The organism is Parasutterella sp. (assembly GCF_057870745.1).
On sequence record NZ_DBMALT010000022.1, the window covers coordinates 1 to 45,518 of the forward strand.

Sequence of the window (45,518 nt, forward strand, 5' to 3'; positions counted from 1 at the left end):
AGAAACCGCCGTAAAATCAAGGTGACTTGGCCTACCAGATCGGTACGGGCGGTGGTGTGAGAGGGTGTTCGCTGGAACTCAGCGAAACCCTACTCGATTAGAAATGAGAAACGTTACTTCAAGTCTTCGGGAACTTTGCCGCCGTTTTCGGCAAGCTTCTGCATAACGGCCTTAATCAGCCAAACGTTCATCTGAGAATAGTCACCGCCGATAAGGTTTTCAGGGCAGCCGAGTTCTTTTGCCAGCTCTTTACGATTAGCTAAAGATGGGTCCATTCCAAGAAGCTTCATAAGGTCAACAATAGAAGTTTTCCAGTTGAGTTTCTGTGGGTTCTTGGCTGCCAAAGCTTCGCAGACAGCAGCGACGTCTACGATTTCGGGCGATCCTGCAGGAGTTTCGGCTGCAGCTGGGGCAGCAGCTACAGTTTCAACGGCAGCGGCTTCTACGGGAGAGACCGGTGCTTCCGCTGCAGCAGCGTTTTCCCCTGCAACAGCTTCAACGGCCTTGTCTTTCACAAAACCAAGTTTCTGAAGAATTGTATTGAAAAGTCCCATAATTCACTCCTTTATCAATGGTGTTGGCAAATCTTTTCGCGCCGATTTCTCCGCAGGATGAATGACGCCGGTAAGACTTTTATCATCAAACTGTAATTCAATTGCGAAAGGATGGGTTTGGAAAGCCACCATCATGAGCGCACCTGAAAAACTCGTTACATCTGCGCTGAGTCGGTCGTTCTAAAATTTCGACAGCATAAAGAAAAAGTATTGAAAGATGAAAAAATTATTAGTACTCTCCTGCTTGGCGGGCACCGTCTTGTTCTCCTCGGTCCCGAAGGCCGCAGACTTTGATCGCGTTTACGAAACAGGAACACCTCTGAAGGCGCCGCGCACGATGCCGAATTTCCGAGAGCTCAAGTACGCTCTAAAGATGCCGCAGTTTGATCTCAAAACTATTTACGGAACAGACGTAAATTTGTCGGATTACAAAGGAAAGGTGATCGTTTTAAACGTTTGGGCTACCTGGTGCCGCCCCTGCGTCGCGGAGATACCGGAACTGATTACAGCACAGAAGGCCTTTAAGAACTCTGATGTCCGTGTTATTGGAGTTGCTGTTGACGGAGGGAATGTGGATCTTAAAAAATTCCTCGACAAGATCCGTGCTTCGGGTTTTGAAACCTTCATTGACAGCAACCAGGCGATTCCCGGGAAGATGGGAGTTTCTGTGGTCCCCACCAATTTCATAATTGACGGCAACGGAAATTTAGTGGCTTACGCTGAAGGTTATCTGCCATGGGAAAATCCTCAGATTATTTCTTTCCTGAAAGAAATCGGCAAGAAATACGCGTCCGGTCCTTCTGCGGCTAAAAAGCCGGCCCAAGCCCCTGTCGGTTCCGTTTGATCTGTTTTCAAAATTAGTCAGTTTTAGGTTAGCAAACTTAAAGCTTACTTTAACTTTTTGAACCGAAAAGAGGCGTTTTGAAGCCCTAAAATGACAAGACTTCACTAACTTCCTTGTGCTTGTCATGAAAACTGCCCAGTCGTCCCGAATTCTTCAGCTCACTAAAGAACTTTGTGCCATTCCTTCCGTTAGCGGTAGCGTCGCAGAAGAAAACCGCTGTGCGGACTTCATTACGTATTGTATGTTTTGCCTTGCACAAAAACATCCCGGACGCGTGCGAGTCTTTGAACCGGTCTGTGAGCGGGACCCCCTCGAGCGTAAGGCGGTTTTCGGACTGCTCCGAGCCGCCGTTCCTACCGATAAAACTGTTGTACTGACAGGTCACTTCGATGTCGTCGATACGCAGAACTGCGGTGATAAAGTACAGACGGCTTTCGATTTAGAACGTTACACGGAAGCACTTCGTGAACAGCCTCTGGATGAAACTGCTCGGAAGGATCTTGAGAGCGGCAACTGGCTGTTCGGGCGCGGCAGTATGGATATGAAGGCGGGCCTTGCGCTGTTTTTGGCTTCCATGGAGGAGTGGGCAGATGACCCGACTCTTGCCGTCAATATTCTTTTTTGGGCGGTTCCGGATGAAGAAGCCAACAGTGCCGGCATGATCGGTTCGTTAAGAGCATTCCTGCATATATGTGAAGAAGAACATTTGAAAGTCGTCGCTGCTCTTACCGGTGAGCCTTGTTTTTGGACGGCGGAAACCAAGACGGTACCGGCCGTGCGACCTTATTACACAGGAACCACCGGCAAACTTATGCCGTTCTTCTACGCCTTCGGCAAATCCGCACATATCGGCAATTATCTTCACGGCTTCAGCGCAGCGCTCTTAATTAGTGAAATCGTTTGTCTGGCAGAAGCCGACACCGCTTTATACGAGGGTTCCGGATTGGATCTTTTAGCACCTCCCGCCTGCTTAAGTATGGAGGTGCACCGCAACGGTTATTCGGTCACTGTGCCTGAAGAGGCTTCCGCTTACTTTAATGTTCTGACCGCCGCAAAGAAACCGGCGGATGTCCTTCGTTGGGCTCAAATGACAGCGGCGCGGGCTGCCGCGCAGGCCAGAAGCAAACTGATGCGTGCACTGCTGTTTGCCCAAGATAAAGGTGCAGACTTTCCTGACATTGATGAGGTCAATGTTGTTACCTTCGGGATGCTTCAGCGGATGGCTCGCCAGAAGACGGGGGAATCCTTCGAAGAAAAAAGAGATCATTTTTATCGCTCGCTCCCTAAAGATCTGGACATTCGGGAGGCGGCCCTGAAAGAATGCTCCTGGCTGTTTTTACAGGCTCAGATGCCACGGCCGACAATTGTAGTCGGGTTCCTGCCGCCGTACTACCCGGCTCGGCTGAATCGTCGACAGTCGCCTGATGAGCAAAAACTTAGAAAAGTGATGGAAGAGATGACGGAGCAGGCAAAAGTCTTGAGCAAAGACGAAGCAGTCCGTCTGCACGAGGTTTTCGGGGGCATTACGGATTTGTCCTTCCTAGGCTTTGAAGAAATGAGAGAAGGGGCCAAACAAGTCGGCGAGAACATGGCCAGCTGGAAGAAACTCTTTTATTTGCCGACCGATCTCCCGGGCGCCTTGGATATTCCGATTGCCAACATGGGGCCGGCAGGCCGAGATGCGCACCGAAGCACCGAACGTTTAGAGCTTGATTACTCTTTGAACATTGCGCCGAAGCTTTTGGCCGAAACGATTCAAAAGCTTTCCTAAAAAAGAAGGGACGGCTTCCCGAGTTTGATAGTTATTTTTGGGCCAAAGCCAGACCAGATCTGAGTTTGAGCCAAAAAATTTTTACCGTTAATGTAGTCTAAATGTAGCACTATATGATATAATTAAGAGTATCTCAGTCTTGGAGGGTGACAATGCCTCTGCACGTTTCAATCGTTTCGGTTAAGAATTACAAGTACATCCGTGTTTATTCAAGCTATCGAAATGAAAAAGGACAGCCTCGCTCCAGACTTATTGAAAATCACGGGCGGCTTGATGCTGCACTGCTCAAGGATCCTCAATACGTTGAGAAATTAAAGGAGCGTATTGCCAAGGAAAATCAGCTTGAAGCGAGCACCAAAGCTCAAGAAGTAGAAAAACAAGCCAAAGAGAGAATGGATAAACTCTCCCAGGCAGCCAAGGGACTCAACGACAAGCCCGGATGTTTTAAGACTTACAACGTCGGTGCCGCACTTATCAGAAAGGTCTGGTCCGACTTGAAGCTGCCGGAGATGTTTAGGCACCTACAGCGAAGCAGAAAGATTGAGTATTCTTATGATCAGACGGCTTATCTGCTGACAGAGCAAAGACTGCTGCAGCCGACGAACAAATTGAGAAGCTTTGCCAATCGCTCCGGAAGCATTATTGATCACGCAAAAGTCGATCACCTGGAAGATTTATATAAAGTTCTGGATCTCCTCCAGGAAGATAAGGCCACCATCGTGAGGCATCTGAACAAAGAAATCCAGAAGAAAACCAAGAGAAAGGTAACGGCAGCTTTTTACGATGTGACCACCTATTCCTTTGAGAGCCGCTGCGTATCTGACTACAAAGACTTTGGAATCAGCAAAGATCATAAAGTCAATGAAGTTCAGGTTGTTCTCGGGTTAGTCATGGACGAAAACGGCATACCCATCGACTACGAACTCTTTAACGGCAATACCAACGAGTTCGGGACAATGGTTCCGTTAATAGAAAAAATAAAGAAAACTTATCACCTCAAGCAGCTCATTGTCGTAGCAGACCGCGGTCTTAACAGCTGTCAGAATCTGTTTGATCTTAAAGATATCGGCTGCGATTTTGTTATTGCTCAGAAATTCAAAACTACTTCCGAACACTTGAAAGAGCAGATCCTGGACCAAGAAAACTGGCAGCAGTTCGTTTACAACGATGATGGAGTAGAGACTTGCCGATATAAGACGTTAGACGTAACGCAAGAGCTGCACGAGATGAGAGAAAGTCCGACGACGCATCGCAATTACAAGACGTCTAATGTCCTTGGCACTATGAATCTCAAATGGGTTGTCTCTCATAGTCCCTCGAGAGCCGCAAAGGATAAAGCAGATCGGGACAGAGCCATAGAAAAAGCCAAGAAGGCCGTCGCGGATCCTAGCCGACTTAAAAACAGCGGTTACAAGTCTCTCGTCAAAGTGCCGAAAGGCAAAGGCTCTCCCACAATTAACTGGGAGAAGATCAACGAACAAGCGAAGTGGGACGGTTATTACGTAATCTGTACCAATTTAAACATATCTCCGCATGATGCTACTGCCATCTATCGAAAGCTCTGGCAAATAGAAGACTGCTTCAGAGTCAGTAAGACATACCTCGAGGCTCGTCCCTGCTTTGTCTGGACCGATCCTCACATCTACGGTCACTTCCTGAGCTGCTTTATCAGCCTAGTCATTGAAAAGTACATGCTTTATACCTTTAAGAACGAACTGGGCAAAGAAGAGATAACTCACGAGAAGATGCTGGAAGCCTTGAGGACTGCTGAGGTCGTCTATGACGATATCAACCCTCAGGTACCCTTCTATATGAGGCTTTATGAGGTCGGTTTATTTGATCGGATGTCGGCACTGTTTAATTTGGAAATCCTTAACCGAGTTGAGAATCCGTCAGCCTTAAGGAGGAAACTGCATTTGCCGCTAACAAAGGTTGTAGCTACTCCGACGTAAATTTTAAAATTCTGAGAAGCCTGATGGATTCTAGCTTCTCAATGGATAAAGCTAGAGTCCACTGTCAAACTCGGGAAACGATTCAAAAGCTTTCCTAAAAAAGAAGGGACGGCTTCAGCCGTCCCTCTGGCGATTCAGTGCTTAATTATTTTCCGAAGGTGTCCTTCAGAGCAACTGCAAGGTTGAATACCAGGTTGTCCGAAGTGAAGTCCTTCTGATCAGCCACGTAATAACCGTTTCTTTCGAACTGGAAGCGGTCTTCGGGTTTGGCGTCTTTCAGAGAAGGCTCAACGTAGGACTGCATCACAGTCTTACTGTTCTTATTAATGAGCTCACGGAAGTCCACTTCACCGGCATCGGGTTTCGGAACAGTGAACAGACGGTCATAAAGTCTGATCGTTGCGGGAAGAGCATCTTTAACACTCAGCCAGTGAATGGCAGCCTTGGTCTTAATAGAGTTGGCGCCATCGGTACCGCTCTTGGTTTCCGGGAAGTATTCAGCGTGGACGGCTGTGATCTTGCCGTCCGAATCTTTTTCTACAGAGGTGGCCTGAACGACGTAGGCGTGACGCAGACGAACGGGCATTGCCGGTTTGTCAGCAGTTGCCAGTGTCAGGCGGCGATAGCCTTTGGGCGGTTCTTCCGCGAAGTCGCTTCTTTCAATCCAAAGTTCTTTTCCGAAGGAAAGCTTGCGAGAGCCGCGTTCCAGACGCTGAGGGTGATTGGGAGACTCGAATTCTTCGACCTGATCTTCCGGATAGTTATCAATGATGAGTTTGATCGGATCCTGAACGGCGATACGACGATCGGCTTCAGCATCAAGCACATCTCTCAGAGAACCTTCGAGAACAGAGTAGTCGATCCAGCTGCCGGTCTGTTTAGAAACCCCGACGCGATCGCAGAACAAACGCATGGCTTCGGGAGAATAGCCGCGGCGGCGCAGACCGACGAGAGTCGGCATGCGGGGGTCGTCCCAACCATCGACGAGGCCTTCTTTGACCAAGGCGATCAGTTTGCGTTTGCTCATGACCACGTAAGTCAGATTCAGACGATTGAACTCGTACTGATGCGGAAGCAGGAAGAAGTTCGGTTTAACGGTTGCGCTTAAAACGTCCTGCAGCAGCGGAGTGAAAACTTCCGGTTTGGCAGCAACGGCGTTCACGATGGCGTGCGCAGAAGCATCGTTCAAATTTTCGGGATTGGCCTTGATATCAGCTAAGAGAGAAGCGAGTTCTCTTTCTGTTTCGGTCTGGCCGAGTTTCCATTTGAATTTGACAGCAGCTTCGGCAAAAGGCTTGATTTCTTCGAAGCTCTTTTTCTGGAGGTCTGCCAGGACGGCTTTTGCTTTTTCAAAGAGCGGAGCGCGGGTAATGGGCACGGATCTTTCGGTTGCCCAGTTATAGAAAGCGCGCTGATCTTCAAATTCCAACGTGCAGATTGAATGAGTAATGTTTTCCAGAACGTCTTCGAGCGGGTGAGCGAACGTGTACATCGGGTAAATACACCATTTGTCGCCTGTACGATGATGTTCGGCAAAACGAATACGGTAAATAGCCGGATCACGAAGATTGATGTTGCGGGAGCTCATGTCAACTTTAGAGCGGAGAACCATGCTTCCTTCCGGATGCTTGCCTTCCCGCATTTCACGGAAGAGGCGCAGACTTTCTTCCGCCGGACGATCCCGAAACGGAGAGTCGACGCCGGGTGTGTGAAGTGTGCCCCGGTTTTCTTTAATCTGTTCAGCCGTTTGTTCATCGACGTATGCCAAGCCGTTTTTAATCATATGCTCGGCAATCTCGTACATATAGTCGAAGTAGTCGCTGGCGAAGTAGAAATTGGTTTCTTTGGCATCCTTCCAGTCGAAGCCGAGCCAGTTAACAGAGCCAAGAATGGAGTCTACGTATTCCTGGTCCTCTTTAACCGGGTTAGTATCGTCGAAACGCATGTGGCACCGTCCGGCATAGTCTTTGGCTAGACCGAAATTCAGGCAGATACTTTTAGCGTGACCGATGTGGAGGTAACCGTTAGGCTCAGGAGGAAAACGAAGCCGAACTTTTGCCTCATCGATCGGTCCTTCCATCTGCTCCGTGTAAGTGCCGGGATGTCCACACCAATGCCTGGGATCGTTTACCCCTTGTTTCAAGTCTTCGTTAATAATGTTGCGAAGAAAATTAGTGATGTGGCTGCTCTGAGCCTTTTCTTTGTTTTCGGTCATCGCTGTAGTAAAAAAGAGAACTAATTTTTCTATTCTACCTTTCTGTGTTTATTTGCGCCGAAAATACGAGGTTCTCAGCATGCGTTAGATCAAGAAGAAGAGAAGAAACATCGAAGGAAGAAAAGTTCAGGACGTGAAAAAATACAAATTCGCGAAGTATTAGGGATAACGAGCATTAGTCAATAAAGAAGTTTCAAGTATGGAAAAATCAAAATCGAGAGAAAATTACCCTCAGTTAACTTTCCATATAAAAAGACTTGGTTCTTCATTTTTAATTCTCATAACTTAGTTTACATTTTTATATATTTTCTTAATTTAATAAAAGAATTAGGCAAAAATATGTTTTTAACTAACTAAAAACCGAACTATTAATCGCATTTGGGTTATTTATAAAAAGATGAAAATTTGTACGTAAATAATTTCGGAAATTCAAGAAGATAGAGTCTACAGAGGAGGTTCGAGAATCTAAGACATTTGTCTTATAGGATTAATCTTTCTTAGGGATTACGATCGAGGGCAGTTAAAGAGATTACAACTCTTAACAATCCCCAATAACCTAAGGACAAGAAATTAAGATGTCTGACAAAATCGTAAATCTGTCCGTCTCTCGACGGGCACTTATGAAAGGAGGAGCTTTGGCTGCAGCCGCTGCCGCTTCTCCATGTCTTCCGAACTTGGCGTTTGCCGAACAAATTAAAAAACTCGAACAGGAAGGTTGGACAAAACGTCCCGTTGCCTGCACGATGTGCGGTGCGTTCTGCGGTCTGATTGAGATGCGTAAAGAAGGTGAGCCCGTTTCCGAAAAAACTGTTCGTATTTTCCCTAATCCGGGACACCCTCAACAGGGCTACTGCGGCCGATCCGCTGCAACTATGTGGGTTTGGAATCACCCGCTTCGTTTGAAAAAACCTCTGAAACGTGTCGGGGAAAAGGGCGAAGGAAAATTCAAGGAAATTACATGGGATGAAGCGTTGGACGGCATCGCCGGTCAGCTTAAAACGATCGTTGAAAAATATGGAGAAAGCAGCATTGCTTCAACTTCCCATACTTTCTCGGGCTTCAGCAAGTGGATTACGCTACCGCTGGGCTCTCCGAATAGTATTGGCCATGCTTCTTCCTGCAATGCGGGTGGTATCAGCGGTCGCCAGTGGGTCTTCGGAAAAGGCTTTGACGGTGCCGGCAAAATGGAGCCCGATTACGCCAACTTGCGTTATTTGCTTCTTATCGGCCGTTCTATGGGAGCCGCTATGGGAGCGCTCCATACTTTGAATGTTGCTCGTGCAAACGGGGCCCGTGTGGTTTCCATCGACCCGAGGATGCCGGACATCTCTTACGGTGATGTGGACTGGGTTGGTATTCGTCCCTCGACGGACGCTGCTTTCGTGATGGGTCTGATTAACCGCATGATTCAGGACGGTACAGCCGATTTTGATTTCATTCAGAAGCATACCAACGGCGCTTATCTTGTCAGAGAAAACGGTCATCCCTTGACTCAAGCTGATTTCGTCGCAGGCGGGGATAAAACAAAATACGCCGTTGCCAATGCTGCCGGAGAAATTTCCTTCCGAGGACTGAAGAAAAATGAAACCGGAGAGATGGTTTTTGACGAAGATCCTTCTTTCAAGGCTGTCCTTGAAGACGTCGCTCCGGTCAAACTTGTTGACGGGATCACGATTCCCGTTAAAACCGCTTTTGAAGTCGTCAAAGAGACAGCGGCTCCTTACACACCGGAGAAAGTATTTGAAATCACCGGCGTTGAGCCTGGCATCCTGCTCCGTATCGCTAAGGACTTCACGAACCTAAAAGGCGTGATCGATGACGGCTGGTACACCTCTAAGAACGGAACCGACGTTCAGCTGTATCAATTGATCTGCATTGCCAACGCGATGAACGGCAATATAGATATTCCTGGAGGTTTGGTTGTAACAGTCGGGGCCGGCCTCAAGATCCCCAGTGTTTCTGCAGGCAAAGGTCCCAACGGCGAAACTTGGCAGATGGCTAAAGAAAAGCGCATCGACAAGATCGTTTATCCGGAAGCATCCGCAACTTTTAAGGTTGCGCTCCAGGCTGCTGTTACCGGCAAACCTTATCCGATCAAAGGTGTTTTCTTCGTGGGAACTACGATGTTCCATCGTGAGGCCAATTCTCAAGAACTTGCAGAACAGCTTAAGAAGCTTGAGCTTTGTGTCGTTCAGGATGTTCTTCCGCAGGAACTGGTTGACTATGCCGACTACGTGCTCCCTGCCACATATTTCATGGAAAGAAAAGAGATGGCTGGTGTTAAGTGGGCGCTTGACGGCTCCATTTATCTTTCCGACCCAGACCTTACGCCGCCGAAAGGTTGTGAAGCTCGTCACGACGTGTGGATCCTTTTGGAAATTCTGAGAAGAGCTTTCCCGGAAAAAGCAGCGCGCGTCGGATACAAGGAATGCAAGACGGCCGAGGAGTTCAATAAATACTTTGATGCCTTTACGAACAAAGGTTTTAATAAGTTCCTGGCACAGTGCGAAAGCCAGAAACCGGGCTGGGCCGCCAAGATCAAGAAGGATATCGAAACACAGGGCTGGTCAACGATCAAGACAAAGAAATACAACCAGTACCCGTATCACAAATCTTTTGGAACACCGAGCGGCAAGGTTGAAATCTATGCCTTCCAGAGCTTCAAGAACGAAGCCTACGAAAAGGCCATTGCTCCGATTTCCGGTTACATTCCTTCGCCAGCGTTCACCGCACCGAAGCAGAACAGCAATGAGTTCATCCTGGCTTCCGGAAAGAACTGCGTCACCTGTTCCGGCCTGAATATGTTTACGCAGCCCACTCGCTATTTGGGCGACAGAACCGTTTGGATGAATCCGGTTGATGCACAGAGACTGGGTATTAAAAACGGGGATATGGCCGAAATTGAAGGTATCGATACTAACTATGTCGGCCAAGCAAGAATTACCGTCACCAATAAGGTTGTACCGGGTGCAGTTTTTGCCTTCGGTTTCTCCGGAGGCAACAGAACTAAGCACCTTGTAAACGACCCCGAATACCAATTTGTGAAAGAAGGTATTAACTCTCATTGGTATGCGACAGGTTATGCGCAGCCGGTCTTCGGCAATGTTGCGAATAACAGTTCCGTGCGCATTAAGAAGGTAAGAGACTAAATCATGGTTCAAAAGAAAAAACAATTAGCGCATCTTTTTGATGCCACACAATGCATCAGCTGCGGTGCCTGCATTTTGGCCTGTTCTCAGACCAATTTCCCTGAAATGCACAACCAGAGCATTCCGGGGAGAAACTGGCCCGCATCCAATATTCGTATTTTCCGTTCTGAAGAACGTCGTCCGGTCAATCTGCTGGTTCAGTGCCAGCAGTGCGAAAACGCACCTTGCGTTAAGACTTGTCCCTTTGGCGCGAACTATTACGATGAAAACGGTCTTGTCAGAAATGATCCGGATAAGTGCGTCGGCTGCAACTACTGTATTGCCAGCTGCCCGTACGACGCTCGCTGGAGTCATCCGATCACGGGTCTGCCGATGAAATGTATCAGCCCGGGGTGCATGGAGATGATTAACGAAGGCAAGCAGCCGGCTTGTGTTCAGGCGTGCCCCGCGGAAGCCCGTCTCTTCGGAGATATTTTGGATCCACAGTCTGAAATCTCTAAAAAGATTGCTTCCAGCAGAACCGAGCTTCTCATGCCGAACAAAGGCACGAAACCTAACTTCTTTGTGGTGGTGTCCAAATGATCGAATTAACTTCTTTTACTCCTCAGCTCCAAGCCGCTCATTGGGGGTGGACGATTGCCATTTTCCTTTGGCTCGTCGGTCTCGCCGGTATGGGATTTTTTCTGAACTACTGGATCAGACAGAAGAACTTTGTTTATCTTCTGACGGTTTCAGGCATTCTCGGAACGCTCTTAGTGGTCAGCCACTTGGCTAGGATGCTTAATCTTCCGTTTGCCGTTTTCAGCGCTTTAGCGGACTTTTCCTTTAATTTCCAGTCTTGGATGTTCATCGGCATTTGTCTGCTTTCGCTGCTGTGCATCGGTTCCGTGTTCTATTCCATGATCTGCGCCAAGATTATTTTCAAGAGTGAATACTGGCAGAACATGACTAAGTCCAATTGGTTCAACGGAATTTTTGCTGCGCTGGGCGTTTGCAGCACGATTTATTCCGGCTTCCTCTTGACTCAGGCCGTCGGCATCTCTCTGTGGAATACCGCTTTGATTCCGCTGCTTTGGATCATGTCCGGCATGGCCAGTTCCATCGGCTGTATTGAACTTTTCATGATCATGAAATGGATCGATCCGGATACCGTTCGCTGGAGCAGAAGAACTTCCTTCTGGGTTGAAGTTGCAGAACTGTTCACCATTTTTGCCTTTGTCCACGTTGCTTTGGGTTCCGCGCTTGCCGGTGCCAGAGCCGGTGCAGAAGCTCTGATCAGCGGTCCTCATGCCGTGATGTTCTGGGTCGGCGTGATTATTCTCGGTTCTGTCGTGCCTCTGCTCCTGAATCTGCTGACACGCAGCCATAAGATTTTGGCCTGCAGTGCGATCCTCGGCATCATCGGTGCGCTCCTGCTGAGAGCTTCCATCCTCTTCTCCGGATACTACGATCCGATCATGTTCTAAGACTTGGCGCCGCCTCTCAGGTCTGGAGGCGGTAATTACTTAGTTGCTCCTTGATGCCAAGCGGCATCTTCGAAGGGCTGTCTTCGGGCAGCCCTTCGCCTTACTGGCTTGGCTGTTCTCTTCGCAAATGAGTTCTAGAAGAATTAGAGAGCCCGAATACATGCCCGAAGAAACGGCCTGAAATCGTTCTCCTTCCAAAATCGATTAGATGTCCCTGTGTCGGTTGTTTGGAGAAGATCTGTGAGAGAAAGAGGCTTTCTGAAAAGGTATCCAAAACATTGGATTTTAACCATCACAAGCTTCCCGAGCCGGAACAGAAGACATGTTTGAGTCTTATGATTCTGAGAGAAATGTGATTGCTATTGGAACTACAGAAAATAAAATTCTCGCCCCGATTTTCAATCGAGAAGCGGGAACTCCTTGTCCGTGGACACCCTCTCCGAAAAATCGAAGAACCCTCACGATGCTGTCGTATCCAATCATGGACACTCGGCGACAGGCGACAAATTTTCCGCTCTAGACTAGAGTTTCAGATTAACAAAATCCTAGTCAGAGCGCAATGTTTAGTCTTCCTTGAACGCTACCTCGCGGCCTTTCTTAATACTCGGTAAGAGGATGAGCAGCAGCAGGAAGATGGCCATCATCAATAGGACGAGAGAGATGGGACGCGTAAAGAAGGTCGATGGGTCACCGCGAGAAAGAAGCATTGCTCTTCTGAGGTTTTCTTCCATCATTGGTCCGAGAATGAAGCCCAGGATCAATGGCGCTGGTTCACATTTCAGTTTTGCAAATAGGTAGCCAAGTGCACCGCAGATTATCGTGATGTAGACATCAAACGGATTGTTATTAATGGAATACACGCCGATACAGCAGAAAGTCAGAATCATCGGATAGAGCAAGCCGTAAGGAACGCGCAGCAACTGAACCCAAACGCCGATTAAAGGCAGATTCAAAATCACAAGCATCAGGTTGCCGATCCACATTGAGACAACTAAGCCCCAGAAAAGTGTCGGATTAGAGCTCATGACCTGAGGTCCCGGCGTGATGTTGTGAATCATCAGCGCGCCGATCATCAAAGCCATCGTAGCGTTGCAGGGAATGCCGAGCGTGAGCATCGGAATGAAGCTCGTCTGGGCGCCTGCGTTGTTGGCAGATTCCGGACCGGCAACACCGGCAATGTTGCCTTTACCAAACGGAGGATTGGCGTTTTTGCCGCCGACTTTCTTCTCAAGCGTATAAGAAGCAAAGGAAGCGAGCAGAGCTCCGCCGCCGGGAAGAATGCCGAGGAAGGAACCCAGCAAAGTGCCGCGCGTGATGGCAGGCGCGGCTTTGCATAATTCTTTTCGGCTCGGCCAAATGGAGCCGACCTTTTCTGTAATGGAATCGCGCGTTTCGCCTTTGGACAAATTCACGATAATTTCAGTGAATCCGAACAGGCCCATAGAAATGGCGACGAAATCGATGCCGTCCTGAAGTTCGGCAATGCCGAAATCAAAACGGAAAGTTCCGGAATTGACGTCTGCTCCGATGATGCCGAGAAGCAGGCCTAAGATGATCATGGCAAAGGCCTTCAGTACAGAACCGTTGGCAAGCACAACGGCGCCGACAAGACCCAGAACCATCAGGCTGAAATATTCGGCCGGACCGAATTTAAAGGCAAGTTCAATCAGAGGAGGTGCGAAAGCAGCGACCAAGATCGTTGCAAAGCAGCCTGCAATAAAAGAGCCGATAGCCGCAATGCCGAGCGCGGTGCCGGCTTTGCCGTGACGCGCCATCTGGTATCCGTCTAAGCATGTGACCACCGAAGCCGACTCGCCCGGAAGGTTAACCAAAATCGCGGTTGTGGATCCGCCGTACTGAGAGCCGTAATAAATACCGGCAAGCATAATCAATGCTGAAGTCGGATCGAGCGTGTAAGTGATCGGCAGGAGCATGGCGAGCGTTGCCACCGGCCCGAGTCCCGGAAGAACGCCGATCAAGGTGCCGAGCGTGACACCTAAGAAACAGTAGAGCAGGTTCTGCAGTGATAAAGCAGTGGCAAAACCGACGGCTAAATTATTTAGTAAATCCATAATTCAGCCCCTTAATTCGTGAGAAAAGCCGGCCAGATGGGCACGGTTAAATCCAGGCCGAGGACAAAGATCAGCCAAACGGCAACGCTTAAAAAGACGCAGAGCAAAAGGGTCCGAATCCAGAGGAAAGGACGGTTGCCGAAAGAAGATAAGAAAACCATCACGGCAGTCGCAGGGATGAGACCTGCAGGTCTGAGCAGTACGGCAAAAATCGTAACGGATCCTAGAATCACAAAAAAGTTGTACCAGTCAAACTTTCCGAACTTGCCGCCGTCTTCCTCAGAGCTTTTAAAAAGAACGGATTTCGCAGTGATCAAAAAACCAAGGAAAAAGAGAAAACCGCCGAGCAGCATCGGGAAATAGCCTGGACCCATGCGGAAGGCCGTCCCGATGTTGTAGTTGTAAACAGAGTAGAGGCAGAAAAAACTTCCGAAGGCCATGAACATCAAACCGGCCCAAAAATCTCTTTGATCCTTGATCATAGGTAAAACGAAATTAAGGAAGGCCGGAGGCCGGCCTTCTAGGTTGTACAAATTGAGCAAAGTATTAGTCTACTTTCGCTCCGCTGGTCTTCACAATTTCTTTGTATTTGACGAGCTCGGCTTTTACAAAGTCGTTCAGCTGAGCAGGTGTACCGGCTTTTTCAACGGCGCCCATCTTGTCGAAGCGTTCAGCCATGGGTTTGGACTTAATGGCTTTGACAAAAGCCTGGTTGAGTTTTTCAACAACTTTCGGATCCATCTTGGCCGGTCCGAAGAAGGCGTACCAAGTGGAAATATCGAATCCGGGGACACCGGCTTCGGCCATCGTCGGAACGTTCGGCAGAGAAGGTGCACGGAACGTTGTCGTCACGGCAAGAGGAATCAATTTGCCGGCTTTGATGTTGGCGCTGGCAGAAGCCAGGTTGTCAAAGATCATCTGAGTGTCGCCGCTCAAGACGCTCATCTGAGCAGCTGCGGCGCCCTTAAACGGAATGTGAACGATCTTGATGCCGGTTGCGTTCTTTAAGAGTTCGCCGGACATATGGCCAGCAGAACCGTTGCCGCCGGAAGCATAATTAATAGCGTCCGGGTTCTTCTTGGCATACTCGATTAAATCTTTAACGCTCTTGATGCCTGTCTTTTGAGAGAATTCCGGTGTAATGACCAGAACGTTCGGTGTCTGAGCAATCAGCGTAATCGGAGTGAAGTCCTTGATGGGGTCATACGGCAGTTTGCTGAAAAGGTTGGGGTTTACGGCATGTGTTGCCAGAGCGCCCATGACGATGGTCTTGCCGTCCGGAGCTTGTTTTGCAACGTAGTCCACGCCGATGTTGCCGCCGGCGCCGGGTTTGTTTTCAACAATGATGTTGCCCAGGTCATGACGAGCTTCTTCAGCGACGGCACGGGCTGTGACGTCCAAAGGGCCTCCGGGAGGATAAGGAACAATAATACGAATAGGATCTTCAGCAGCGAAAGGAGGGAATGCTACGCAGCCTAATGCTGCAGCTCCAAGGGCACAGACGGAACGTCTAGTAAATTTGATTGTCATTTTTTACCTTTCTCATTTGTGGTTATCGGGTAGAGTTAACTACCTTTCTAGCATTCTATGAAAAAATCGGAGCAAAAACAGAAAGTTGACCACGAATTCTCATTTTCATCAGGGTAAGGGAGCATAATTTCTCGATTATTTCTAAATAAACGAGAAAATTAAGTCATGCTTGGACGGCATTGTGCAAAATAAATCCAAAGAGGAGCGATGAAAGCAGCTTACTCGTTTTTCCTGATCTTCAAGATTCAAGTTTCATGAAGCGTTAAGCACGGAGTCTTAGCATCATTCCTGAGATGTTTTTCTCTTGGCGCGCCCCGATTCCTTCGCGACGGCTTTCAGTCCTTCCAAGTTGATGATGCGAACGTGTCTTTGATTGATTTCAATCAGGTTCAGTTCATCGAAATGGGTGAGCGTTCTGCTGACGGTTTCGAGTTTGAGACCTAAGAAACTGCCGAGTTCTCCTCGAGTCATTCTCAGGACGAATTCGCTTTTTGAGAATCCTCGGGCTTCAAACTTTCTCGCAAGATTCAGCAGGAAGGAAGCAAGCAGCTGGGTTGAGTTGGTGCAGCCGAGAATGAGCAGGTTTTGATGCGCAGCGACGATTTTTCTTCCGAGCAGAAGACGAAATTGGCGCGCGATTTTTAGATCTCGGTCGCAAAAAGCTTCGAGTTCACGATAGCGCAAAGAACAGATTTCACTGTCCTCAAGGGCCGTGACGGTGCAGATATGGTATCCGGTGGGGATCGCTTCTGCGCCGAGCACTTCTCCGGTCATGTGGAAGTCGGTGACTTGTTCGCTGCCGTTCTCGTTTAGAACGGAGCTTTTAAATGAACCGAGCCTGGTGATGAAAAGCGTATCAAGGGGGTCGCCGGCTCTGAACAGTATTTCGCCTTTAGGAACTCTTCTTTGGGAGACGATATGAGAGGAAAAAATTTCTGTTTCTGCGTCATTTAGATCGGCAGACAGGCAGAAGTGCCTGAGATAGCAGCCGGCACAGCCGGCGCGATTTGCCGATAAAGATTGCGTGAAATTAGAAGCCATTTTCTCTAAATACTGTTATAAGAGGCAAAAAAGCTTTGCGGCCTTTGATGATTTGAGATAATTTCGCCTGTTGCAAAAATAATAACAGAACCTAGAAAAATCAAAAATTTTTTAAAAGGAACCCTGATGGAAACACAAGGAAAACTGAACGTTGAGTTCCCGGATCTTGAACTGCTCCAGAGATTCGATGTTCCGGGCCCAAGATATACCTCTTATCCCACCGCGGATAGATTTACCAAAGAATTCGGCGCCGAGGACTATAAAAAAGTGCTTAATGCCCGCGGTACCGGCGACAATACGGCTGATTTATCTTTGTACGTCCATATTCCTTTCTGCGCGAATGTCTGTTTCTTCTGCGGCTGCAATAAGGAAGTGACCAAAGACCATTGCCGCTCCAAAGAATATCTGGAAGTTTTGAGCAAGGAGTGCGAACTGGTTTCGGCTCAGATCGGCGGCAACAAAGAAGTCGTTCAGCTTCATTTCGGCGGCGGCTCTCCGACTTTCCTGAACAATGAAGAAATTTTCCAGGTGATGGACATTATTCGTTCTCACTTCACGCTGGCGCCGGATGCAGAAATTTCCATTGAAGTCGATCCTCGTTCGACCCCTGTCGACAAGGTTGAAGTTTTGGCCAAAGCCGGTTTCAACCGTATGAGTATCGGCGTTCAGGACTTCGATAACCGAGTTCAGATTGCAGTCAACCGTGTTCAGCCTTTCGAAATGACCAAAGCCGTCCTTGACGCCGCTCGTGCCAACGGCTTTAAGTCCATCAACATGGACTTGATCTACGGTCTTCCGTTCCAGTCCCGCAAGACCTTTGAAATGACTCTGGACAAAGTGATCGAACTTTCTCCGGATCGTATCGCGCTCTATCACTTTGCTCATCTGCCCGAGCACTTCAAACCGCAGAGGCGTATCAATGCCGAAGACCTTCCGAGCACACCGGAAAAAGTCGGCATCATGATGGACGCTATCAAACGTTTGAGCGCCAACGGCTATCACTTCATCGGTATGGATCACTTCGCCAAGGTTACCGACGAACTCGCCAAGGCTCAGGAAAACGGTACCCTGCAGAGAAACTTCCAGGGCTATTCCACTAAGCCGGAATGCGACATGGTTGCGCTCGGCGTTTCTTCCATCAGTAAGGTCAACGGCTGTTATGCCGCCAACCCGCGTGATCTGGAAAGCTACTATGCAGCGATCCGCAGCGGCAACTTGGCCACCAACCGCGGTTATCTCTTAAATGACGACGACCGCCTGCGTGCCAAAGTCATCATGGAACTGATGTGCCAGTTCAAAGTCGTTAAGGCCGACATCGAGAAGAAATTCGGCATTAACTTCAATGAATACTTTGACTTTGAACTGAACAATCTCAAGCACTTTGAGGCCGAAGGTCTGGTTCGTCTGGAGCCTGACTTTATCGAAGTCACTCCGAAGGGCAAACTGCTGGTGAGAGCCGTAGCGATGAACTTCGATCGTTATCTGCGTGAGGACGAAAGAGTTCGCCGTTACTCCCGTATCGTTTAATGTCGAATTACGACACAGTTTCTTTTAGAAATTGAAGACAAAAAGCGAGCCTGGACACTGATAAAAAGGTGCTCAGGCTTTCTTGTTTTACCGTGGAAATCCGCGGTCTAAAAAGGCGGATGCAGAGAGCCTTCTGCTAAAATACCGCGGTTACACATTGCTGTTTCGACAGCTTACTTTGAGAAAATATAAATGTTCACTGCATCAGAAATACGATCTACGTTTCTGAAGTTCATGGAGTCTAAAGGACACACTATCGTCGCTTCCAGCCCGGTAGTCCCCGGTGACGACCCCACATTGCTGTTTACCAACGCAGGTATGAACCAGTTCAAGGATGTTTACCTTGGCTTTGACAAGCGTCCCTACACACGTGCGACGACCAGTCAGAAATGTGTTCGTGCCGGCGGCAAGCACAATGACTTGGAAAACGTAGGCTATACCGCTCGCCATCACACATTCTTTGAAATGCTTGGCAACTTCAGCTTCGGAGATTACTTCAAGCGTGACGCCATCAAGAATGCCTGGGAGCTTCTTACCGAACACTTCAAACTCCCTCCTGAAAAACTCTGGGTGACCGTGTACGCCGAGGACGACGAGGCTTACAACATCTGGAATAAGGAAGTCGGTATCCCTGCCGATAGAATCGTTCGTATCGGCGACAACAAGGGCGCTCGTTTCGCTTCCGACAACTTCTGGATGATGGGCGACACTGGCCCCTGCGGTCCTTGCTCTGAAATTTTCTATGACCATGGTCCCTCCGTTGCCGGAGGCCCTCCCGGAAGCCCTGACGAAGACGGCGACCGCTACATGGAAATTTGGAACCTCGTGTTCATGCAGTTCAACCGTGATGAAAAAGGCGTGATGCACAAGCTGCCCCGTCCCAGCGTGGATACCGGCATGGGCTTGGAACGTATTTCCGCCGTTCTTCAGGGTGTTCATTCGAACTACGAAATCGACCTGTTCCAGAACCTCATGAAGGCCGTCATTGATGAAGTTAAGGCTGCCGGCGCAGAGGACGTTGATCCGAACAGTCCTTCCGTTAAGGTCATTGCCGACCACATTCGTGCCTGCACGTTCATCATTGCCGACGGTGTTGTTCCGGGCAATGAAGGCCGCAGCTACGTTCTGCGTCGTATTGCTCGCCGCGGTATGCGTCACGGCTTTAAGCTCGGCGCCCGCAAGCTTTTCTTCAGCAACTTGGTTAAAGCCGTTGCCAAAGAAATGGGCGACCAGTACCCTGAAATTCGTAATCCGCATATTCAGGAAGTTTTGCGTCAGGAAGAAGTTCGCTTTTCTCAGACCCTGTCCAAAGGCTTGGATATCCTTAATGAAGCTCTGGCTTCCGGAACCAAGATCCTGGGCGGTGACGTTGCATTCAAACTGCATGACACCTACGGCTTCCCTGTTGACCTGACTGCCGACGTCTGCCGCGAAAAGAATGTTTCCGTTGACTTTGAAGGCTTTGATGCCTTGATGGAAAAGCAGCGTGAACAGGCTCGCGCCAAGGGCAAATTCAAGATGGCTCAGGGCCTCGAATACGAAGGCAAACCGACTGAATTCTTAGGTTACGACACGCTGACGGTTCAGGCCTGCCGCGTCGAAGCCATCTATAAAGACGGCGCCCCCGTGAAAGACGCCGAAGCCGGCGACGAAGTCGTTGTCGTTTTTGACCGCACTCCGTTCTATGCAGAAAGCGGCGGTCAGATGGGCGACAAAGGTACGTTCAAGAACAAGACAACGATCCTTAAGGTTGACGATACATTCAAGATCAAGGCGAATGTCTTCGGTCATATGTGCTATGTCGCCGAAGGCGAAGTCAAGGTGGGCGACCTCTTCAGCGCTCAGGTCGACGAAGAAAACCGCGAAGCAACTGCCCGCAACCACTCCGTGACGCACTTGATGCACAAAGCACTGAGAGAAGTGCTCGGTGCTCATGTTCAGCAGCGCGGCTCCATGGTTAACGGCGACAGAACCCGCTTCGACTTTGTCCACACCTCTCCGATGACTCGTGAACAGATCAACGAAGTCGAAGACATCGTGAACAAAGAAATTCTCCGTAATGCACCGACTCAGACCAGAGTTATGCCGATCGACGAAGCTAAGAAGACCAACGCGGTCATGCTCTTCGGAGAAAAATACGGTGAAAACGTTCGCGTTCTGAACATTGGCTCCAGCTGCGAACTCTGCGGCGGTACACACGTCCAGAGAACCGGTGACATCGGTATGTTCAAAATCATTTCCGAATCCGGTATTTCCGCCGGCGTGCGTCGTGTTGAGGCCGTGACGGGTATGGCCGCTCTTCACTACGCTCAGAACCAGGAAGAGATCATCCGAGAAGTGGCTGAAGAACTCAAAGCTCCGGCTCTCGAAGTTGTCTCCAAGGTTGTGGACACCGTCGAACATCTGAAACGCACGGAAAAAGACTTGAACGCTTTGAAGGTCAAGTTTGCCCAGGCCGGCGCCGCTCACGTGGCTTCTCAGGCTCAGGATGTCAATGGCGTCGCGGTTCTTGTAACCGAGATGAAAGGCATCGAAACCAAGGAACTTCGCAATTCCGTTGACGGTCTTAAAGATCAGCTCAAGAGCGGCGTGATCGTTCTGATCAAGTCTGAAGACGGTAAAGCCAGTGCTGCGGTCGGTGTGACGAAAGATCTCGTCGGCAAGATCAAAGCCGGCGATGTGATGAAGTTTGTTGCTGAGCAGCTCGGCGGTAAAGGCGGCGGACGTCCTGACTTTGCTCAGGGCGGCGGCGCAGCGCCTGCCGACATGAACGCTCTGCTCGGTAAGACCAGAACGTTCATCACAGAAAAGCTTGCCTAATCAGCTTTTCTGAACGGAACTAAACCGTTGCGAAACCTCCGGATGAAAGTCCGGAGGTTTCTTTTTAGGAGTGAAAAGAAAAGGCCCGCAAATGCGAGCCTCATCAAGTCTTAACCGGATTAGTCCGGATACCCTTCCGGATTCATCTGCTGCCAGCGCCAGGTATCTTCACACATCTTCTCGATGCCGCGCTTAGCCGTCCAGCCGAGAAGCTTCTTGGCAAGCTCGGGGTTGGTCCAATAGGCAGCCTTGTCGCCGGCACGACGAGGGCAGATCTCGTAAGGAATATGTTTTCCGCTGGCTTTCTCAAACGCCTTAACGAGCTCGAGCACAGTTGTGTTGCCGCCGGTACCGAGGTTAACAGTCAGCAGCTGCGGTTTGCCGTCTAAAACTCTCAGAGCGTCTAAATGTCCTTCAACAAGATCCTGTACGTGGATATAGTCGCGGGCGCCGGTGCCGTCGCGAGTCGGGTAGTCATTTCCGAAAACTTTCAAAGAAGCGCGTCTGCCGACGGCAACTTGGGAAATGAAAGGCATCAGATTGTTCGGAATGCCGTTCGGATCTTCACCGATTAAGCCGGATTCGTGTGCGCCGACCGGATTGAAATAACGAAGGATGGCGATTGACCAATCAGGCTCGGCTTTGAAAGTCTTGCGAAGAACTTCTTCAATCATCCATTTGCTCAGACCGTAGTTGTTGATCGGAGCAAGCGGAGTGTTCTCATCAAATTCATCGTAGCCAGGATCGCCGTAAACGGTGGCGGAAGAGGAAAAAACAAACTCTTTAACACCGAACTTCTTCATGACGCGAAGCAGAACAATAGTTCCTTCGACGTTATAAGAAAAGTAAAGCAAAGGATCGGTTTCTGACTCGCCGACGGCCTTACGGCCGGCAAAGTTAATGACGGCATCGATCGGGAAATCCGCGAACAGCTTCTCTAAAGCCTTTTCGTCACGGATGTCACCGCGTACCAGTGTCGGACGTTTTCCGGTGATCATCTCAATGCGGTCTACGACGGCAGGCTTGGAATTGCTGAAGTTATCGAAAATGATCGGCTCCATGCCGGCTTCGATCAGGCGCACAACCATGTGGGAGCCGATGTAGCCGGTGCCGCCGGTAACAAGAATGTGTTTTTTCATCGTCCGCAAAAAACAAAAATTGGCGCTCCGCCCGAAGGCGGATGCCAAATAATCATTAAATAGAGCTAAAAATTATCTATCAAGTGCATCGAAAATACGGCGGCTGACTTCATTGACGTCGCCGACGCCGTCGATCTTGATGTATTTTGTCTTGCTGTCGCCCTTAGCAGCCAGGCTCTGGTAGAAACCGACCAGTGCTTCAGTCTGAGTGTGATAGACCTCAAGACGCTTCTTAACGGTCTCTTCCTTGTCGTCCGGACGCTGAATCAGAGGTTCGCCGGTCACGTCGTCAACACCTTCAACCTTAGGAGGATTGAATTTAACATGGTAAGTACGGCCCGAAGCAACGTGCACTCTGCGGCCGCTCATACGTTCAAGAATGACCTCGTCGGGAACGGCGATTTCAACAACGTCATCGATGGGAATACCGGCTTTAACCAAAGCTTCGGCTTGAGGAATTGTGCGAGGGAAGCCGTCAAAGAGGAAACCGTTCTTGCAGTCCGGTTTTTCCAATCTTTCTTTGACCAGGCCGATGATGATGTCATCGCTGACCAGTTCACCTGCATCCATAATCTTCTTGGCAGCTAAACCGAGGGGAGTCCTGGCCTTCACTGCAGCTCTGAGCATGTCACCCGTAGAAATCTGAGGGATCCCGTAATGTTCACAAATACGGGCTGCTTGCGTACCTTTACCGGCACCGGGAGCTCCGAGAAGAATTAAGCGCATGAATGGCTCCTTTAATAATTAAGAATGTAAATTTAAATTTTGTGCCTTATTGCCCGTAATTTCAAGCTGTCCGAATGGATGAAAACCCAGCAACCGCTTGATCTTCGAAAATAAAACTCGAGTTATTTTTTCTGTAAGTAAGCGCGTACGGCTTCCAGATCTGAGAGCGTGTCCACGCCGGGAGGAATTTCTTCCTCGAAAATGTCTACAGCGATCTTGTAGCCGTTGTAAAGTGCGCGAAGCTGCTCCAGACTTTCCCAGCTTTCCAGATCCGATTTCGGAAGCTGAGGATAAGCTTTCAGGAAGGCGCAGCGGTAACTATAAATACCGACATGGCGCAGGCCGAGATCCCTCGGGAGCGCGTTGCGGTCTTTTGCGAAGCCGTCGCGATCCCAGGGAATCGGTGCGCGGCTGAAATACAGCGCCGAGCCGTTTTTGTCGGCAACGACTTTCACAACGTTGGGATTAAAGAATTCTTCCGCCGAATGAATACGAATGGCAGCCGTTCCCATGCTGCAGTCCGAGCGGTTCATCAGAAGTTCTGCAACATTCTTGATGACTTTCGGAGGAATTAGGGGTTCGTCCCCTTGGACGTTCACGATGATTTCATCATCGGGGATTTTGCAGACTTCGGCCGCTTCGCAGAGGCGGTCGGTGCCGCAGGCATGATCTTTACGCGTTAAACAGGCTTCGATGCCGTTGGCTTCACAGGCTTTGAGAATCAGTTCATCGTCAACCGCGCAGATCACACGGGAGGCGCCGCTTTTTAAAGCCTGTTCGGCAACGCGCACGATCATCGGCTTTCCGCAGATGTCGGCAATGGGTTTATTGGGCAGACGGGTGCTGGCTAAGCGAGCAGGAATAATGACGGTAAAGCTCATTTTTTGTCCAGTTCCTCGATTTCTTCTTCCTTCATTTCTCGAGCTTCAGTCGGGACCATGCAGGGGATGCCGTCAATGACGGGGAAGGCCTTCATGTCGGAACGGCAGTAAAATTCTTTTTTCTTTTCGTTCCAAAGTAGCGGACCCTTACAGAGAGGGCAAACTAAGATTTCAGTGATTTTTGCGTCCATAAGCATTCCGTTTAGAGTTGCTGAGCAGCTTCTTTGCTCTTTTTAGCTGCAGCGGTGATTTTCTTCTCGACAAAATCAACCAAGAATTTATCGAGCTTGGTTTCCAGCGGAACCACAAAAATGCGCTCGTCGTTTTTCAAATCGGCGTGTTTACGACATTTGACGGCATCTTTTTCCGTGATAAAGATGAGGTCGGCTTCGCAGTCTTTAAAAGGATTCTTGGAATAGTCGTAATGGTCCGGAAGAGCAATCGGGCGCACTTCCAATCCATGAGCCTTCAGCATGGAGAAGAATCTTTCCGGGACGGCAATACCCGCCATCGCGACGGCCTTCAAACCCTTTTTAAACTGCATTCTCGAAAGCGTATCCAAAGAAACGATTTCGCCGGTGGCGTAATTGACTGCGTTTGTGAATCCGCTTGTCGCAACGTAGCGCGGAGTAGAAGACGTCACGATATCTTCTGTGGCGTTCAATACAATCGCGTCGACTTCATCGAGACGGGACGGCGGTTCACGCAGCGGACCGGCCGGAAGAACCCAGCCGTTTCCTAAACCGCGGGCTCCGACGACGGCTAATTCGACATCTCGATGGAGTGAATAATGCTGAAGTCCGTCGTCGCTGATGATGACATTGACAGTCGGGTAGGCTTTCAGTAAAGCTTCAGCGGCTTCAACACGTTTCGGACAAACAAACGTCGGGGCATCCGTAGCCTTTTTAATCAGCAAAGGTTCATCGCCGACGATATCAGGATTGCTGTCGAGGCGAACTTCAACCGGAGACTCTGCTTTGCCGCGGTAGCCGCGGGAGATAACACCGGGATTCCAGCCGCGTTCTTTCAGATCTTTGACTAAAGCGATGGTGACCGGAGTTTTTCCGGTTCCTCCGACATAAATATTGCCGACGACTACGACAGGCACTCCGACTTTAACAGGCACGGTTTTGCGACGCCGCGAGGCTGCCATGGAGAGAAAAACCGCAGAAGCGGGCAGAAGCAGCCAGGATATCAGTCCTTTGCGATCCCACTGTTTATGCAGAAACGTTTCTAGTTGTACTTGCATTGCCGTGAAGCAAAAAATAAAAGATTATTTTAACGTGATAGCGGTAAAAACTGCCGATAACTCATTAATTCAGCGTAGGCTTCCTAACGTGTCGATCTGCATCTGAAAGTTACAAAACCTAGGTAAAACCTTTACTTCAAAAGTCAATAGTATTTTGGGCAAAACACAAAATAATTATTTGCCGAGTACTCAAGAAGTTATGAAATTTAGAGGTCCTTTCATTGTTAATAACTTTGTGAATAACTCGGTGAGAAGTGACTTAATTTCATGACGAAAAAGCAAAAAAAGAATTGCCAGGGAGGTAATTTAACAAAATAAATTTCTTTTAAATCAATAAATTAATAATTTCTCTCATTGAAAAGAAAAATTTTTGTTCTTCAAATTCGGATTGTTGAAAATGTGAATAAAATTGTGAGTAACTTGTGAAGCAAAAGGAAATTTTGCAATCTCACTCGCTCCTTGTATTTAGCACGTAAACAATAAAATGACCGATAAAGCCTTCTCTGTCACGCAGTTTGTTGACATCGTTAATTTGTCATTTGAGCAGTTTGAATCAGTGGCTGTTGAAGGGGAGATCTCAACTTCAACAAAAGCCTCGAGCGGACACTGGTATTTTTCAATTAAAGACGAAGAAGCGGTTCTTTCCTGCGCGATGTTTCGGGGGAAACTTTACTCCGTGCGCGGTGTCTTCAAGGTTGGCGACAAAGTTCGAGTCACAGGAAAACCGAATCTTTATCCCGGAAGCGGGAAATTAACATTTATTTGTTCGAAGATTGAAGCTGCCGGGGAGGGAAAACTCTATGAACTTTTCCTTCGTTTAAAAAATGAGTTGACAGCCTTAGGCTGGTTCGATCAAAGCCGAAAGAAAGCGATCCCTCGGGTGCCTCGTACGATCGGAATTATCACCAGCAGAACGGGCGCCGCACTGCAGGACGTTATGAATCGTCTGAGGGCGCGTGCACCTTACGTTAGAGTCCTCCTTTATCACACGGCCGTCCAGGGAAAGGGTGCCGAAGCCGAGATCGCTCAGAGAATCAATAAAGCGAACCAGGACAACAAAGCAGATGTTTTGCTTCTGGTGCGGGGGGGCGGATCTCTCGAGGACTTATGGTGTTTTAATGAGAAGATCGTCGCTGAGGCGATCGTCAATAGTCATATTCCGATTATTTCCGGCATCGGTCATGAGACCGATACAACTATTGCGGATTTTGCTGCGGATTTTCGTGCGCCGACTCCGACCGGAGCGGCCGAGGCAGCCGCGGAAAAACAATCTGTTTTGTTTTGGAAAATAGATTCGGCCTGGGTTCTTCTGCATCGCTCATTCGAGAACCAATTCAATCGGGCGCTTCAAGATGTGGAAAATGAATCGCGTCCTTTTGAAAATCCTCAAGCTTTTTTAGAAACGTTCCGCCATCGCCTCTCTGCAGTCTCTCATCTTCAGCGTCCTGTGCTCGGCTACTATCGCCAAAATCTGAACTCTTTGAAATCCAGACTTCAGCTGGATATGCAGAACTTTCTCTCTTCCTCGCTTGAAAGAGAAAAATTTGCCGCTCGCTACTTTATTTCTCCGAGCCGATTCATCGAACCTTATGAAAAAAGACTCCAAGCGGCCTCTCCGATCCTAAGGCTGGATACTGCTGCGATGAGAAGCCGAATCGATTTGATTTTCAGCTCCATAAACACGGCGCAAAGTGCATGTCTGAGAATGAATAGGGCAGAACTAGGAGTCGCAGAAGAAAATCTCCAGGCTGAGATGGACGTAAAAATCCGTTCGGCAGGTGACGCACTCCGGTTAGCAGCACCTCAGATGACATATGCCTTTGCATCTCAGGGTTCAAGGTGCAATGAACTCTTTGCAATGATCTCCGGGGTTGTACAGTCAACGATCGCTGCCAACCGAAAGGTACTTCTGAAAGAGTCTTCCTGGTTGAAGAGATCTCGTCCGAAATTGGACCGTAGGCCTTTGAATGCGGCATGCAATACCGTGCGCAGCAGCCTGATCCAAAAGTTTGAAAGGGACACAATTCGTCTGCGCAGTCTGGAGCAGGTCTGGGAGCTGCTGGATCCTTCGAAGCAAATCCGCGGCAACAGCGCCTTTATCTATCGCGGCGGCAAGCCTGTGATGTCCGTCAGTGAGCTGAAGGAAGGTACGGATATTGAGGTTATGATGAAGGACGGAGCTTTTGTTGCTCGAGTTGGGGAGATAAAGAAGGACTAAGGGTGTCTGCGTACCATAATGGTCTGCACAAGAATTAAGGAGATTAAAGCTATGGCATTTACAGTACCCCCGCTTCCTTTTGCAATGGACGCTCTTGAACCGTATATGAGCTCCAAGACACTTTCCTATCACTACGGCAAGCACAACAAAGCTTACAACGACACACTGAATAACCTCATCAAAGGCACGGACTATGAAACGATGCCTTTGGAAGAAATTATTCGTACGACACAGAGCGGCCCGATTTTTAACAATGCGGCTCAGTGCTACAACCACACATTCTTCTGGAATAGCTTAAAGCCGAACGGCGGCGGTCAGCCCACAGACGTGATCGCATCGCAGATTAACGCCAAATGGGGCAGCTACGACGCCTTTGCAGATGCCTTCACAAAGAGCGCCGTCGGTAACTTCGGTTCCGGCTGGACCTGGCTGGTTGAAAAAGAAGACGGCACACTTGATATCGTCAATACAAGCAACGCCGGCACACCGATCACCGGAACAGACTCTCCTCTGATCACCTGCGACGTTTGGGAACATGCATATTATCTTGATTACTACAATATGCGCGTCACCTTTGTTCAGACGTTCCTGCAGCATCTTGTGAACTGGGATTTCGCTGCAAAGAACTACAAATAATCGTTTGACGATTTCGTCCCGTAAACACACGGGATGAAGACAAAAAAAGAAAGCGGGGCCGGACTTAATGTCCGGCCTTCGCTTCTACAAACCAAGGAGAAATCAAATAGGTTCCGTTAATTAGGATTGAACTTGAACTGCGGATGACATTCGGCGCAGTAGTTCACGGGTGCTTCATGCTGCAGATGGCATAAGGTGCATTCGCCGTTATGCGGAGCTTTATGCGGATTTACCGGGCCGATAGCTTTGGTCTTTTCGATCAGAGCGTCTTTTTGATGGCACTTCAGACAGGTTTCCTGATCAGGATATTCAGGACTTTTTCCGTCCGGACCGTGACAGGAAGCGCAGGCCATGCCGTGAGCAACGTGGCGATCGGCGCCGAACTTCGGAGCCTCGGCAGAAAAGGTCGAGGACATCGTGAAGAGGGCAGCAAGAACAACCAGTAGAGATGCTGTTTTTTTCATAATCTTCTCCGATAGGGATTTTTAAATTTCCGATGTTTTGCGATTTCGTTTTTTCTATTATTGAAGGTCGCTCTTCGCTTTTCAATCTGTACCAAGGTACATGTACCAAAGTACATATTCGACTTTTTTGAACTTTCCTAGACTGTGCTCATCGGATCAAATGATCCACGGTTTCAAAACAAAATTCCTTTAAATCCTTTCGGAGAAAATAAGATGAGTACCAATCGCCGTGACTTCCTTAAACTTGCAGGTGCAGCCGCTGCTGCCATTACTTCCACCGCTGCCGCACACGCCGGAGTCCCTGCTTCTTCCGTTGCTAAATTTGATGACGAATATGACGTCGTCATTATCGGTTCCGGTTTTGCCGGCATGGCCTGCGCACTGAAAGCCGGCCAGGCAGGCAAGAAAGTTCTGATCCTCGAAAAAATGCCGACTGTCGGCGGCAACTCCGCAATCTGCGGCGGCAACGTCGCTTGCCCGGTCAACCCCGTCCAGGCTGCCCAAGGCATCAAAGACAGCAAGGAACTCTTCATTGCCGACTGCTTGAAAGACGGTCTGGGTATTAACTACCCGAACCTGCTCGGCACGATCGCCGACCGCTGCAATGACACCATCAAGATGGTTGTGGACTGCGGCTGCGAATTCGTCCCCAACAAGATGCTCTTCGAAGCCGGTCACTCCGTTCCTCGTTCTTATGAAATCAAGGCCGGCACCGGATCCGGATACATCATTCCGATGCATAATGAACTCAAGAAGCTCCCCAACGTCAAGATCATGACGCGTGCCAAGTTCGATGATTTCATCCTGGACGAAAACGGCCGAGTCGTCGGTGTGACCTATCGTAAAGGCTATCGCTTCGACTCTAAACTGCAGAGCGACGATATTGAAAACAAGAGCGGCCGTCCCGCTACTGTTAAAGCAAAGAACGGCGTGATGCTGGCTGCCGGCGGTTTCTCCCGCGACATCTTCTTCCGTCAGGCTCAGGATCCCCGCGTTGTTCCGACCACAGACTCCACGAACCAGCCGGGTGCTACTGCCGGCGTGCTGATCAAAGCTTTGGGCATCGGCGCTCAGCCTGTTCAGCTTTGTTGGCTGCAGTTCCTTCCGTACTGCAACCCGCGTGAAAAAGGTTTCGGTGTCTCTGTTAACTTCACCAACCACGCCTGCATGGACTTAGGCCTGGTCGTTGACAGAAAGACTGGCAAACGCTTCATGGACGAACACGCCGGCCGTAAGATCAAATCCGACGCTCTGTTCAAAGTCATCGGCACCGACGAAAACTATCCGATTGCGATCTGCGACGACGCCATTGTTAAAGCGATCAACCCGTCCTTCGTTAAGCTTCCTTTGGAAATGGGTACGGTTAAGAAGTTTGACACACTCGAACAGCTGGCTGATGCCTTCGGTATCCCCAAACAGGCCCTTCTGGACGAAGTCGCTAAATTCAACGGCTACGTTAAAGCCAACGATGACAAAGACTTCCACCGCATCCTTACGTTCAACAAGGGGCTCGATGTTTCCAAGGCTCCGTTCTACGGCATTGAAGTCAGCCCGAAGATTCACCACACCATGGGCGGCGTGATGATCAATGAAAACGCAGAAGTCATTTCTGCCAACACCCACAAACCGATCCCTGGCCTCTATGCCGGCGGTGAAGTAGCAGGCGGTGTGCACGGCGCATCTCGTTTGGGAACCGTGGCAGTTATCGATGCTTTGACATTCGGTATGATTGCCGGCGAAAACTTCGCCAAGATGCAGTAATTTCTCAGGAGGGAGGTTCGGTGAATAAGCCGAACCACGGCCGGAGCAGACAATAGGTTTGTTCCGGCTTTTTAATTTGTTTGGCGCAGCTGGGGAAGGCGAGAGATCTTGTCTCCGGGTTTGACATGATTTTTCTCAAACCAAGATTCGTTCATTTCCAGTGCGTAAAACGCTTTCGCTTTGCTGCAGTGGATATCAAGTGTCAGCGGCTTCATTTCCTCAATATTAATAATGAAGCCGTCTTTATCGATGAAGGCAACGGAAAGCGGGATGAGGGTGTTTTTCATCCACATGCAGACAGCGTCGCTGCGGTCCATGACGAAGAGCATTCCGGAATTTTCCGGCAGATGTTTGCGGAACATCAGACCTTTTTCCCGGTTGGCGTTGTCGGCGGCAACTTCGACAGGAACCGTGATGCCTTTCACCATGAGTTTGAGCGTATCGGCTGCGCAAGCATATTGCACGCTCGAGAGAAGTACAAAAGCAGCGGAGAAGAGGGCAATTCTGATATTCGGTGTCATGATAAAAGCGGAAAAATAAAGGAGCTCCGAGAGCTCCCTTCGTTTAATCAAAAACGAATTTTATTAGGCGGGTTTGATGTTGTCAGCCTGTTTGCCTTTTTCGCCTTCTTTCAGGTCGAATGTGACACGCTGGCCTTGTTTCAACGTCTTGAAACCATCCATTTTAATTGCAGAGAAATGGGCGAAAAGATCTTCGCCGCCGTCATCGGGAGTGATAAATCCATATCCCTTAGCGTCGTTAAACCATTTCACGGTTCCTGTTGCCATATTTAAACTTCTCCAAAAAACTGACGGCGATGTCCATTACTCTCACGCGCCTAATACTAAAAACGGTTGTCGAACTCTGTGAGCAAGACGAGTGACTGTTACATTCTTATGGGATTGTAAATAAATGTCAATTAGTAAATTTCGCATATAAAAGAAATACAAATTACAGCAAAGGAGGGTAACTTATTGTATTTTCTCTTATAAAGGCGGTTTTCTCGGGGCAGAGTGCTTATATTATCAAGATTGAAATTTTTCCTCTTTCGTAAAAAACGTTGCAGTTACACCACAAGTAATAGCCGAATCTGTAAGAGTTGTAAAAATTTTACCCGTGCATTAACTGAAATTGACACGTTGACGATGCTCGCTAAGGAGACAAAAAAGCCGACATTTCAGCCGGCTGGATAAGTTTGTTTTTGGTCTTAATGACGACCTGAAGAACCGAAACCGCCGGTTCCGCGTTCCGTGGCGACAAATTCGTCGACCACTTCAAAAGTCGGCTGAACGACTGGGACAATAACTAGCTGGGCAATTCGTTCCATTGGCTCGATGGTGAAGGGTGTCTGAGAACGGTTCCAGCAGGAGACCATTAATTCGCCCTGGTAGTCCGAGTCAATAAGTCCGACTAAGTTGCCGAGCACTATGCCGTGTTTATGACCGAGACCCGAACGAGGGAGGATTAAAGCTGCATAACCGGGATCGCCGATGTAGATCGCAAGACCGGTTTTGATGAGCTTGGTTTCACCGGGCTGGAGGACCAGCGGTTCATCCATCACGGCACGAAGATCTAATCCGGCAGAGCCGAGCGAAGCGTAGCTTGGCATTTTTTCGCGGATCTTCGGATCCAAAATCTTAATTTGAAGTTTCATAGGATTAAATCACTCTCTTTTTAAGAAGGTCGGCAAGGGCTTCAATAATCTCTTCGGCAAGTTCGGCTTTAGAACTGAGCTCTTTGGCCTCGATTCCGTTTTTGGTGACAAAAGAAGCCTGATTTTGGGTACTTCCGATCGCAGACGCCGGATTGACGACAATCATATCCGCCGCTTTAGAGTCGAGCTTCTTGCGTGCGTTTTCAGCAAGATTGTCTGTCTCGGCAGCAAAACCGATAACCGCCGAGCACAGGCCGGAATGGCCGACATAGGAAAGAATGTCGGGATTTTTAATAAGCTTGATCGTTAATGTATCCTGACCTTTTTCCTTCTTGAGTTTGCTTTCCGAGTATTCGACCGGACGCCAGTCGCCTACCGCAGCGACGCCGATAAAGGTATCGGGCGTGTGTTCAGCCAGTTCTTTTTTGACTGCCTCAAACATCTCTTGAGCCTGCCGAACGGGGATAACCGCTGCTTTGTCCGGGTAGGACACGCAAACCGGACCGCTGACAATCGTGACCTCGGCGCCGGCGCGAATTGCAGCGGCAGCAATAGCAGCTGCCTGTCGCCCGGAAGATCCGTTGGTGATCCCTCGAACCGGATCAAAAGGCTCAAATGTCGGGCCCGCAGTCATTAGGACTTTCTTTCCGGAAAGGATCGAAGGTGTAAAAAAGGCTTCAACATCTTCCAGAATTTGTGCCGGTTCCCGCAGACGTCCCTCACCGACATCTCCGCAGGCCTGGTTGCCGGCTTCCGGACCGGAAAACAGAACGCCATCCCCTTTTAGGGTTCGAACGTTTCGAACCGTCGCCGGATTTCTCCACATCTGCACGTTCATAGCCGGGCAAAGCATCAGCGGACACTCCCGTGCAAGCAAGGTGCTGGAAACCAAGTCGTCGGCAATACCGTTAGCTGCTTTCGCGATGATATTGGCCGTTGCCGGAGCGACGACGATAAGATCCTTATTCTTGCGAAGAGAAATATGCGGAAGCCGCATTTTAGGATCCCACATATCCTCGGCGACCGGCTTCCCGCTGAGTGTCTCAAACGTCAGCGGTCCCACAAACTGCGCGGCCGCCTTGGTCATCATGACTTCTACATCAGCGCCGGCTTTAACCAGCAAACGCAGAAGCTCACAGACTTTGTATGCGGCGATTCCGCCTGTGACGCCCAAAAGAATACGTTTCCCCTGAAGAGACATTTTCAATCTCCGATTAATTCTTCTTTCCGAAGAACTCAGCCAGGACCACAATGCCGGCGCCGCAGCAAATGCAGATATCGGCGACATTGAAAGCCGGCCAATGATAGGAACCTAAATGAAAGTCTAAAAAGTCTACGACGACACCGATGGTGAAACGGTCCCAGGCATTGCCGAGTGCGCCGGAAAGAACGAGAGCGAGCCCGAGGCAAAGAAATTTGCGGGCGCTGTTGCGGGCAATGATCACGCAGATCACCAAACTCACAATGATGGCAAGTCCTGCAAAAAGCGGACGCTGCCAGCCGCCGGCATCGGCTAAGAAGGAAAAGGCCGCCCCGCTGTTGTACGCGACGACCAAGTTAAAGAAATCCGTGATTCGATCGACATCGCCTGTAATAAGGCGATGCTGAATCCAGTTTTTGGTCCACTGATCGAAACCGGTCAATGCCAGTGCAAAAACCAGCCAGCCCAAAAGGGCCGGCCAGTTCCACTGTCTAACGGAAGAGACAGTTCTTCTCATTAGGCAAAACGTCTGGTTTCAGGCGTGCCGAAAAGGTTGCCGACGCAGCGGCAGCACAGTGTCGGGTAGTTCTTATCTTCACCGACGCTTTCTTTGTACTGCCAGCAGCGTTCGCACTTTTTCGCTTCGCTGGGTTTCACAGTGATCACACGCTCAGGGCTGACGCCGTCAAGCGTGACTTTGCTGGTAATCATGACGAAGGCTGCTTCGTCGCCCAAACCCTTGATCAGGTCATATTCTTCCTGCGGCAGCTTCAGAGAAACTTCAGCCTGCAGAGAAGAGCCGATCAGACCTTTTTCACGCTGACGTTCGATTTCCATCTGAACGTTGGAGCGCAGATCGCGGATGATGGACCACTTGTTGAGCAGTTCAACGCTTTCCTTCACATTCGGAAGCTCGGCAAAACGCTCGACAAAAATTGTGCCCTTGTTTTCCGGATTGAAGACGGCGTAAGCCTCTTCAGCGGTAAACGAAAGCACCGGAGCCAGCAGCTTCAGGAGTGCATCGGTGATGTACCACAAAGCAGTCTGAGCGGAACGGCGTGCGGCGCTGTCCGGAGCCGTCGTGTAGAGACGATCCTTCAGAATGTCTAAGTAGAAGCCGCCCAAGTCACCGCTGGCAAACAGCTGCAGGGCAGCGTAAGCAGTGTGGAATTGGTACTGGTCATACTTATCCAGGATTTCTTCCTGAAGCGCCTTCATGCGGGCAATGGCCCAGCGGTCCAGTTCAACCATTTCTTCCACGGGGACGGCATCCTTCTTGATGTCGAAGTCGCTGGTGTTGGCGAGCAGGAAGCGGATCGTATTTCTGAAGCGGCGATAGGCGTCAACGGTGCCCTTCAGGATCTTTTCGCCGAGAGAAATTTCTCCGGTGTAGTCAGAAGAGGCAACCCACAGACGAAGGATTTCGGCACCGTACTTGTCGTTGATTTCAGACGGAGCAATGACGTTGCCGAGAGACTTACTCATCTTGCGGCCTTGTTCGTCAACGGTGAAGCCGTGGGTCAGAAGTCCTTTGTACGGAGCACGGCCGTCGATGGCACAGCCCGTGAGCAGAGAAGAATGGAACCATCCGCGGTGCTGGTCGCTGCCTTCAAGATACAAGTCAGCCGGATAAGTCAGCTTATCGGCGTGAGAACCCCTCATCACGGTCATGTGGGTTGTACCGGAGTCAAACCACACGTCGAGCGTGTCTTTGGACTTCTCGTACATTTCCGCTTCAAGATCCGTAAGTTCGGTCGGTGTCAGACGAGTCCAGGCTTCGATGCCTTCTTTTTCAACGATGTCGGCAACCTTGTTAAGGATCTTCATCGTTTCCGGATGCAGTTTGCCGGTTTCCTTATGGATGAGGAAGGGCAGAGGAACGCCCCAGTTTCTCTGACGGGAAATACACCAGTCAGGACGGTTGGCGATCATGTTGTGCAGACGGACTTCGCCCCACTCGGGAACGAACTGGGTTGCTTCAACTGCTTCTAAAGCCGTCTTGCGCAGAGGATCTTTCGGATCGTTTTCGTTGACGACGCCCTGAGTATCGGCATTGGCCTCGTCCATGCGGATAAACCACTGGTTGGTGGCGCGATAGATCAGAGGAGTCTTATGACGCCAGCAGTGCATGTAGCTGTGGACGATTTCGCCGCGGGACAGCAGATTGCCGGTAACGGCGATGGTATCCAAGATCTTGTTCTTGGCTTTCCAGACGTTTAAGCCGCCGAACAGCGGAAGAGAAGCGGCGTATTCGCCGTTGCCCTGAACCGGATTCAGAATCTCGTCGTTGGTGAAGCCGGCGCTCTTGCAGGAGATGTAGTCATCGACACCGTAAGCAGGCGCAGAGTGGACGATACCGGTACCGGAAGTGGACTCGACGTAATCAGCCAGAAGGACCGGAGAGAAGCGATCGTAGAAGGGGTCGAGCGTTGCCAAAGGATGTTTGAAGCGGATACCCTTGAAGGCTTCGCCTTTTGCCTTGGCGATAACTTTGCCTTCCATGCCGTAGCGCTTGAGGGCTTCTTCGTAGAGGCCTTCGGCGAGGATGAAGTTATGGTTCGGAGTTTCAACGAGAACGTACTCCAGATCCGGATGCATGTTCAATGCCTGGTTGGCAGGAATGGTCCAGGGTGTCGTTGTCCAAATAACGACGGCGGTCGGTTTTTCCAGTTTGACGCCGAAGACGTCTTCGAGCTTGCCTTTGTCCTCGTCGGAGATCGGGAAAGCAACGTCTAATGTCGGAGACTGACGGTCCTTATATTCAACCTCGGCTTCAGCTAAAGCGCTCTGGCAGTCGAAACACCAGTTCACGGGTTTCAGGCCGCGGTAGATAAATCCTTTGCCGAGAATTTCGCCTAAAGCACGAATTTCTTCGGCTTCGGTTTCCGGACGCATGGTAAGGTACGGATCATTCCAGTCGCCGAGCACGCCGAGCCTCTGGAAGCCGGCCATCTGTGCCTTCACTTGCTCTTTGGCATAAGCACGGCACTTGGCCATGACTTCTTCTTTAGGAAGATTCTTACCGTATTTCTTTTCGATCTGAATTTCAATCGGCATACCGTGGCAGTCCCAGCCCGGTACGTACGGAGCATCAAAGCCTTCCAGCGTTTTGGATTTAAGAATGATGTCCTTCAAAATCTTGTTGACTGCGTGGCCGACGTGAATGTTTCCGTTGGCATAGGGAGGGCCGTCATGCAGAAGGAAGCGTTTTTCGCCTTTGCGTGCGGCACGAACTTTACCGTACACATCCTTTTCCAGCCATTCTTTAATCCAGGCCGGTTCGCGCTTGGGAAGATTGCCGCGCATCGGGAACGGTGTGTCAGGCAAATTCAGAGGATATTTTTTATCTTCAGCCTGAGGCTGTTTTTTCTGAGAAGAATCAGTCATGTTAGTCCTTGGCCCCCTCGGGCTCTTCAAGGGTTAATCGAAAATCAGATACGAAGTCCTAAGATCTGTTTGGCTTTGAGCTGATCATCGGCAATCGCTGCACGGAGTTCTTCAAGAGAACCGAACTTTTTCTCATCCCGAATCTTGGAGAAGAATTCGACCTTAACATCCTGGTCGTAAAGATCACCGTGGAAATTGAAGAGATGAGTTTCCAGAAGATACTCGCCGTGATCGTCTACCGTCGGTCTTCTTCCGACACAGGCCACGCCTTCAATCGGACGAGGTCCGATACCGTGCGCTTTGACGGCATAAACGCCTTCAATGGCAGGTTTGGCCTTGGAATGCGGCGGCAGAATACGCTGATTGATCGTCGGGAATCCGAGCGTGCGTCCGAGCTGTTTGCCGTGGAGAACCCGGCCGCTGATCATGTAAGGACGTCCTAACATGTAGTTGGCAGTCGGAATATCGCCTTCGGCTAAAGCATGGCGAATGCGGGAGCTCGAGATCGGCGCATGCGTGTGATAGAGCATCGGCATGGGATGAACTTCGAAGTGAAATTCTTTTCCCAGCTGCTCCAAAAGCTTGATGTCGCCGGCGCGTTTGTCGCCGAAACGGAAATTTTCTCCGACGGTCACCCAGCGGGCATGAAGTCCGTCCACAAGGATTTCCTTCACAAAGTCGTAGGGAGAGAGCGAAGCTAAATGTTCGTTAAAGCGAAGAATGTAAACACGTTGGATACCGCAGGCTTCGATGGCTTCCACTTTATCGTGCAGACTCGAGATACGGCGCGGAGCGTCTTCGGGATTAAAAAATTCGCGCGGATGAGGTTCGAAAGTTAATACGGCCGGGCAGAGCAGTCTGGCGTGCGCTGCTTCAACAACTTCATGAAGAAGAGCTTGGTGGCCGCGGTGAACTCCGTCGAAGTTTCCGATGGCAACCGCACAGTCAAGCCGTTCTTCAGGACTCGGCAGTCCCCTAAAAACCTTTTTCATCCTTAATGTTCCGTGAACAAATTAATCAGTTTCAAAAACAGAATTCGGACACGAGAAAAATGGTCCGAACCACTGATTATAAAAGACGCTCGGCGAAGGCTCCGACGGATGAATATGAAAATTCTTGTTAGAAAAGCCTTTTCTTTCAAAACCAACGGAGAACAGTGGCAAAATCTCGGTATTCATTACGAACACATCCGATCATGTCTAAAAATATCGTTGTCTTAATCTCAGGAAGAGGCAGTAATTTCAAAGCGGTTTACGAGCGTTCCGTTCAGGAAAATTGGCCGGAGAAATACGACGTCCGAATTTCCGGCGTTATCTCCAACCGCCCGGAAGCCGGAGGGCTCACTTTTGCAAAGGAAAACAACATTCCTTTTAAAGTGATTGATCACAAGGAATTCCCTACCCGCGAAGCTTTTGAAGAAGAGCTGGTCAAGGCCTGCGAGGATTTCGATGCCGACCTTATCGTTTTGGCCGGCTTCATGAGAGTTTTGACGCCGCTGTTCGTTAATGCATTTGAAGGAAGAATTCTTAACATTCATCCTGCACTGCTTCCGATGTTCCCCGGACTTCATACCCACGAAAGGGCGTTAGAAGCCGGAATTCGAATTCACGGTGTTACTGTTCACTTTGTGTCGGCAGTATTAGACGGAGGTGCAATCGTAGGACAGGCTGCAGTGCCCGTTCTCGCAGGTGATACATCGGATGAATTGGCGGCGAGGGTTTTGAAGCAGGAACATATCCTCTATCCTCGCGCCGTGCGTCTTGTTGCCGAAGGAAGAGTCAGGTTAGAAAACGGTAGAACGATTATGGATAGAGAAGCAAGTCAGGAACTTGCGATTCTCGGCTGATCCGCTCTGCCACACGGAGTAATAAATTGGAATCTAAAACGAATAGAAGCGGGGCCGCTCGTCCGGCCAGACGCCGGGAAGCGCCCAAGCGCCATTTGACGGATCGTCAGCGCGCAGCCAAAGAACGTTTGGCCCGTATGTCGCCGGAAGAAAGAAGAACACACGATCCGAAGAAGGCGCCTAATCCTCGAATGAAGAGTACGCATAACGGCGAAGTTCGCATTACTTCTCTGATTGTGGACGAACTCGCCAAGGCTCTGCGCAAGATTTTGAAGCTGGACGGCCCGGCCGATGTTCTGATGAGCCTTTATTTCAAAAACGCTCGTCACCTCGGCCCGCGTGAAAGAACCATCATTGCCGAAGCCATCTACTACACGATGCGTCATCTTTCGATGATCACTTGGCGCATGTCGCCGGTTTGCTCGGCTAAAGCTCCGAAGCTGACGGGGCTGCTCACGCTCGCCCTGCAGTACGGCATCGACAATATTCCGGACGCTATCCTCGGACGCGAAAAAGAGCCTCTGAAGAATATGCTTCGTCTGAAGAATTCCGAGGCTCCGAAAGAAATTCAGGCTGAAGTGCCGAAATGGCTCTACGATAAAGCCGTGGTCCAGTACACGGATCACAAGGCTTTGTTTGAAGCCATGCAACAGAGTGCTCCTCTGGATCTGAGAGTCAACACGCTCAAAGCGACGCCTGATGAAGTCATTGAAGAGCTGACTCAGCACGGCGTTCAGGCAGAAAAGGGTCAGTACTCTCCGGAATGCGTTCGTTTGAACATCAAACCGGCATTGACTCAGTGGCCGATTTATAAAGAAGGTAAGGTTGATGTTCAGGATGAAGGCTCGCAGCTGATTGCTCGTCTGGTTCAGCCCAAACGCGGCGAAATGGTTTGCGACTTTTGTGCGGGCGCCGGCGGAAAGACTCTGGCCTTAGGCGCTCTGATGAAGTCAACCGGCCGCATCTACGCTTTCGATGTCAACGAAAAACGTCTTGCCGGTCTGACACCGCGTATGCGTCGTGCCGGTTTGTCCAACATTCATCCGGCCGTGATTCGCAATGAACACGACCTGCGTGTGAAGAGACTCTACGGAAAGATGGACAGAGTCCTAGTCGATGCTCCGTGTTCCGGCACCGGAACGTATCGCCGCAATCCGGACCTGAAGTGGAGATTCGGAGAAGAAGAGCTGGATCGAATCAACGAGATTCAGAAATCCGTGATTCGTTCTGCGGCAAAGATGCTGAAAGCCGGCGGCCGTTTGGTCTACGCAACATGCTCGATTCTGCAGAGAGAAAACCAGGACGTCATCAATGACTTCCTGGCTGAAAATCCGGATTTCCGTCTGCTCAATTCCTACGAAATCTTAGGCAAGCAGGGAATCGAAATCTCTCCCTACCAGGCTCAGAGATTCGGAGACTTCTTCGTGATGCTGCCCCAGCTCAACGGTACCGACGGATTCTTCGGAGCCGTGCTCGAAAAGGTCAAGCCCGAGTCCAAACGCAAAGCTTCGAAGGACGAAGAAGTGAAGGCCTCCGAACTTCCGGCACCGGAGCAAAAGGAAGAAGCCCCGACGGAAACCGCAGTACCGGCCGAAGTTCTCCAAGCAGATAAACCTTCCGATGATGTGAAGGAGGAATTGCCTGAGGTCGTCGAAGAACCGGCAAAAGCGTAAGTTCTGAAAAATAAAAACTCGCGGTCTTGAAATTCTCAAAACCGCGAGTGTTTTATGCTTTTTTGGAGGCAATAAAAAACCGAGACTTGCGCCTCGGTTTTCTAAAACCTTACCGAATTACTTCAGCTTGGTTTCTTTGTAGATCACGTGCTTGCGGGCAACCGGATCGTACTTGGACATTTCCATCTTGCCACTAGAATTGCGTTTGTTCTTAGTGGTTGTGTAGAAGTGACCTGTACCGGCGGTAGAAGCCAGTTTGATTTTTTCACGAATACCTTTCGCCATGGTGAACTCCTATTAGATTTCGCCGCGGGCGCGAAGGTCCGCCAGAACTGCTTCAATGCCGTTCTTATCAATCGTACGCAATGCAGCGTTAGTAACTCTCAAACGAACCCAGCGATTTTCGCTTTCAACCCAAAAACGGCGGTACTGCAGATTGGGCATGAAGCGGCGCTTGGTCTTGTTATTCGCGTGCGAGACGCGATTGCCAACCATGGGAGCCTTGCCGGTGACTTGACACACTCGTGCCATCGCTAACTCTCCAGAATAATAACTGTTATAAAAAACTTTTCTCGCGCCGAAATACTGCCTCGGGGAGAACCAAAAACAGCGATTATACTGATTTTTCAAACTTTTTGCATTGGTCCCCGACACTTATTTTCCGATCGCAGGTCTGAAGGAGTAAATTGGCGGATCAATGACTTACGCTTTTCGAAGCCGATTTAACGCGGAAGCCGTGATTCTTCCTGTCTCGGACAAGAATGACCTCGGTTTTCAGGAACGAATCCGGATCGGAAAATCAGCGTTTCTATTAATATGTAAGAACATTTGATCTGCATTTATCGTTAAAAATTATGAAAATTCTGCTGGCCCAGCCAAGAGGCTTCTGCGCCGGTGTTGACCGTGCGATTGCGATCGTTGAAAGAGCACTTGCAGTGCACGGCGCGCCGATTTACGTCCGCCATGAAATCGTTCACAACAAACATGTCGTCAATTCCCTGAGAGAAAAGGGTTCGATTTTTGTGAACGAAATCGACGAAGTGCCCGACGGTTCGGTCCTCGTGTTCTCTGCGCACGGCGTTCCGAAAGCCGTCGAAGAAAAAGCCAGGGCTCGCGACCTGACGATTTACGATGCGACGTGCCCCCTGGTGACTAAAGTTCATATGGAAGTCACCAAGATGCACAAGCAGGGCTACCGCATCATCATGATCGGACATGCCGGCCATCCGGAAGTGGAAGGGACGGTAGGACAGGTTGACTCGGACATCAACGTCATCGAAAAACCCGCACAGGTCTGGGATCTCGAGGTTGAGAATCCCGAGAAGGTTGCTTATGTCAGTCAGACAACGATTTCCTACGATGACGCCAAAGAGCTGATTCAGGAATTAAAGAAGCGCTTCCCCTTGGTCGCTGAACCTAAAAAAGCAGATATTTGCTACGCCACCCAGAACCGTCAGGACGCCGTCAAGGAATTAGCACGCCGCGTGGACCTCGTACTGGTAGTCGGCTCAAAGAGCAGCTCGAACTCCAATCGACTAAGAGAAGTCGCCGAAGGCGCCGGAACAAAAGCTTATCTGCTAGACGATGCCGGAGAAATTAATCCTGACTGGTTTAAAGGCATAGAAAGAGTCGGCATTACGGCAGGTGCCAGCGCCCCGGAAATCTTGGTCGACGAAATCGTCGAAAAACTCAGGACACTCGGTGCCGACGAAGTTGAAACCATGGCCGGTCAGCAGGAGGATGTGAAGTTCCCTCTGCCTAAGGGACTGTGGAAGAAAGACTTGGAGAATGCTCGTGAGAATCAAAAATAATCAGGCGATCTTGAACGCCCCGTTCGGTTCGATCCTTTTGACGTTTGCAGACGGCGATCTCATTAAATGTGAGCTGTCGGAAGCAGCCGTCGAAGAAGACCTCGGGAGCTTTGTCGGCCACAAGGCGGTCAAAGCTCTGCAATCCTATTTAAAAGGCGATATCCATGTCTTGGATAGCTGGAAGCCCAGTGAAGACGGCACGGAATTTCGCCGTCGGGTGTGGAAGGAAATCGCTAAGGTTAGAGCCGGTGACACCGTAACGTACGGTCAAATCGCCGATTCTCTCGACAGCTCTCCTCGCGCAGTCGGTTCTGCCTGCGGAGACAATCCGCTTCCGATTTTTGTCGGCTGCCATCGTGTTGTCGGGAAGAGCAATTTGGGCGGATTCGCACATTCCGCAGAGAATGTCTCAATAAAATGTTGGCTGCTCAAGCACGAACAGCAAAACATGTGAGGAGTTTGAATGAGTAAAAAAGAACATGTTTCTGCCACGCCGGCAACCATGTGGCTGAAGCAGCATAAAGTGCCTTTCGAAGACGGAATTTATGAATATGTGGAACACGGCGGCACAGCTCAGGCGGCCGCGTGTTTCGGGGTAGATGAGCATAACGTCGTAAAGACGCTCATCATGCAGGACGAGCATGAGAAACCGCTCGTTATCCTGATGCACGGTGACCGCGAAGTCTCTACCAAGAATCTGGCCCGTCAAACAAATCGTAAACACATTGAACCATGCAAGCTTGCAATCGCTGAGAAAAATTCAGGCTATCAGGTCGGCGGAACTTCCCCGTTTGGCACGAAGAAGAACATGCCGGTTTACGTCGAAAAAACGATTTTGGATTTGCCGTTCATTTACATCAACGGCGGCAGACGCGGCTATAACGTCAAGATCGATCCCAGAGTTCTCAAAGACCAATTAGGCGCAATTGAAGTGGAGTGCGCGATCGAAAAGTAGTCTTTAGAAACAAATTTTAAGCAGATATAGGAAGAGCCGAGGTTTGTGAACTCGGCTCTTTCATTAGGTGTGTAGTTTGTAAGGTTCAGCCGGAATCTTCCGGTCCCCACTAAAACTAATCGTTATCGTTCGGATGCTCTAGAGACCATCTCGGTTTAATAGAAAATCCGTCCGGTTTTTTGTTTTTCAGATCTTTAATTTCAGCTAAGTGAGCACCGGCGGCGGCCGCAATCATGGCGCCGTTATCGGTGCAAAGCGCCTGCGGCGGGAAGAAGACTTTGACGCCGCGTCTGCGGCAGGCTTCCGTCAGCCGAGTCCTAAGCTGTTTGTTCGCGCTGACGCCGCCTGCTGCAACCAGAGATTTATTTCCGGTTTTCTTCAGTGCTTTCAGGCATTTCGTGACTAGAACGTCTGTGACGGAATCGACGAAGGCGCGTGCCAAATTATTCTTAAATTCTTGAGACAGAGGTTTCGGTTCCTTGCGAACCGTGTTCATAACCGCCGTCTTGAGGCCCGAAAAGCTGAAATCCAAATTCGGCGCATGAATCAAAGGGCGCGGAAGCTCAATGGCGCCGGGTGTACCTTTCTCGGCAAGCGCAGAAACGGCCGGTCCGCCCGGGTAAGAGTATCCGAGTGCCTGTGCGGTTTTATCAAACGCTTCGCCTGCGGCATCATCCAGCGTCTCCCCGAGAAGCTCATAGTCGCCTAACGCACGAACTTCCATAATTTGGGTGTGGCCGCCCGAGACAAGCAGAGCGATGAAAGGGAACGACGGTTTGTCGTCAGCCAAGAGGGAAGAGAGAAGGTGACCTTCTAAATGATGAATGCCGACAACCGGAATATCCAACGCCAGTCCGATACCGTAAGCGACGGAATTACCGACGAGGAGTGCTCCGGCAAGTCCCGGACCTTCCGTAACAGCAACGGCATCTAAATCCTGCGGTGTCTTGCCGGCTTTTTTCATCACCTCGTTGAGCAAAGGAATAATGCGGCGAATATGGTCGCGGCTGGCAAGTTCGGGCACGACACCGCCGTACAAACGATGCATTTCGATTTGTGTGTGAAGTGCATCTGCAATAAGACCTTTGTCTGTGTCGTAGAGGGCAACACCCGTTTCGTCACAGGAAGATTCAATTCCGAGGATCAGCATTCTCTTTATCGATGAAAAATAGCTAAAGTCAAATTTTAGCCTTACTGAGCCTTGTGAGTACTGTAGTAGATATCGCGCGTCACAATGGCGAATGCGTTGTCTGCGGTCGAGCCTCCGCAGAGCTTTTCTCTGACTTCCTCACTGATTTTTACGAATTCGTCATAGGTCGGCACTTTTTCGGAAACCGCAACGCCTCTTGCATTGAGGTATTTGCGGCTCGGGCCGTCAAGCGGGAAATACTTTGTCGGGCAGACCCAATACATGCCCATGGTCAGGTTGAACTTGATGCCGTATTGGTGCTGAGTCATCTGATTAAAGAGTTCGGCGACCTTGTCGTTTTTTCCGAAGAGTCCTAAATAGAGCGTCCACAAGTTATTAATGTCTTCTGCAGCCTTGCCGTCTTTAAAGCCGAAGAACATCGAGTTTTCGTTGTTGAGCGGAGAAACGCCGCGGAAGTCCGTCGGCGCCGGTTCGTCGACCTTCAGGAAAATTTTGAAAGCCTTTGCAACTTCCGCCTTCTTTTCCTGAGAGATGTGACGGTTCATCACGCCAAAAACAGTGAAAGGATCAATGTCCGTGAGCTTTTTGTGATCGGGGCCGTGAAGGTAATTCGTTTCTTCAGGCAGTGCTGAATAAAGCCAGCTTAAGAGTTCTTCTCTGCGGTTGGAATACGCGCACAGTTTCCTTGCGGCCGCAGGATTAAATTTTGTCCATGAGTAATCATTGTCCATTTTTTGAGCTCCTTCAGCAAAAGAAGAATCTATTGTGGGTCGAGATAAAAATAGGTGTTGCGTTAGGTGCTCAATTCGATCTTTTCAGCTAGGAAAATTGCCGTCTTTCCGAGGTCGCAGACTAAATAAATTGTTACTTAAATGAGATAGTTAAGGCACGGAAGTGAAAAATGCATTAGAATTGCTGACTTTCGAGTAGGGGAAGGCCTGTGCATTCCGCTTACTCAACCAAGAAACTATTTTTAAACAGTTATTTAGTTTAGGTGCTCGATGCCCACAATCCGTGTTAAAGAAAATGAACCTTTTGAAGTTGCTCTTCGTCGCTTTAAGCGTACGATCGAAAAGAGCGGTCTTTTAACTGAACTTCGCGCTCGCGAATTCTATGAAAAACCGACTGCTGAACGCAAACGCAAAAAAGCTGCCGCTATCAAGCGTCACTACAAGCGTCTTCGCAGCATGATGCTCCCGAAGAAGCTCTACTAATTCTTCAAGCACTTCAAAACAGAGGCAGTTATGAGTTTAAGAGACCAGATCACCTCTGATATGCGCGACGCGATGCGCGCTCATGACAAAGAAAAACTGAGCGCGCTTCGTATGCTTCTTTCTTCCATCAAACAGAAAGAAGTCGACGAGCAGATCACCGCAGATGATGCTGTCATTCAGCAGATCATTGCAAAACTGATCAAGCAGCGCAAAGACTCAGTTGAACAATATCTGGCCGGAAATCGTAAGGATTTGGCCGATAAAGAGTCTGCGGAAATTAAGACATTCGAAGTCTATTTGCCCGCTCAGCTTTCTGATGAAGAAATTCAGAAAATCGTTGACGAGGTTGTGACTTCCGCCGGACTCAGCGGCCCGGCTGCCATGGGCAAAGCCATGGGAATGATCAAGCCGAAAGTCGCAGGCAAAGCTGACATGGGCAGAGTTTCCGCACTGCTTAAGGCAAGACTGGCTCAGTAAGCTGGAAGATTTTATAAAAGACGTCCTGCGGGACGTCTTTTTGGTGTGCTCGGCATGAGCATTCTCTATAGGGTGAAAGTCCCGAGTCTGCCCGCTAGTGGGAAAGACTAGCGAACCCCAAGGTGTCTGCAGTGA

General features: G+C 49.6%; 41 protein-coding genes. 18 read left to right on the forward strand and 23 right to left on the reverse strand.

Going from position 1 to position 45,518, the window contains the following annotated elements; translation table 11 throughout:
* Nucleotides 1-113: 113 nt before the first annotated feature.
* Complete coding sequence (locus tag ACZND6_RS07335; RefSeq protein ID WP_008811666.1) at nt 114-554, reverse strand: DUF3597 domain-containing protein; 441 nt, start codon at nt 552-554, stop codon at nt 114-116.
* A 217-nt stretch (nt 555-771) separates the two neighbouring features.
* Between ACZND6_RS07335 and ACZND6_RS07340 the strand changes: the two genes are divergently transcribed.
* From ACZND6_RS07340 to ACZND6_RS07350, 3 genes are all read left to right on the forward strand, one after another.
* Nucleotides 772-1,398 carry a TlpA family protein disulfide reductase gene (locus ACZND6_RS07340; protein ID WP_489524510.1) on the forward strand — a complete coding sequence of 209 codons (627 nt, stop codon included), beginning with the start codon at nt 772-774 and terminating at the stop codon, nt 1,396-1,398.
* Between the two features lie 124 nt (nt 1,399-1,522).
* The gene (locus tag ACZND6_RS07345) at nt 1,523-3,169 is read left to right on the forward strand and encodes a M20/M25/M40 family metallo-hydrolase (protein ID WP_489524511.1); all 1,647 of its coding nucleotides are present in this window, start codon (nt 1,523-1,525) and stop codon (nt 3,167-3,169) included.
* Nucleotides 3,170-3,321: 152 nt separating this feature from the next.
* On the forward strand, nt 3,322-5,121 hold the full coding sequence (locus ACZND6_RS07350) for an IS1634 family transposase (RefSeq protein ID WP_293738491.1): 1,800 nt from the start codon (nt 3,322-3,324) through the stop codon (nt 5,119-5,121).
* A gap of 145 nt (nt 5,122-5,266) precedes the next feature.
* On the opposite strand, the gene ACZND6_RS07355 is transcribed toward ACZND6_RS07350, so the two are convergent.
* Entirely contained in the window at nt 5,267-7,336 is a 2,070-nt protein-coding gene (locus ACZND6_RS07355) for a glutamine--tRNA ligase (RefSeq protein ID WP_489524512.1), read from the reverse strand.
* Nucleotides 7,337-7,911: 575 nt separating this feature from the next.
* Here ACZND6_RS07355 and ACZND6_RS07360 point away from each other — a divergent pair.
* From ACZND6_RS07360 to nrfD, 3 genes are read left to right on the forward strand one after another with little or no spacing between them, the layout of a single operon-like run.
* Nucleotides 7,912-10,485: a molybdopterin-containing oxidoreductase family protein gene (locus ACZND6_RS07360; protein ID WP_489524513.1), complete on the forward strand. Its 2,574-nt coding sequence runs from the start codon at nt 7,912-7,914 to the stop codon at nt 10,483-10,485.
* Nucleotides 10,486-10,488: 3 nt separating this feature from the next.
* On the forward strand, nt 10,489-11,067 hold the full coding sequence (locus ACZND6_RS07365; RefSeq protein WP_008811671.1) for a 4Fe-4S dicluster domain-containing protein: 579 nt from the start codon (nt 10,489-10,491) through the stop codon (nt 11,065-11,067).
* Nucleotides 11,064-11,951, forward strand: a complete 888-nt coding sequence (gene nrfD, locus ACZND6_RS07370; protein WP_418304551.1) for an NrfD/PsrC family molybdoenzyme membrane anchor subunit — start codon at nt 11,064-11,066, stop codon at nt 11,949-11,951. Before ACZND6_RS07365 ends, nrfD begins: the two co-directional genes overlap by 4 nt.
* Before the next feature lie 563 nt (nt 11,952-12,514).
* On the opposite strand, the gene ACZND6_RS07375 is transcribed toward nrfD, so the two are convergent.
* The 4 genes from ACZND6_RS07375 to ACZND6_RS07390 all read right to left on the reverse strand — a co-directional run bounded on the left by ACZND6_RS07375 (nt 12,515) and on the right by ACZND6_RS07390 (nt 16,594).
* On the reverse strand, nt 12,515-14,023 hold the full coding sequence (locus tag ACZND6_RS07375; protein ID WP_008811673.1) for a tripartite tricarboxylate transporter permease: 1,509 nt from the start codon (nt 14,021-14,023) through the stop codon (nt 12,515-12,517).
* Between the two features lie 11 nt (nt 14,024-14,034).
* Nucleotides 14,035-14,505: a tripartite tricarboxylate transporter TctB family protein gene (locus tag ACZND6_RS07380; RefSeq protein ID WP_489524514.1), complete on the reverse strand. Its 471-nt coding sequence runs from the start codon at nt 14,503-14,505 to the stop codon at nt 14,035-14,037.
* A 64-nt stretch (nt 14,506-14,569) separates the two neighbouring features.
* Nucleotides 14,570-15,553, reverse strand: coding sequence for a Bug family tripartite tricarboxylate transporter substrate binding protein (locus ACZND6_RS07385; protein WP_489524515.1), 984 nt, complete (start codon nt 15,551-15,553; stop codon nt 14,570-14,572).
* A 282-nt stretch (nt 15,554-15,835) separates the two neighbouring features.
* Nucleotides 15,836-16,594, reverse strand: a complete 759-nt coding sequence (locus ACZND6_RS07390) for a cyclic nucleotide-binding domain-containing protein (RefSeq protein ID WP_008811676.1) — start codon at nt 16,592-16,594, stop codon at nt 15,836-15,838.
* A 126-nt stretch (nt 16,595-16,720) separates the two neighbouring features.
* On the opposite strand from ACZND6_RS07390, the gene hemN reads away from it, so the two are divergent.
* Together hemN and alaS are read left to right on the forward strand one after the other, a co-directional pair.
* Entirely contained in the window at nt 16,721-18,121 is a 1,401-nt protein-coding gene (gene hemN, locus ACZND6_RS07395) for an oxygen-independent coproporphyrinogen III oxidase (protein ID WP_489524516.1), read from the forward strand.
* Nucleotides 18,122-18,313: 192 nt separating this feature from the next.
* Nucleotides 18,314-20,941, forward strand: coding sequence for an alanine--tRNA ligase (gene alaS, locus ACZND6_RS07400; protein ID WP_489524517.1), 2,628 nt, complete (start codon nt 18,314-18,316; stop codon nt 20,939-20,941).
* 119 nt (nt 20,942-21,060) lie between these two features.
* Here the strand turns inward: alaS and galE are convergent, their stop codons facing one another.
* From galE to lpxK, 5 genes are all read right to left on the reverse strand, one after another.
* Entirely contained in the window at nt 21,061-22,080 is a 1,020-nt protein-coding gene (gene galE, locus ACZND6_RS07405) for a UDP-glucose 4-epimerase GalE (RefSeq protein WP_008811679.1), read from the reverse strand.
* A 72-nt stretch (nt 22,081-22,152) separates the two neighbouring features.
* Nucleotides 22,153-22,806, reverse strand: a complete 654-nt coding sequence (gene adk / locus ACZND6_RS07410; protein ID WP_155165817.1) for an adenylate kinase — start codon at nt 22,804-22,806, stop codon at nt 22,153-22,155.
* A 122-nt stretch (nt 22,807-22,928) separates the two neighbouring features.
* On the reverse strand, nt 22,929-23,687 hold the full coding sequence (kdsB, locus tag ACZND6_RS07415; protein ID WP_279175242.1) for a 3-deoxy-manno-octulosonate cytidylyltransferase: 759 nt from the start codon (nt 23,685-23,687) through the stop codon (nt 22,929-22,931).
* Nucleotides 23,684-23,878: a Trm112 family protein gene (locus ACZND6_RS07420; protein ID WP_021867813.1), complete on the reverse strand. Its 195-nt coding sequence runs from the start codon at nt 23,876-23,878 to the stop codon at nt 23,684-23,686. Before ACZND6_RS07420 ends, kdsB begins: the two co-directional genes overlap by 4 nt.
* A gap of 11 nt (nt 23,879-23,889) precedes the next feature.
* Complete coding sequence (lpxK, locus tag ACZND6_RS07425) at nt 23,890-24,936, reverse strand: tetraacyldisaccharide 4'-kinase (RefSeq protein WP_008811683.1); 1,047 nt, start codon at nt 24,934-24,936, stop codon at nt 23,890-23,892.
* A gap of 484 nt (nt 24,937-25,420) precedes the next feature.
* Between lpxK and xseA the strand changes: the two genes are divergently transcribed.
* Nucleotides 25,421-27,154 (forward strand): exodeoxyribonuclease VII large subunit, encoded by a 1,734-nt coding sequence (gene xseA, locus ACZND6_RS07430; protein ID WP_489524518.1) that lies wholly within the window; start codon nt 25,421-25,423, stop codon nt 27,152-27,154.
* Nucleotides 27,155-27,205: 51 nt separating this feature from the next.
* A complete protein-coding gene (locus ACZND6_RS07435; RefSeq protein WP_039896211.1) occupies nt 27,206-27,790 on the forward strand; it encodes a superoxide dismutase in 585 nt (194 codons plus the stop codon).
* A gap of 116 nt (nt 27,791-27,906) precedes the next feature.
* Here the strand turns inward: ACZND6_RS07435 and ACZND6_RS07440 are convergent, their stop codons facing one another.
* Nucleotides 27,907-28,254 carry a cytochrome c3 family protein gene (locus ACZND6_RS07440; protein ID WP_008811686.1) on the reverse strand — a complete coding sequence of 116 codons (348 nt, stop codon included), beginning with the start codon at nt 28,252-28,254 and terminating at the stop codon, nt 27,907-27,909.
* Nucleotides 28,255-28,467: 213 nt separating this feature from the next.
* Here ACZND6_RS07440 and ACZND6_RS07445 point away from each other — a divergent pair, with 213 nt between their 5' ends.
* On the forward strand, nt 28,468-30,015 hold the full coding sequence (locus tag ACZND6_RS07445) for a flavocytochrome c (RefSeq protein ID WP_008811687.1): 1,548 nt from the start codon (nt 28,468-28,470) through the stop codon (nt 30,013-30,015).
* A 71-nt stretch (nt 30,016-30,086) separates the two neighbouring features.
* Here the strand turns inward: ACZND6_RS07445 and ACZND6_RS07450 are convergent, their stop codons facing one another.
* The 7 genes from ACZND6_RS07450 to ACZND6_RS07480 all read right to left on the reverse strand — a co-directional run bounded on the left by ACZND6_RS07450 (nt 30,087) and on the right by ACZND6_RS07480 (nt 37,249).
* A complete protein-coding gene (locus tag ACZND6_RS07450; protein ID WP_021867767.1) occupies nt 30,087-30,536 on the reverse strand; it encodes a DUF192 domain-containing protein in 450 nt (149 codons plus the stop codon).
* 63 nt (nt 30,537-30,599) lie between these two features.
* On the reverse strand, nt 30,600-30,803 hold the full coding sequence (locus ACZND6_RS07455) for a cold-shock protein (protein WP_008811689.1): 204 nt from the start codon (nt 30,801-30,803) through the stop codon (nt 30,600-30,602).
* Nucleotides 30,804-31,222: 419 nt separating this feature from the next.
* On the reverse strand, nt 31,223-31,669 hold the full coding sequence (gene dut / locus ACZND6_RS07460) for a dUTP diphosphatase (RefSeq protein ID WP_008811690.1): 447 nt from the start codon (nt 31,667-31,669) through the stop codon (nt 31,223-31,225).
* 4 nt (nt 31,670-31,673) lie between these two features.
* The gene (coaBC, locus tag ACZND6_RS07465) at nt 31,674-32,870 is read right to left on the reverse strand and encodes a bifunctional phosphopantothenoylcysteine decarboxylase/phosphopantothenate--cysteine ligase CoaBC (protein WP_149879654.1); all 1,197 of its coding nucleotides are present in this window, start codon (nt 32,868-32,870) and stop codon (nt 31,674-31,676) included.
* Nucleotides 32,871-32,883: 13 nt separating this feature from the next.
* Nucleotides 32,884-33,387: a signal peptidase II gene (gene lspA / locus ACZND6_RS07470; protein WP_149879653.1), complete on the reverse strand. Its 504-nt coding sequence runs from the start codon at nt 33,385-33,387 to the stop codon at nt 32,884-32,886.
* On the reverse strand, nt 33,387-36,257 hold the full coding sequence (gene ileS, locus ACZND6_RS07475) for an isoleucine--tRNA ligase (protein ID WP_149879652.1): 2,871 nt from the start codon (nt 36,255-36,257) through the stop codon (nt 33,387-33,389). The genes lspA and ileS overlap by 1 nt, the downstream gene beginning before the upstream one ends.
* 44 nt (nt 36,258-36,301) lie before the next feature.
* Nucleotides 36,302-37,249: a bifunctional riboflavin kinase/FAD synthetase gene (locus tag ACZND6_RS07480; protein WP_155165813.1), complete on the reverse strand. Its 948-nt coding sequence runs from the start codon at nt 37,247-37,249 to the stop codon at nt 36,302-36,304.
* Between the two features lie 203 nt (nt 37,250-37,452).
* Between ACZND6_RS07480 and purN the strand changes: the two genes are divergently transcribed.
* Nucleotides 37,453-38,103 carry a phosphoribosylglycinamide formyltransferase gene (purN, locus tag ACZND6_RS07485; protein WP_149879650.1) on the forward strand — a complete coding sequence of 217 codons (651 nt, stop codon included), beginning with the start codon at nt 37,453-37,455 and terminating at the stop codon, nt 38,101-38,103.
* 26 nt (nt 38,104-38,129) lie between these two features.
* Nucleotides 38,130-39,776, forward strand: coding sequence for an RsmB/NOP family class I SAM-dependent RNA methyltransferase (locus tag ACZND6_RS07490; protein ID WP_489524519.1), 1,647 nt, complete (start codon nt 38,130-38,132; stop codon nt 39,774-39,776).
* 117 nt (nt 39,777-39,893) lie between these two features.
* On the opposite strand, the gene rpmG is transcribed toward ACZND6_RS07490, so the two are convergent.
* Entirely contained in the window at nt 39,894-40,061 is a 168-nt protein-coding gene (gene rpmG, locus ACZND6_RS07495) for a 50S ribosomal protein L33 (RefSeq protein WP_008811699.1), read from the reverse strand.
* Between the two features lie 12 nt (nt 40,062-40,073).
* Nucleotides 40,074-40,307, reverse strand: a complete 234-nt coding sequence (gene rpmB / locus ACZND6_RS07500; protein WP_008811700.1) for a 50S ribosomal protein L28 — start codon at nt 40,305-40,307, stop codon at nt 40,074-40,076.
* 323 nt (nt 40,308-40,630) lie between these two features.
* On the opposite strand from rpmB, the gene ispH reads away from it, so the two are divergent.
* Genes ispH through ybaK form a run of 3 tightly spaced genes read left to right on the forward strand, consistent with a single transcriptional unit; the run spans nt 40,631 to nt 42,542 of the window.
* Nucleotides 40,631-41,587: a 4-hydroxy-3-methylbut-2-enyl diphosphate reductase gene (gene ispH, locus ACZND6_RS07505; protein ID WP_149879747.1), complete on the forward strand. Its 957-nt coding sequence runs from the start codon at nt 40,631-40,633 to the stop codon at nt 41,585-41,587.
* Nucleotides 41,565-42,041: a methylated-DNA--[protein]-cysteine S-methyltransferase gene (locus tag ACZND6_RS07510; RefSeq protein ID WP_149879746.1), complete on the forward strand. Its 477-nt coding sequence runs from the start codon at nt 41,565-41,567 to the stop codon at nt 42,039-42,041. Before ispH ends, ACZND6_RS07510 begins: the two co-directional genes overlap by 23 nt.
* A gap of 9 nt (nt 42,042-42,050) precedes the next feature.
* Nucleotides 42,051-42,542 carry a Cys-tRNA(Pro) deacylase gene (gene ybaK, locus ACZND6_RS07515; RefSeq protein ID WP_149879745.1) on the forward strand — a complete coding sequence of 164 codons (492 nt, stop codon included), beginning with the start codon at nt 42,051-42,053 and terminating at the stop codon, nt 42,540-42,542.
* A gap of 115 nt (nt 42,543-42,657) precedes the next feature.
* On the opposite strand, the gene tsaD is transcribed toward ybaK, so the two are convergent.
* Both tsaD and ACZND6_RS07525 read right to left on the reverse strand, forming a co-directional pair.
* Nucleotides 42,658-43,692, reverse strand: coding sequence for a tRNA (adenosine(37)-N6)-threonylcarbamoyltransferase complex transferase subunit TsaD (gene tsaD, locus ACZND6_RS07520; RefSeq protein ID WP_021867759.1), 1,035 nt, complete (start codon nt 43,690-43,692; stop codon nt 42,658-42,660).
* A 41-nt stretch (nt 43,693-43,733) separates the two neighbouring features.
* Nucleotides 43,734-44,423 carry an AAA family ATPase gene (locus ACZND6_RS07525; RefSeq protein ID WP_293737434.1) on the reverse strand — a complete coding sequence of 230 codons (690 nt, stop codon included), beginning with the start codon at nt 44,421-44,423 and terminating at the stop codon, nt 43,734-43,736.
* 270 nt (nt 44,424-44,693) lie between these two features.
* Between ACZND6_RS07525 and rpsU the strand changes: the two genes are divergently transcribed.
* Together rpsU and ACZND6_RS07535 are read left to right on the forward strand one after the other, a co-directional pair.
* Nucleotides 44,694-44,906: a 30S ribosomal protein S21 gene (gene rpsU, locus ACZND6_RS07530; RefSeq protein WP_008811706.1), complete on the forward strand. Its 213-nt coding sequence runs from the start codon at nt 44,694-44,696 to the stop codon at nt 44,904-44,906.
* 30 nt (nt 44,907-44,936) lie between these two features.
* Nucleotides 44,937-45,383: a GatB/YqeY domain-containing protein gene (locus ACZND6_RS07535; protein WP_149879744.1), complete on the forward strand. Its 447-nt coding sequence runs from the start codon at nt 44,937-44,939 to the stop codon at nt 45,381-45,383.
* Nucleotides 45,384-45,518 lie beyond the last annotated feature (135 nt).

What these genes read in the sequence shown, in the direction of transcription:
- ACZND6_RS07335 (WP_008811666.1), bottom strand. Translation starts at nt 554, where the DNA reads ATGGGACTTTTCAATACAATTCTTCAGAAACTTGGTTTTGTGAAAGAC.
- ACZND6_RS07340 (WP_489524510.1), top strand. Translation starts at nt 772, where the DNA reads ATGAAAAAATTATTAGTACTCTCCTGCTTGGCGGGCACCGTCTTGTTC.
- ACZND6_RS07345 (WP_489524511.1), top strand. Translation starts at nt 1,523, where the DNA reads ATGAAAACTGCCCAGTCGTCCCGAATTCTTCAGCTCACTAAAGAACTT.
- ACZND6_RS07350 (WP_293738491.1), top strand. Translation starts at nt 3,322, where the DNA reads ATGCCTCTGCACGTTTCAATCGTTTCGGTTAAGAATTACAAGTACATC.
- ACZND6_RS07355 (WP_489524512.1), bottom strand. Translation starts at nt 7,336, where the DNA reads ATGACCGAAAACAAAGAAAAGGCTCAGAGCAGCCACATCACTAATTTT.
- ACZND6_RS07360 (WP_489524513.1), top strand. Translation starts at nt 7,912, where the DNA reads ATGTCTGACAAAATCGTAAATCTGTCCGTCTCTCGACGGGCACTTATG.
- ACZND6_RS07365 (WP_008811671.1), top strand. Translation starts at nt 10,489, where the DNA reads ATGGTTCAAAAGAAAAAACAATTAGCGCATCTTTTTGATGCCACACAA.
- nrfD (WP_418304551.1), top strand. Translation starts at nt 11,064, where the DNA reads ATGATCGAATTAACTTCTTTTACTCCTCAGCTCCAAGCCGCTCATTGG.
- ACZND6_RS07375 (WP_008811673.1), bottom strand. Translation starts at nt 14,023, where the DNA reads ATGGATTTACTAAATAATTTAGCCGTCGGTTTTGCCACTGCTTTATCA.
- ACZND6_RS07380 (WP_489524514.1), bottom strand. Translation starts at nt 14,505, where the DNA reads ATGATCAAGGATCAAAGAGATTTTTGGGCCGGTTTGATGTTCATGGCC.
- ACZND6_RS07385 (WP_489524515.1), bottom strand. Translation starts at nt 15,553, where the DNA reads ATGACAATCAAATTTACTAGACGTTCCGTCTGTGCCCTTGGAGCTGCA.
- ACZND6_RS07390 (WP_008811676.1), bottom strand. Translation starts at nt 16,594, where the DNA reads ATGGCTTCTAATTTCACGCAATCTTTATCGGCAAATCGCGCCGGCTGT.
- hemN (WP_489524516.1), top strand. Translation starts at nt 16,721, where the DNA reads ATGGAAACACAAGGAAAACTGAACGTTGAGTTCCCGGATCTTGAACTG.
- alaS (WP_489524517.1), top strand. Translation starts at nt 18,314, where the DNA reads ATGTTCACTGCATCAGAAATACGATCTACGTTTCTGAAGTTCATGGAG.
- galE (WP_008811679.1), bottom strand. Translation starts at nt 22,080, where the DNA reads ATGAAAAAACACATTCTTGTTACCGGCGGCACCGGCTACATCGGCTCC.
- adk (WP_155165817.1), bottom strand. Translation starts at nt 22,806, where the DNA reads ATGCGCTTAATTCTTCTCGGAGCTCCCGGTGCCGGTAAAGGTACGCAA.
- kdsB (WP_279175242.1), bottom strand. Translation starts at nt 23,687, where the DNA reads ATGAGCTTTACCGTCATTATTCCTGCTCGCTTAGCCAGCACCCGTCTG.
- ACZND6_RS07420 (WP_021867813.1), bottom strand. Translation starts at nt 23,878, where the DNA reads ATGGACGCAAAAATCACTGAAATCTTAGTTTGCCCTCTCTGTAAGGGT.
- lpxK (WP_008811683.1), bottom strand. Translation starts at nt 24,936, where the DNA reads ATGCAAGTACAACTAGAAACGTTTCTGCATAAACAGTGGGATCGCAAA.
- xseA (WP_489524518.1), top strand. Translation starts at nt 25,421, where the DNA reads ATGACCGATAAAGCCTTCTCTGTCACGCAGTTTGTTGACATCGTTAAT.
- ACZND6_RS07435 (WP_039896211.1), top strand. Translation starts at nt 27,206, where the DNA reads ATGGCATTTACAGTACCCCCGCTTCCTTTTGCAATGGACGCTCTTGAA.
- ACZND6_RS07440 (WP_008811686.1), bottom strand. Translation starts at nt 28,254, where the DNA reads ATGAAAAAAACAGCATCTCTACTGGTTGTTCTTGCTGCCCTCTTCACG.
- ACZND6_RS07445 (WP_008811687.1), top strand. Translation starts at nt 28,468, where the DNA reads ATGAGTACCAATCGCCGTGACTTCCTTAAACTTGCAGGTGCAGCCGCT.
- ACZND6_RS07450 (WP_021867767.1), bottom strand. Translation starts at nt 30,536, where the DNA reads ATGACACCGAATATCAGAATTGCCCTCTTCTCCGCTGCTTTTGTACTT.
- ACZND6_RS07455 (WP_008811689.1), bottom strand. Translation starts at nt 30,803, where the DNA reads ATGGCAACAGGAACCGTGAAATGGTTTAACGACGCTAAGGGATATGGA.
- dut (WP_008811690.1), bottom strand. Translation starts at nt 31,669, where the DNA reads ATGAAACTTCAAATTAAGATTTTGGATCCGAAGATCCGCGAAAAAATG.
- coaBC (WP_149879654.1), bottom strand. Translation starts at nt 32,870, where the DNA reads ATGTCTCTTCAGGGGAAACGTATTCTTTTGGGCGTCACAGGCGGAATC.
- lspA (WP_149879653.1), bottom strand. Translation starts at nt 33,387, where the DNA reads ATGAGAAGAACTGTCTCTTCCGTTAGACAGTGGAACTGGCCGGCCCTT.
- ileS (WP_149879652.1), bottom strand. Translation starts at nt 36,257, where the DNA reads ATGACTGATTCTTCTCAGAAAAAACAGCCTCAGGCTGAAGATAAAAAA.
- ACZND6_RS07480 (WP_155165813.1), bottom strand. Translation starts at nt 37,249, where the DNA reads ATGAAAAAGGTTTTTAGGGGACTGCCGAGTCCTGAAGAACGGCTTGAC.
- purN (WP_149879650.1), top strand. Translation starts at nt 37,453, where the DNA reads ATGTCTAAAAATATCGTTGTCTTAATCTCAGGAAGAGGCAGTAATTTC.
- rpmG (WP_008811699.1), bottom strand. Translation starts at nt 40,061, where the DNA reads ATGGCGAAAGGTATTCGTGAAAAAATCAAACTGGCTTCTACCGCCGGT.
- rpmB (WP_008811700.1), bottom strand. Translation starts at nt 40,307, where the DNA reads ATGGCACGAGTGTGTCAAGTCACCGGCAAGGCTCCCATGGTTGGCAAT.
- ispH (WP_149879747.1), top strand. Translation starts at nt 40,631, where the DNA reads ATGAAAATTCTGCTGGCCCAGCCAAGAGGCTTCTGCGCCGGTGTTGAC.
- ACZND6_RS07510 (WP_149879746.1), top strand. Translation starts at nt 41,565, where the DNA reads ATGCTCGTGAGAATCAAAAATAATCAGGCGATCTTGAACGCCCCGTTC.
- ybaK (WP_149879745.1), top strand. Translation starts at nt 42,051, where the DNA reads ATGAGTAAAAAAGAACATGTTTCTGCCACGCCGGCAACCATGTGGCTG.
- tsaD (WP_021867759.1), bottom strand. Translation starts at nt 43,692, where the DNA reads ATGCTGATCCTCGGAATTGAATCTTCCTGTGACGAAACGGGTGTTGCC.
- ACZND6_RS07525 (WP_293737434.1), bottom strand. Translation starts at nt 44,423, where the DNA reads ATGGACAATGATTACTCATGGACAAAATTTAATCCTGCGGCCGCAAGG.
- rpsU (WP_008811706.1), top strand. Translation starts at nt 44,694, where the DNA reads ATGCCCACAATCCGTGTTAAAGAAAATGAACCTTTTGAAGTTGCTCTT.
- ACZND6_RS07535 (WP_149879744.1), top strand. Translation starts at nt 44,937, where the DNA reads ATGAGTTTAAGAGACCAGATCACCTCTGATATGCGCGACGCGATGCGC.